This is a genomic window from Amycolatopsis albispora (assembly GCF_003312875.1).
Classification (GTDB): Bacteria; Actinomycetota; Actinomycetes; order Mycobacteriales; family Pseudonocardiaceae; genus Amycolatopsis; species Amycolatopsis albispora.
This window is the reverse complement of the sequence record NZ_CP015163.1, coordinates 8,988,085-9,044,795: the sequence shown is the minus strand read 5'-3', so window position 1 is coordinate 9,044,795 and position 56,711 is coordinate 8,988,085. Positions and strand designations below refer to the sequence as shown.

The 56,711-nt window shown below is 71.7% G+C and carries 52 protein-coding genes (2 of these 52 only partly in view); 19 read left to right on the top strand and 33 right to left on the bottom strand.

What is annotated here, in order from left to right; genetic code table 11:
• Positions 1-2,737, top strand: partial view of a cobaltochelatase subunit CobN gene (gene cobN, locus A4R43_RS42100; RefSeq protein ID WP_113697187.1) — the 3' portion only. 848 nt of this gene lie to the left of the window's left edge; 2,737 of the gene's 3,585 nt are visible here — the last part of the coding sequence; its start codon lies beyond the left edge, outside the window; the stop codon is at positions 2,735-2,737.
• Positions 2,738-2,905: 168 nt separating this feature from the next.
• On the opposite strand, the gene A4R43_RS42095 is transcribed toward cobN, so the two are convergent.
• Together A4R43_RS42095 and A4R43_RS42090 are read right to left on the bottom strand one after the other, a co-directional pair.
• A complete protein-coding gene (locus tag A4R43_RS42095) occupies positions 2,906-3,670 on the bottom strand; it encodes a S1 family peptidase (protein WP_113697186.1) in 765 nt (254 codons plus the stop codon).
• Between the two features lie 70 nt (positions 3,671-3,740).
• Complete coding sequence (locus A4R43_RS42090; protein ID WP_335645140.1) at positions 3,741-4,229, bottom strand: pyridoxamine 5'-phosphate oxidase family protein; 489 nt, start codon at positions 4,227-4,229, stop codon at positions 3,741-3,743.
• Positions 4,230-4,260: 31 nt separating this feature from the next.
• Between A4R43_RS42090 and A4R43_RS42085 the strand changes: the two genes are divergently transcribed.
• The 4 genes from A4R43_RS42085 (at position 4,261) to A4R43_RS42070 (ending at position 10,530) form a co-directional block, all read left to right on the top strand.
• Entirely contained in the window at positions 4,261-4,746 is a 486-nt protein-coding gene (locus tag A4R43_RS42085) for a MarR family winged helix-turn-helix transcriptional regulator (protein WP_113697184.1), read from the top strand.
• A 121-nt stretch (positions 4,747-4,867) separates the two neighbouring features.
• The gene (locus A4R43_RS42080) at positions 4,868-7,354 is read left to right on the top strand and encodes a M14 family zinc carboxypeptidase (RefSeq protein WP_418190792.1); all 2,487 of its coding nucleotides are present in this window, start codon (positions 4,868-4,870) and stop codon (positions 7,352-7,354) included.
• A 95-nt stretch (positions 7,355-7,449) separates the two neighbouring features.
• Positions 7,450-8,178 carry an HAD family hydrolase gene (locus tag A4R43_RS42075; protein ID WP_113697182.1) on the top strand — a complete coding sequence of 243 codons (729 nt, stop codon included), beginning with the start codon at positions 7,450-7,452 and terminating at the stop codon, positions 8,176-8,178.
• A gap of 57 nt (positions 8,179-8,235) precedes the next feature.
• Positions 8,236-10,530, top strand: coding sequence for a glycoside hydrolase family 65 protein (locus A4R43_RS42070; RefSeq protein ID WP_205215581.1), 2,295 nt, complete (start codon positions 8,236-8,238; stop codon positions 10,528-10,530).
• An 87-nt stretch (positions 10,531-10,617) separates the two neighbouring features.
• Here A4R43_RS42070 and A4R43_RS42065 read toward each other — a convergent pair whose 3' ends face one another.
• Genes A4R43_RS42065 through A4R43_RS42055 form a run of 3 tightly spaced genes read right to left on the bottom strand, consistent with a single transcriptional unit; the run spans position 10,618 to position 12,319 of the window.
• The gene (locus tag A4R43_RS42065) at positions 10,618-10,806 is read right to left on the bottom strand and encodes a hypothetical protein (RefSeq protein WP_113697180.1); all 189 of its coding nucleotides are present in this window, start codon (positions 10,804-10,806) and stop codon (positions 10,618-10,620) included.
• A gap of 39 nt (positions 10,807-10,845) precedes the next feature.
• On the bottom strand, positions 10,846-11,340 hold the full coding sequence (locus A4R43_RS42060; RefSeq protein ID WP_113697179.1) for a hypothetical protein: 495 nt from the start codon (positions 11,338-11,340) through the stop codon (positions 10,846-10,848).
• Between the two features lie 28 nt (positions 11,341-11,368).
• Positions 11,369-12,319: a Ppx/GppA phosphatase family protein gene (locus tag A4R43_RS42055; protein ID WP_236808645.1), complete on the bottom strand. Its 951-nt coding sequence runs from the start codon at positions 12,317-12,319 to the stop codon at positions 11,369-11,371.
• A gap of 162 nt (positions 12,320-12,481) precedes the next feature.
• On the opposite strand from A4R43_RS42055, the gene A4R43_RS42050 reads away from it, so the two are divergent.
• A complete protein-coding gene (locus A4R43_RS42050) occupies positions 12,482-13,132 on the top strand; it encodes a sortase domain-containing protein (RefSeq protein ID WP_113697177.1) in 651 nt (216 codons plus the stop codon).
• Positions 13,133-13,134: 2 nt separating this feature from the next.
• Here A4R43_RS42050 and A4R43_RS42045 read toward each other — a convergent pair whose 3' ends face one another.
• The 9 genes from A4R43_RS42045 to A4R43_RS42005 all read right to left on the bottom strand — a co-directional run bounded on the left by A4R43_RS42045 (position 13,135) and on the right by A4R43_RS42005 (position 21,278).
• Positions 13,135-14,175 (bottom strand): dipeptidase, encoded by a 1,041-nt coding sequence (locus A4R43_RS42045; protein WP_113697176.1) that lies wholly within the window; start codon positions 14,173-14,175, stop codon positions 13,135-13,137.
• 46 nt (positions 14,176-14,221) lie between these two features.
• Complete coding sequence (locus A4R43_RS42040; protein WP_113697175.1) at positions 14,222-16,204, bottom strand: peptidoglycan D,D-transpeptidase FtsI family protein; 1,983 nt, start codon at positions 16,202-16,204, stop codon at positions 14,222-14,224.
• Between the two features lies 1 nt (position 16,205).
• On the bottom strand, positions 16,206-16,901 hold the full coding sequence (gene ftsL, locus A4R43_RS42035; RefSeq protein ID WP_236808642.1) for a cell division protein FtsL: 696 nt from the start codon (positions 16,899-16,901) through the stop codon (positions 16,206-16,208).
• Positions 16,898-17,977 (bottom strand): 16S rRNA (cytosine(1402)-N(4))-methyltransferase RsmH, encoded by a 1,080-nt coding sequence (gene rsmH, locus A4R43_RS42030; protein ID WP_113697174.1) that lies wholly within the window; start codon positions 17,975-17,977, stop codon positions 16,898-16,900. Before rsmH ends, ftsL begins: the two co-directional genes overlap by 4 nt.
• A gap of 79 nt (positions 17,978-18,056) precedes the next feature.
• Positions 18,057-18,488 carry a division/cell wall cluster transcriptional repressor MraZ gene (mraZ, locus tag A4R43_RS42025; protein WP_113697173.1) on the bottom strand — a complete coding sequence of 144 codons (432 nt, stop codon included), beginning with the start codon at positions 18,486-18,488 and terminating at the stop codon, positions 18,057-18,059.
• Positions 18,489-19,017: 529 nt separating this feature from the next.
• Entirely contained in the window at positions 19,018-19,764 is a 747-nt protein-coding gene (locus A4R43_RS42020) for an ESX secretion-associated protein EspG (protein ID WP_113697172.1), read from the bottom strand.
• Positions 19,765-19,771: 7 nt separating this feature from the next.
• Positions 19,772-20,338: a PE-PGRS family protein gene (locus A4R43_RS42015; protein ID WP_113697171.1), complete on the bottom strand. Its 567-nt coding sequence runs from the start codon at positions 20,336-20,338 to the stop codon at positions 19,772-19,774.
• Between the two features lie 35 nt (positions 20,339-20,373).
• On the bottom strand, positions 20,374-20,913 hold the full coding sequence (locus tag A4R43_RS42010) for a DUF3558 family protein (RefSeq protein WP_113698249.1): 540 nt from the start codon (positions 20,911-20,913) through the stop codon (positions 20,374-20,376).
• A 5-nt stretch (positions 20,914-20,918) separates the two neighbouring features.
• Positions 20,919-21,278: a hypothetical protein gene (locus tag A4R43_RS42005; protein WP_113697170.1), complete on the bottom strand. Its 360-nt coding sequence runs from the start codon at positions 21,276-21,278 to the stop codon at positions 20,919-20,921.
• Between the two features lie 272 nt (positions 21,279-21,550).
• On the opposite strand from A4R43_RS42005, the gene A4R43_RS42000 reads away from it, so the two are divergent.
• Genes A4R43_RS42000 through A4R43_RS41990 form a run of 3 tightly spaced genes read left to right on the top strand, consistent with a single transcriptional unit; the run spans position 21,551 to position 26,467 of the window.
• Positions 21,551-22,642, top strand: a complete 1,092-nt coding sequence (locus A4R43_RS42000; protein WP_205215184.1) for an AAA family ATPase — start codon at positions 21,551-21,553, stop codon at positions 22,640-22,642.
• Positions 22,643-22,649: 7 nt separating this feature from the next.
• Positions 22,650-23,924: a DUF58 domain-containing protein gene (locus A4R43_RS41995; RefSeq protein WP_113697169.1), complete on the top strand. Its 1,275-nt coding sequence runs from the start codon at positions 22,650-22,652 to the stop codon at positions 23,922-23,924.
• The gene (locus A4R43_RS41990; protein WP_236808637.1) at positions 23,921-26,467 is read left to right on the top strand and encodes a transglutaminase TgpA family protein; all 2,547 of its coding nucleotides are present in this window, start codon (positions 23,921-23,923) and stop codon (positions 26,465-26,467) included. The genes A4R43_RS41995 and A4R43_RS41990 overlap by 4 nt, the downstream gene beginning before the upstream one ends.
• Positions 26,468-26,654: 187 nt before the next feature.
• Here the strand turns inward: A4R43_RS41990 and A4R43_RS41985 are convergent, their stop codons facing one another.
• The 3 genes from A4R43_RS41985 to A4R43_RS41975 form a co-directional block, all read right to left on the bottom strand.
• Entirely contained in the window at positions 26,655-27,059 is a 405-nt protein-coding gene (locus tag A4R43_RS41985) for a DUF3040 domain-containing protein (RefSeq protein ID WP_113697168.1), read from the bottom strand.
• Between the two features lie 210 nt (positions 27,060-27,269).
• Positions 27,270-28,538: a DNA polymerase IV gene (gene dinB, locus A4R43_RS41980; RefSeq protein WP_113697167.1), complete on the bottom strand. Its 1,269-nt coding sequence runs from the start codon at positions 28,536-28,538 to the stop codon at positions 27,270-27,272.
• 21 nt (positions 28,539-28,559) lie between these two features.
• The gene (locus A4R43_RS41975; RefSeq protein WP_113697166.1) at positions 28,560-29,309 is read right to left on the bottom strand and encodes a methyltransferase domain-containing protein; all 750 of its coding nucleotides are present in this window, start codon (positions 29,307-29,309) and stop codon (positions 28,560-28,562) included.
• Positions 29,310-29,352: 43 nt separating this feature from the next.
• Here A4R43_RS41975 and A4R43_RS41970 point away from each other — a divergent pair, with 43 nt between their 5' ends.
• From A4R43_RS41970 to A4R43_RS41950, 5 genes are all read left to right on the top strand, one after another.
• On the top strand, positions 29,353-30,252 hold the full coding sequence (locus tag A4R43_RS41970) for a ParA family protein (protein WP_113697165.1): 900 nt from the start codon (positions 29,353-29,355) through the stop codon (positions 30,250-30,252).
• On the top strand, positions 30,253-31,056 hold the full coding sequence (locus A4R43_RS41965) for a DNA-formamidopyrimidine glycosylase family protein (RefSeq protein WP_113697164.1): 804 nt from the start codon (positions 30,253-30,255) through the stop codon (positions 31,054-31,056).
• A 156-nt stretch (positions 31,057-31,212) separates the two neighbouring features.
• Positions 31,213-32,283: an adenosine deaminase gene (gene add / locus A4R43_RS41960; RefSeq protein WP_113697163.1), complete on the top strand. Its 1,071-nt coding sequence runs from the start codon at positions 31,213-31,215 to the stop codon at positions 32,281-32,283.
• A gap of 284 nt (positions 32,284-32,567) precedes the next feature.
• Positions 32,568-33,137 carry a GNAT family N-acetyltransferase gene (locus A4R43_RS41955; RefSeq protein ID WP_113697162.1) on the top strand — a complete coding sequence of 190 codons (570 nt, stop codon included), beginning with the start codon at positions 32,568-32,570 and terminating at the stop codon, positions 33,135-33,137.
• 2 nt (positions 33,138-33,139) lie between these two features.
• Positions 33,140-34,189 (top strand): quinone-dependent dihydroorotate dehydrogenase, encoded by a 1,050-nt coding sequence (locus tag A4R43_RS41950; protein WP_113697161.1) that lies wholly within the window; start codon positions 33,140-33,142, stop codon positions 34,187-34,189.
• Positions 34,190-34,301: 112 nt separating this feature from the next.
• Here the strand turns inward: A4R43_RS41950 and A4R43_RS41945 are convergent, their stop codons facing one another.
• The 7 genes from A4R43_RS41945 to rimO all read right to left on the bottom strand — a co-directional run bounded on the left by A4R43_RS41945 (position 34,302) and on the right by rimO (position 41,109).
• A complete protein-coding gene (locus A4R43_RS41945; RefSeq protein ID WP_162788793.1) occupies positions 34,302-35,564 on the bottom strand; it encodes an allophanate hydrolase-related protein in 1,263 nt (420 codons plus the stop codon).
• Between the two features lie 195 nt (positions 35,565-35,759).
• Positions 35,760-36,806, bottom strand: a complete 1,047-nt coding sequence (gene pspM, locus A4R43_RS41940) for a phage shock envelope stress response protein PspM (RefSeq protein WP_113697159.1) — start codon at positions 36,804-36,806, stop codon at positions 35,760-35,762.
• Between the two features lie 28 nt (positions 36,807-36,834).
• Positions 36,835-37,695, bottom strand: a complete 861-nt coding sequence (locus A4R43_RS41935; protein ID WP_113697158.1) for a PspA/IM30 family protein — start codon at positions 37,693-37,695, stop codon at positions 36,835-36,837.
• Positions 37,696-37,995: 300 nt separating this feature from the next.
• A complete protein-coding gene (locus A4R43_RS41930) occupies positions 37,996-38,448 on the bottom strand; it encodes a helix-turn-helix domain-containing protein (protein WP_113697157.1) in 453 nt (150 codons plus the stop codon).
• Between the two features lie 98 nt (positions 38,449-38,546).
• Positions 38,547-39,017 carry a CinA family protein gene (locus A4R43_RS41925; protein ID WP_418190791.1) on the bottom strand — a complete coding sequence of 157 codons (471 nt, stop codon included), beginning with the start codon at positions 39,015-39,017 and terminating at the stop codon, positions 38,547-38,549.
• Complete coding sequence (gene pgsA, locus A4R43_RS41920; protein WP_113697156.1) at positions 39,014-39,664, bottom strand: CDP-diacylglycerol--glycerol-3-phosphate 3-phosphatidyltransferase; 651 nt, start codon at positions 39,662-39,664, stop codon at positions 39,014-39,016. The genes A4R43_RS41925 and pgsA overlap by 4 nt, the downstream gene beginning before the upstream one ends.
• Positions 39,661-41,109 (bottom strand): 30S ribosomal protein S12 methylthiotransferase RimO, encoded by a 1,449-nt coding sequence (gene rimO, locus A4R43_RS41915; RefSeq protein ID WP_113697155.1) that lies wholly within the window; start codon positions 41,107-41,109, stop codon positions 39,661-39,663. The genes pgsA and rimO overlap by 4 nt, the downstream gene beginning before the upstream one ends.
• Before the next feature lie 229 nt (positions 41,110-41,338).
• Here rimO and A4R43_RS41910 point away from each other — a divergent pair, with 229 nt between their 5' ends.
• Positions 41,339-41,857: an amino-acid N-acetyltransferase gene (locus A4R43_RS41910; protein WP_418190790.1), complete on the top strand. Its 519-nt coding sequence runs from the start codon at positions 41,339-41,341 to the stop codon at positions 41,855-41,857.
• Here the strand turns inward: A4R43_RS41910 and A4R43_RS41905 are convergent.
• A complete protein-coding gene (locus tag A4R43_RS41905; protein WP_113697154.1) occupies positions 41,850-43,160 on the bottom strand; it encodes an LVIVD repeat-containing protein in 1,311 nt (436 codons plus the stop codon). The two genes, A4R43_RS41910 and A4R43_RS41905, sit on opposite strands and share 8 nt — an antisense overlap.
• A gap of 88 nt (positions 43,161-43,248) precedes the next feature.
• Here A4R43_RS41905 and A4R43_RS41900 point away from each other — a divergent pair, with 88 nt between their 5' ends.
• Both A4R43_RS41900 and A4R43_RS41895 read left to right on the top strand, forming a co-directional pair.
• Complete coding sequence (locus A4R43_RS41900) at positions 43,249-44,598, top strand: peptide ABC transporter substrate-binding protein (protein WP_113697153.1); 1,350 nt, start codon at positions 43,249-43,251, stop codon at positions 44,596-44,598.
• Between the two features lie 109 nt (positions 44,599-44,707).
• On the top strand, positions 44,708-45,181 hold the full coding sequence (locus A4R43_RS41895; protein ID WP_113697152.1) for a phospholipase: 474 nt from the start codon (positions 44,708-44,710) through the stop codon (positions 45,179-45,181).
• Between the two features lie 19 nt (positions 45,182-45,200).
• On the opposite strand, the gene A4R43_RS41890 is transcribed toward A4R43_RS41895, so the two are convergent.
• Entirely contained in the window at positions 45,201-47,693 is a 2,493-nt protein-coding gene (locus A4R43_RS41890; protein WP_113697151.1) for an FtsK/SpoIIIE family DNA translocase, read from the bottom strand.
• A gap of 129 nt (positions 47,694-47,822) precedes the next feature.
• Here A4R43_RS41890 and A4R43_RS41885 point away from each other — a divergent pair, with 129 nt between their 5' ends.
• Positions 47,823-48,647 (top strand): lysophospholipid acyltransferase family protein, encoded by an 825-nt coding sequence (locus tag A4R43_RS41885; protein ID WP_236808636.1) that lies wholly within the window; start codon positions 47,823-47,825, stop codon positions 48,645-48,647.
• 72 nt (positions 48,648-48,719) lie between these two features.
• A complete protein-coding gene (locus tag A4R43_RS41880) occupies positions 48,720-49,676 on the top strand; it encodes an EamA family transporter (RefSeq protein ID WP_113697150.1) in 957 nt (318 codons plus the stop codon).
• Positions 49,677-49,741: 65 nt separating this feature from the next.
• Here the strand turns inward: A4R43_RS41880 and A4R43_RS41875 are convergent, their stop codons facing one another.
• From A4R43_RS41875 to A4R43_RS41845, 7 genes are all read right to left on the bottom strand, one after another.
• Positions 49,742-50,335, bottom strand: coding sequence for a DUF305 domain-containing protein (locus A4R43_RS41875; RefSeq protein WP_113697149.1), 594 nt, complete (start codon positions 50,333-50,335; stop codon positions 49,742-49,744).
• A 79-nt stretch (positions 50,336-50,414) separates the two neighbouring features.
• Positions 50,415-50,828, bottom strand: a complete 414-nt coding sequence (locus A4R43_RS41870; RefSeq protein WP_113697148.1) for a hypothetical protein — start codon at positions 50,826-50,828, stop codon at positions 50,415-50,417.
• A gap of 49 nt (positions 50,829-50,877) precedes the next feature.
• On the bottom strand, positions 50,878-52,575 hold the full coding sequence (locus tag A4R43_RS41865) for a ribonuclease J (RefSeq protein ID WP_162788792.1): 1,698 nt from the start codon (positions 52,573-52,575) through the stop codon (positions 50,878-50,880).
• Positions 52,572-53,585, bottom strand: a complete 1,014-nt coding sequence (dapA, locus tag A4R43_RS41860; RefSeq protein WP_113697147.1) for a 4-hydroxy-tetrahydrodipicolinate synthase — start codon at positions 53,583-53,585, stop codon at positions 52,572-52,574. The genes A4R43_RS41865 and dapA overlap by 4 nt, the downstream gene beginning before the upstream one ends.
• 128 nt (positions 53,586-53,713) lie before the next feature.
• Positions 53,714-55,234: a serine/threonine-protein kinase gene (locus A4R43_RS41855; protein WP_113697146.1), complete on the bottom strand. Its 1,521-nt coding sequence runs from the start codon at positions 55,232-55,234 to the stop codon at positions 53,714-53,716.
• A 91-nt stretch (positions 55,235-55,325) separates the two neighbouring features.
• Positions 55,326-56,573: an Nramp family divalent metal transporter gene (locus A4R43_RS41850; protein WP_162788791.1), complete on the bottom strand. Its 1,248-nt coding sequence runs from the start codon at positions 56,571-56,573 to the stop codon at positions 55,326-55,328.
• 101 nt (positions 56,574-56,674) lie between these two features.
• Positions 56,675-56,711: the end of an ACT domain-containing protein gene (locus A4R43_RS41845; RefSeq protein WP_113697145.1), read on the bottom strand. Its footprint extends 356 nt past the window's final position; 37 of the gene's 393 nt are visible here — the last part of the coding sequence; its start codon lies off the right edge, out of view; its stop codon occupies positions 56,675-56,677.

Sequence of the window (56,711 nt, the reverse complement as noted above, 5' to 3'; positions counted from 1 at the left end):
CGTGCCGTTCTCGTTCAAGGAAACCGACAACGACGGCCTCCCCCGCTACGTGCCGGACGCCGAGCGCGCGTCCCGCGTGGCGAAGATCGCGCTCGGGCACGCGCGCCTGCGGCACATCCCGCCCGCCGAGCGCCGGATCGCGCTGGTGCTGTCGGCGTACCCGACCAAGCACTCGCGCGTCGGCAACGCGGTCGGCCTGGACACCCCGGCCAGCGCGGTGAAACTGCTGCGCGCCATGCGGGACCAGGGGTACCACCTCGGTGACGGCCTGCCCGGCCTGGACCCGACCGGCACCGACCAGCCCGACGGTGACGCGCTGATCCACGCGCTCATCGCGGCGGGCGGGCAGGACCCGGAATGGCTGACGCAGGAACAGCTGTCCGGCAACCCGATCCGCGTCCCGGCCGCGCGTTACCGCGAATGGTTCGACGCGCTGCCCGAGGACCTGCGCGCGGACATGGAGGAGCACTGGGGCCCGCCGCCGGGTGAGCTGTACGTCGACGGCGGTGACATCGTGCTGGCGTCCATCCAGGCGGGCAACGTGCTGCTGATGATCCAGCCGCCACGCGGGTTCGGCGAGAACCCGGTGGCCATCTACCACAACCCGGACCTGCCGCCGAGCCACCACTACCTGGCCGCGTACCGCTGGCTGGAGGAGGACTTCGGCGCGCACGCCGCGGTCCACCTCGGCAAGCACGGCTCGCTGGAATGGCTGCCCGGCAAGACCGCCGGGCTGTCCGCGAGCTGCGCGCCGGACGCGGTGCTCGGCAGCCTGCCGCTGATCTACCCGTTCCTGATCAACGATCCCGGTGAGGGCGCGCAGGCCAAGCGCCGCGCGCACGCCACCATCGTCGACCACCTGGTGCCGCCGATGGCCCGTGCCGAGAGCTACGGCGACATGGCGCGGCTGGAGCAGCTGCTCGACGAGCACGCCAACATCGCCGCGATGGACCCGGCGAAGCTGCCCGCGATCCGCGCGCAGATCTGGACGCTGATCCAGGCCGCCAAGCTCGACCACGACCTCGGCGTGGACGAACGCCCGCACGACGCGGAGTTCGACGACTTCCTGCTGCACATCGACGGCTGGCTGTGCGAGGTCAAGGACGCGCAGATCCGCGACGGGCTGCACATTCTGGGCGAGGCGCCGTCCGGGGAAGCCAGGGTGAACCTGGTGCTGGCGATGCTGCGGGCGCAGCAGATCTTCGGCGGTCAGCACGGCGCGGTGCCCGGACTGCGGTCCGCCTTGGGGCTCAAGGAGAACGGCGACGCGCCGACGTCCGAAGTGGACGCCATCGAAGCGACGGCGCGACGGCTCGTCGAAGCGATGGAACAGCGCGACTGGGCACCGGCGGCGGTCGGCGCGGTGACCACCGAGGTGCTCGGCGGTCCGGATGAGACAGTCCACAAAGTACTGTCGTTCGCCGCGGACGAGATCGTGCCGCGGCTGGCCGGGACCACCGCGGAGATCGACGCGGTGCTGCACGCGCTCGACGGCGGGTACGTCGCGGCCGGGCCGAGCGGGTCGCCGCTGCGCGGGCTGATCAACGTGCTGCCCACCGGCCGCAACTTCTACACCGTGGACCCGAAGGCCATTCCGAGCAGGCTCGCCTGGGAAACCGGGCAGGCGCTGGCGGATTCGCTGCTGAAGCGGTACCGCGAGGACACCGGCGAATGGCCGCCGTCGGTCGGGCTTTCGGTGTGGGGCACCGCGGCCATGCGCACTTCGGGTGACGACGCCGCGGAAGTGCTGGCGCTGCTGGGCGTGCAGCCGGTCTGGGACGAAGCTTCGCGGCGGGTGACCGGGATCGAGGCGATCCCGCTGGCCGAGCTGGGTCGCCCGCGCATCGACGTCACGGTCCGGATCAGCGGGTTTTTCCGCGACGCCTTCCCGCACGTGATCGAGCTGCTCGACGACGCGGTCCGGCTGGTGGCCGGGCTGGACGAGCCGGATTCGGAGAACTTCGTGCGCGCGCACGCGCGTGCCGACCTCGCCGAGCACGGTGACGAACGGCGGGCGACCACGCGCATCTTCGGCTCGAAGCCGGGTTCGTACGGCGCCGGGCTGCTGCCGCTGATGGACTCGGGCAACTGGCGCGACGACGCCGACCTCGCCGAGGTCTACGCGGTGTGGGGCGGGTACGCCTACGGCCGCGACCTCGACGGCGCCCCGGCGCGGCCCGAGATGGAGACCGCGTACCGCCGGATCACCGTGGCGGCGAAGAACACCGACACCCGCGAGCACGACATCGCCGACTCGGACGACTACTTCCAGTACCACGGCGGCATGATCGCCACCGTGCGCGCGCTGACCGGGCAGGCGCCGGTGTCCTATGTGGGCGACAGCACCACGCCGGACGCGGTGCGCACCAGGACACTCGGCGAGGAGACCACGCGCGTGTTCCGCGCGCGGGTGGTGAACCCGCGCTGGATCGGCGCGATGCGGCGGCACGGGTACAAGGGCGCGTTCGAGCTGGCGGCCACCGTGGACTACCTGTTCGGCTTCGACGCCACCGCCGGGGTGGTGCAGGACTGGATGTACGAGAAGCTGTCCGAGTCCTATGTGCTGGACCAGGAGAACCAGGAGTTCCTGCGCAAGGCGAACCCGTGGGCGCTGCGGGGCATCATCGAGCGGCTGACCGAGGCCGCCGACCGGGGCCTGTGGGCCGAACCCGACGCGAACCTGCTGGACCGCATGCGACAGGTCTACCTCCAGCTGGAAGGCGACCTGGAGGAGTAACCGGCGATGCTATGAATGTGGCTTTCGTGTCGCCGCCGGTGGCACCAACGCGACCTCCGAGTCGCAGCCAGCGTCACAAACGTAGCCTTCGGGTCGCGGCCAGTGTCACGAATGTGGCTTTCGGGACGCCAAACGTCTCGAAAGCCACATTCGTGACATCCGCCCGCCTTAGCTGGCCTGTTGCTCGGCGATCCAGTCGCGGTAGACGGTGACGTCGGTCCAGACGCCGAGGCCGCTGGCGCACTTCGGGTCCTCGTCGCCGTCGCGGCTGGTGGCGCCGACTAGTTCCCACTCCCCCGTGCGGCCCTTGATCTGCGGCCCGCCCGAGTCGCCGTAGCAGCCCATCGCGTCCGGCGTGTCCGACCCGGTGCAGATCTCCTTCCCCGCGGCGAAGTCGCGGCAGTCCTGGGCGGGCATCACCTTGGTGTCCAGCTCCTGCAGGATGTCTGGCGCACCGCAGTTCTCCTCCGCGCAGTGCTCGCCCCAGCCCAGGATCCGGGTCGCCGTGCCCGCCTCACCCGTCGCCTCGGCGATCTTGATCGGCTGCTCGGTCACCTTCTTGTCCAGCCGCACCAGCGCGATGTCCGCGCCCGGCTGCTGCGCGGCGTAGTCCGGGTGCACGACGATCCGGCTCACCCCGGCCTCGGTGCCGCCGCTGGCGTGCTCCCGCGCGCCGATCCGCGTGGTGACCTCCTCCGGCTTGGCACCCTGCACGCAGTGCGCCGCGGTCACCACCCACTCCTCGCCGATCAGCGAGCCACCGCAGAAGTGCTTCCCGCCCTGCTGCAGCGAAACCATGAACGAATAGTCCTCGGTGGCGTCGTGCCCGCCGATGATGAACGGCGTCGGCCCGCCCGCCGCCGCGACCCCCGGCACCAGCACCGCTCCCGCGGCGGCCAGTCCGGCCACCAAAACCCCGGTTTTGCGAAGCATTTTCGTAATCTCCCCGTGGACGACGATTTGCTGACAGCCGTCACCCTATGGGGTGGAGATCACCAGTGGGTCATTCCTTCGGCCCGGAGCCCATCAGCCGGATGGCCGACCCCGTGCGACGCCACGCCAGCTCGGCGGTCCGCAGGCGCCACGGCCGCAACCGCACCACGGTGAACCGCTCGTCCAGCGGCTCGTCCACGCCGAGTATCCGCAGGTCGAAGCCCAGCGGCGGGTCCGCGGCGCCGAACAGCTCCCACACGTGCCGCCGGTTCTCCGGCGATCCGGCGTACTCGGCTTCGCATTCCGCCACGGCGATCTCGTGCATCGGATCCCAGTACGAGCACGACACATAGGGCGTGCGCGCGAGGTGCGCGCGCTTCAACGGAGTCGGCCGCGCCGTCACCCATCCGATGAGGCCGTCACCGGTTTGCTCCCAGTACGGGTGCACAACGCGCGACCGCGGGCGGCCGAGCCGGTCGACGGTGGCCATCGAGCACCAGACCACGCGATGGGCGACCCGCACGAACTCGGCCACCACCTCCACCGGGGGTCTTGCCATTTCCACAACCATGGTTGTGTACTTTAGCCCGATGAGCGAGCCACCGGTAGCGCCGGAACGCACCGAACTGTCCCTGCTCGCCCTGTTCGCCGGCTGGGCGATGACCGGCGAAGTGCAGCGGCGGCTGGGCGAGGACGGTTTCGGCGACCTGCGGTTCAACGACGGGTTCGTGGTGCAGCACGTGCTCGCCGGGCCGCTGACCGTCTCCGCGCTCGCCGAGCGCATGGGCGTCACGCAGCAGGCCGCGTCGAAAGCGGTCGCCGATCTGGACCGCCGCGGCGTGCTGACCAGGAAACCCGCCCCGGACGACGCGCGCGCCCGCCTGCTCGAACTGACCGAATTCGGGCGCGCCTCGGTGGCGGCCACCCGGCGGCACCGGGCCGCACTGGAGTCCGAAATGGAGGCGGAGTGGGGGGCGGACCGGGTGGCGGACGCCCGTGCGCTGCTGGCGGAAATTCTCCGCCGGCTCGGCGGTACCGAAGCCGTGAAGCAGCGCCGCGTCCGGCCCCCGGCCTGAACGACGCAGATCCGGCTTTCGGCCCATCGCCTTCTCCCGATCAACGGTCTACAGTCCTCATCCGGTGCACCCGGCGGGGCGAATCCCCTGCGGGGCAACAACTTTCTGGGAGGGCCTGGCAGTGGGCAATTCACGGGAACGAAGAAGAATCCGGCGCGGGGTCACCGCGGGCGCGCTCGCCGTCGTGCTCGCGGGCGGGCTGGCTTCGGCCACCACCGCGACCGCCGCGGGCAACGTGGTCCGAGCGGACAAGTCGGTCAGCCGATCCTGTTTCGCCGCGCCACTGCCCCAGCACGCGCCCGGCGCGGACCGCCGCGAGGTGACCGCCTCGGTGGACGGCCTGGTCCAGGCGCGGCTTTCCCCGTCACGCGGCAGCGAGGGCGACTGGGACCTCGCCGTGTTCGACAAGGCGTCGGGCAAGGTGGTCGCCGCCTCCGCCGGGCTGCGCACCCGCGAACTCGCCGAGAGCTTCGTGAAGAAGGGCCAGCAGCTCGTCGTGCAGGCCTGCCGCTACGCCGGTCAGGCGCGCAACGCCGTGCTGGGCGTGGACTTCCTGGCGCTGACCCCGCAGGGCACCGCGCCGCAGAAGGCCGAACTGGTCCGCGTGCACACACCGTCCAAAGCGGACAAGGACCGGCTGCTCGACCTCGGCCTCGACGTGACCGAGAAGGCCGACGCCACCGGCGTCGAGGTGGTGCTGGCCGGGGACGAGGACCGCGGCAAGCTGGCCGCGAGCGGCCTGCAGTCCACTGTGGTCATCGCTGACCTGTCGGCGAAGTCGGTGCAGAACGCCAAAACCGACGCCGAATTCGCGGCGAAGGCGCCGCCGTCGGTGCTGCCGTCCGGGCGCACCGCCTACCGCCACCTCTACGACTACGAGTTCGAGGTCAAGGAACTCGCGCGCAACAACCCGAGCCTGGTGCGCGCGTTCACACTGCCCGAGGCCACCATCGAAGGCCGTGACGTGGTCGCCGCCGAGGTCGCCACGAACGTCACCAACCCGGCCGACGGCAAGCCGGTGAACTTCACCATGGGTGTGCACCACGCGCGTGAATGGCCGGCCGGTGAGCACGCCATGGAATGGCTGCACGAACTGGTCAAGGGCTACCGGACCAACAATGCCGAGCTGAAGAACCTGGTCGGGCGCACCCGCAACATCGTGGTGCCGATCGTCAATCCCGACGGCTTCTCCATCTCCCGCGAGGCCGAGCCCCGCGGTGATTTCACCCTGTTCGACTACGAGATGAAGCGGAAGAACTGCAACGCCGCCGACTCACCACCGCAGTATGCGACCGGCGTGTGCAAGGCGAACCCGGCGGGCAGGCTGCGCGGCACCGACCCGAACCGCAACTACGCCGGGTTCTGGGGCGGCCCCGGCGCCGCCACGGCGTGGAGCGACGACACCTTCCGCGGCTCCGGCCCGTTCTCCGAACCGGAAACCCGCAACATCCGCTCGATCGTGTCCACCCGCCAGGTGACCAACCTGATCACCCTGCACACCTACTCGAACCTGGTGCTGCGCGTGCCCGGCGTGGCCGACGTCCGGCCGCCGCTGGACGAGCCCGCCTACGAAGCGCTCGGCGCGAAGATGGCCTCCCGCAACGGTTACACCAATCAGCCGTCGTGGGCGCTGTACGACACCACCGGGTCCACGGAGGACTGGTCGTACTGGGCGACCGGCGGCTGGGGCTTCACCTTCGAGATCGGCCCCAACGAGTTCCACCCGCCGTTCGCCGACGGCGTGATCGCCGAGTACGCCGGGATCGCCCCGGCGGCCGGCGCGGGCAAGGGCGGCAACCGGCAGGCGTTCATCGACATGCTGGCCAACGCGGCCGACCCGGCGGCGCACTCCACGCTGATCGGCTCGGCGCCCAAGGGCTACGAGCTGAAGCTGCACAAGACCTTCCAGACGCCGACCTCGCCGGTGCAGAACCCGGACGGCTCGACCGGCGCGCCGATCTACGTGACCGACAAGCTGGATTCGAAGCTGACCACCACCGGCGGCCGGTTCGCCTGGTCGGTCAACCCGTCGACGCGCCCGTACGTGGCCGGACGCTACGGCCGTGACCCGCAGGGCCCGGCGCAGGCCGGGTTCCCGCTGGCCAACCCGCCCGGCGTCCCCGCGGAGAACCAGGACTACCCGAGCGACGACGTCAACGTGGAAAGCGTGCCGTTCCACGTCGACGGCCTGCCCGCGGTGGACAACGGGAAGCTGACCGTGGCGGTGGACTGGACCAGCACGGCCACCGACTGGGACGTCTACGTGTTCGACTCGACCGGCAAGCTGGTCACCCAGTCGGCGAACGGCAACACGCGCTCCGAGCGCGCGGTCATGTTCGACCCGCCGGCCGGCGACTACCTGGCCGTTTTTGTCAACTACGACCAGGTGGACCCGGCGAACCCGGACGACTGGACCGGCCGCGTCGAGTTCGCCTCGCCGCTGCCGACCACCTACGGGCCCAAGGAGGCGTACACGCTCACCTGCACCTCACCCCGCGGCAAGATCGTCGGGCTGACCGACGTGTTCGCCGACCGCGGGCAGACGGTGGACGTGGGCGAGGTCTGCACCCGCTCGGCCCGCGCCACCAAGGAACGCGACCGGGGCTGAACCACCCCTGACGGTGCCCCGGCGGCCTCTCCCGCCGGGGCACCCGCGCGCCGCCGAGTTCAGCGGCGCCGCGGAAGCGCCGGTACGGTGCGGACATGCTTGGTTTGCCCGAGGAGATCACCACCTGCCTGTTCGATCTGGACGGGGTGCTCACCGGCACCGCCGAACTGCACAAGCAAGCCTGGAAGCAGACCTTCGACGAATTCCTGCGTGCCCGCGACGGGGCGGGCTTCCAGCCGTTCACCGACCGGGACTACGCCGACCACGTGGACGGGCGGCCGCGCTTCGACGGCGTGCGCGAATTCCTCGCCTCACGCGGGATCACGCTGCCCGAAGGCGAGCCCGGTGACCCGCCGGCCCGCGAAACCGTGCACGGCGTGGGAAACCGCAAGAACGAACTGGTGCTGGCGATCATCGACGAACGCGGCATCAACCCGTACCCCGGTTCCGTGCGGTACCTCGAAGCGGCCAGCGCGGCCGGGCTGAAGATCGGCGTGGTCACCTCGTCGGCGAACGGCGCGAAGGTGCTCGAAGGCGCGGATCTGGCCAAGTTCGTGCAGGCCCGCATCGACGGCGTGGTGATCGTCGAGCGGAAGCTCCGCGGCAAGCCCGCGCCGGACTCGTTCCTGGCCGGAACCGCGGCGCTGGACACCGAGCCCGCAGCGGCCGCGGTTTTCGAAGACGCCATCGCCGGGGTGCGGGCGGGCAGGGCGGGCGCGTTCGGTTACGTGGTCGGCGTGAACCGCGCCGACCAGGCGGAGCAGCTGCGTGCCGCGGGCGCCGACGTGGTGGTCGACGATCTGGCGGAACTTCTGGAGGACTGAGTGACGCACGGCTACGAGCAGGCCGAACGGTCGGCGTGGGAGCTGCGCTGGGTCGGCATGGACGTCGACCAGCTGCAGCGGACCGAATCGACGTTCGCGCTGTCCAACGGGCACATCGGCCTGCGCGGCACGCTCGAGGAAGGCGAGCCGCGCGGGCTGCCCGGCACCTATCTGAACGGGTTCTACGAGTCGTACCAGCTGCCCTACGCCGAAGCCGGGTACGGCTACCCGGAGGACGGGCAGACCGTGGTCAACGTGACCGACGGCAAGATCATCCGGCTGCTGGTCGAGGACGAACCGCTGGACATGCGGTACGGCCAGGCCACCACGCACGAGCGGGTACTGGACTTCCGCTCCGGCACGCTGCGGCGCACCACCGAGTGGTCGTCGCCGACCGGGCGCCGCGTCCGCGTGCGCACCGAGCGGCTGGTGTCGTTCACCCAGCGCGCGGTGGTGGCGATCCGGTACGAGGTGGAGCCGCTGGACGGTGAGATCCAGCTGGTGGTGCAGTCCGACCTGCTGGCCAACGAGCCGATCGAGTCCGACACCAGCGACCCGCGGGTGGCCGCCGCGCTGCAGTCGCCGCTGGTCGGCGAGTTCGCCATGGCCGAGGAGAGCCGGGCGGTGCTGGTGCACCGCACGCGGGAATCGGGGCTGCGCATGGCCGCGGCCATGGACCACCAGCTGGAGACCAACGACGGCCTGCGCACCCTCATCCACGCCGAAGAGGACCTGGCCCGGCTGACCGCCGCGGTCGACGTCCCGGCGGGCGAAAAGCTCACGCTGGTCAAGTACCTGGGCTACGGCTGGTCGGCGCAGCGGTCGGCGCCCGCGCTGCGCGCGCAGGTGGAGGCCGCGCTCGACGGCGCGCTGCAGACCGGCTGGGAGGGCCTGCTCGACGAGCAGCGGCGGTTTCTCGACGAGTTCTGGGAGTCCGCCGACGTGCGGATCGACGGGGATCCCGAACTCCAGCAGGCGGTGCGGTTCGCGTTGTTCCACGTGCTGCAGGCCGGGGCCCGCGGCGAGAGCCGCGCCATTCCCGGCAAGGGGCTGACCGGCCCCGGTTACGACGGGCATGCCTTCTGGGACACCGAATCCTTCGTGCTCCAGGTGCTCACCTACACCATGCCGGAGGCCGCCCGCGACGCGCTGCGCTGGCGTCACTCCACTTTGGACAAAGCACGCGCGCGGGCGGCCCAGCTCGGCCTGCGCGGCGCGGCCTTCCCGTGGCGGTCGATCAACGGCGCGGAATGCTCGGCGTACTGGCCGGCCGGCACCGCGGCCTTCCACGTCAGCGCCGACATCGCCGACGCGGTCGCCCGCTACCTGGCCGCCACCGGCGACGAGGAGTTCGAACGCGGGTGCGGTGTCGAGATCCTGGTGGAAACCGCCCGGCTGTGGATTTCGCTCGGGCACCACGGCCGGCACGGCGGGTTCCGGATCGACGGCGTGACCGGGCCCGACGAGTACTCGGCGATCGCGGACAACAACGTCTACACGAACCTGATGGCGCAGCGGAACCTGCGCGAGGCGGCGCTGGCCTGCGAACGGCAGCCGGACGTGGCTTCGTCGTTCGGCGTGAACCCGGAAGAACTCGCCGAGTGGCGGCTGGCCGCCGACGAGATGGTCATCCCCTACGACGAACTGCTCGAAGTGCACCCGCAGGCCGAGCGGTTCACCCAGCACGTGGACTGGGACTTCGAGGGCACGCCGCTGGAGAACTACCCGCTGCTGCTGAACTACCCGTACTTCGACCTGTACCGCAAGCAGGTGGTCAAGCAGGCCGACCTGGTGCTGGCGATGCACTTGCGGGGTGACGCGTTCACGCCGGAGCAGAAGGCCCGCAACTTCGCCTACTACGAGGCGAGGACCGTGCGCGACTCGTCGTTGTCGGCGGGCACGCAGGCCGTGCTGGCGGCGGAGGTCGGGCATCTGGACCTGGCCTACGACTACCTCGCCGAGGCCGCGTTCACCGATCTGCACGACGTGCACAACAACGTGCGCAACGGGCTGCACATGGCGTCGCTGGCCGGGGCGTGGCTGGCCACCGTGGCCGGGCTCGGCGGCATGCGGGACCACGGCGGCAGCCTGGCGTTCGCGCCACGGCTGCCGCGCGGCCTGGACCGGGTGGCCTTCCGCCTGATCTTCCGCGGGAGCCACTTCTCCGTGGAGATCACCGGCGAGGAAGCGAGCTACCGGCTGATTTCGGGCGGGCACCTGGACATCCGCCACCACGGCGAGAAGGTCACCGTGACCACCACCGCGGCCACGCTGCCCATCCCGCCCGCGCCCGACCTGCCCGCCCCGGTCCAGCCGCCGGGCCGGGCCCCACTCCGCCGGGAGCCGCGTTAGCCGGGACGAAACGGCGGAGCCGCTTGCGGTGGGCCGTCAGCTCGCTCCAGCACCGGCACCGGCGCCCAAGCCGGTCAAACACTCTCCCTAGTCGGGCGGTTCGGGCTTTTCGCTGGTGGGCGGTAGTTCCACGTCGTCGGTGTTGGGCAGGTTCTTGGTATCGACGTCCTTGGTGCCCGGCGGGTCCAGATCGGGATGGGGCGGCCGGGGCACCTCCGCCGACAGCGGCTGGTCCTCGTCGTCGTCTTCGCCGAGCCGGCGGTGTTGTTCACGCATACTCCCGGCGTACCCGCGAACGGGCCCGTTGACAACCGCTCAGCCGAAGGCTTCGGTGATCGCGCGTGCCCGCAGCCGCTCCAGCGTGCCGCTCTGCTCCTCGGCCCGCTCCAGCAACCGGTCCAGTTCGAGGACGTCCAGGCGTGAATCGCCGACGGCGCGCTGCCGCAGCGTGCGCCAGCAGGCGGCCTTGCCCTCGACACCGAGGCGCATCGTCTCCAGTTCGACCACCCGGCTGAGCGGCGAGCGGAACAGCAGCCTGCCGTTGAGCTTCAGGCGCGTGACCTTCTCCCCCGCCCAGGCCAGCAGCGCCTTGTGCCGGGCGCGCGGCAGGTCGAGGCGCTCGACCAGGTCGAGCAGGCTGCGCCGGTCCTCGGCGATCTCCGCGGCCAGCCGACGCAGTTCGGGACCGTAGTCCGTGGCGCGCTCGGCGACCGTCAGCCGGCGGATCAGCTCCACCCCGGCGGTCGCACCCGCGAGGTGGTCATTGAGGTAGGTGCCGAGATGGGCGTCCCGGCTCACGTGGATGAGCATGCCGTCCGGGTACCCGCCGGCGGCCCGGTTAAGCGACCCGCAGCGCTCCGCCCGCCTCGCCCGACAACATGGTCAGCAGCAGGCCTTCGGTGGTCGACCACGGGCAGATCTCGACCCGTTCCCCGCAGACGGTCAGCAGCGCTTCGGCGACGATGGCGCCCGCGAGCGCCTGCCGCGAGCGGCAGCGGGAGATACCGGGGAGTTCGGCGCGGCGGTCCACCGGCATCTTGGCCAGGCGCGGAATCCAGCGGCGCAGGTCTTCGACGTGCAGGGTGCGCGGGACGAAGTCGCCGTCCCGCTGCGGTCTCGCCCCGGCGAGGCGGGCCAGCTGGCGCAGGACCTTCGAGCAGCCGATCGCCCGGGTCCCGCCGGTCAGCTCGTCCGCGTCACCGAGCGCCTCCCGCACCTGGTCGAGGGTGTGCTCGCGCAGTGCGTCCATCCGCTTGGCCGACGCCTGGTCGTGCCCGAACCACGCCCGCGTCATCTCCCGCGCGCCCAGCCTGAGCGAACGCGCGAACGTGGCCACTTCACCGGCACCCGCGGCGATCTCGACCGTGCCGCCGCCGACGTCCAGCACCACCAGCGGCCCGGCGGAGGCGCCGTACCAGCGGCGGGCGGCCAGGAAGGACAGCTCGGCCTCGCGGCGGCCGGACAGGAAGCGCAGCTCGGTGCCGGTTGCCCTGGCCACCTTCGCCACCACCTGCCGGGCGTTCGCCGCGTCGCGCACCGAGGACGTCGCGAACGGGAAGACCTCGTGTGCGCCGTGCTCGGCCGCGACCCGGTTCGCCTTGCGCACCGCGTCGACGATCGAATCGACACCGTTCCGGCTGAGCGCGCCGTCGGCTTCGAGCGCGCGGTCGAGCCGCAGCCGGGTTTTGTGCACCAAGGCCGGTTCCACCGGCGAGCCACCGCGTTCCACCAGCACCAACCGCGCGCTGAACGACCCCACGTCAAGCACTCCGACGAGCTGATCCCGCACCCAAACCTCCCACCGCGTGTCGCAGGTAACCGATTCTTCCCGCAAAATCACGCCGCCAAACCCCAGTAAAGGAATCTTTAACATACCCCATACGGGTGATACGAACCGGCTCCGGGTCTCGGGGAGGTAACGCTTTGGCTGGTTCACAGCGATCAAGGAGCCATGAAAGAGGGGTGCCGCGGGGTCGGGGACACCGGGCGGCTGGCCACCGTGGTGGCGGCGGTTGTCGTGGTGCTCACCGGCGCGCTGACCGCGGTCACGCTGATCGTCACCCCGCAGCGCACCACGGTTCCGGTGACCGGCGGGGAACTCGCGGTCGCCCCGCGGGGCGGCCCCACCCCGGCCGACCGGCCGCTGCCGCCCGCGAAGCCCGTCTCGCTCGAGATCCCCGCGATCGGCCTGTTCACCGATGCGCTGGCGGAACTGGGGCAAACCCCTACCGGCGCGATGGAGGTGCCCGGGGCAGGCCAGCGCGCCGGCTGGTACGCGCCCGGCCCGGCGCCGGGTGAGCTCGGGCCCGCGTTGATCAGCGGGCACGCCGTGTACGCCTACGCCCGCGGGCTGTTCCACCGGCTGCGTGAGCTGCACACCGGGGACGTGGTACGCGTCGGCCGGTCCGACGGCACCACCGCGGAGTTTTCCGTGTACCTGGTGGAAAAACGGCCGCGGAAACCGGGACCGGCGATGGCGCGCGACTACACCGGCACCCCGGGCACCGGCCCGGAACTGCGGCTGGTCACCTGCGCCGCCACCTACGACCGCAGCGTCGGCGACCGCGCCGAAGAGGTGGTTGTCTCCGCCCGGCTCGCCTGAACTCAGCCGGAATACCCGGCCGCGCGCGAAACGTCTTCGGCACCACGCAGCACCCGGAGCACGTTGCGGCCCGCGAGCTTCGCGCAGTCGTCCTCGCTCCAGCCGCGGTCCAGGAGCGCGCCGAACAGCACCGGGTACTTCGAGACGTCCTCCAGCCCGGCGGGCAGCGACTTGACCCCGTCGTAGTCGCCGCCGACGCCGATGTGGTCGATCCCGGCCACCTCACGCGCGTGCTCCAGGTGCGCCACCACGTCCTCGACGCCCACGGATTCGTTGCCGGAGACGAACTTCGGCACGAAGGTGACCATGCAGACGCCGCCGTTGCCCGCGAGCCGCGCGAGCACGTCGTCCGGCACGTTGCGCGGGTGGTCGTTGACCGCGCGGCACGACGAATGCGTGAACACCACCGGCGCGGTGCTCACGTCGAGCGCGTCCCGCATGGTGCTCGGCGCGACGTGCGACAGGTCGGCGAGCATGCCGATCCGGTTCATCTCCCGCACCACGTCACGGCCGAACTCGGTCAGCCCGCCGTGCTCCGGCTCGTCGGTGGCCGAATCCGCCCACGGTGTGTTCGAGTTGTGCGTCAGCGTCATGTACCGGACGCCGAGGCGCCGCAGGATCCGCAGCACACCCAGCGAGCCGGCGATGCTGTGCCCGCCCTCGGCCCCGAGCATCGACGCCACCCGGCCGTCGCGGAACGCGGCCTCGGCCTCGTCGGCGGTGCGCGCCAGCGCCAGCTGGTCGGGGTAGCGCTCCAGCAGCTGGTAGACCACCTCGATCTGCTCCAGCACCGCGGTGACCGCGCTGTCGCCGGTGAACCCGCACGGCACGTAAACCGACCAGAACTGCAGGCCGACCTTGCCCTCGCGCAACCGCGGCAGGTCGGTGTGCAGGCGGTCCTGCCGCTGCCGCAGGTCCACCGCGGCCACCGCCTCCCGCGGGTCCGGCCCGGCCAGGTCACGCAGCGCCCACGGCAGGTCGTTGTGCCCGTCCGCCAGCTGCGTCCCCGACAGCAGTGCCCGCGCCCGCTCCACCCCGGTCATCCCCAGATCCCTTCCGCCAGAATGCCTTACGGCGGAACCGTACCGGTCAGCTCAGCACCAGCGGGACCACCGGGGACGGCTCCTTCGACAGCGGCAGCTGGTAGCGCTGCGCCAGGTACGACGCGACGTCGTGGAACAGCGGACCGGCCGAATGCCCGGCGGGCAGCGTGGTGTCCGGCGCATCCAGATGGATGCCCACCACAAAGCGCGGGTTGTCCGCGGGCAGCACCCCGGCGAAGGTGATGTTGTACAGCGAATCGCTGTAGGCCTTGGTCTTCGGGTCGATCTGCTGGCCGGTGCCCGTCTTGCCGGAGATCTGGTAGCCCTCCAGCGCCGCGGCGGGCGCGGTGCCGGAGTTCTGGCCCTTGCCCTTCTGCACGGTCGCCCGCAGCATGTCGAGCACCGTCTTCGCCGTCTCCGGGGTGGTCACCTGGGTGGTCTTCGGCGCGGGCTGCTCGACACGCGTGCCGTCGGGATTGACCTTCGCGCGGACCACCCTGGGTTCCACGCGCAGCCCGCCGTTGGCGATGGCCTGGTACATCCCGGCCATCTGCACCACGGTCATCGACAGGCCCTGGCCGATCGGCAGGTTGCCGAAGGTGGTGCCGGACCACTGGTTGCGCGGCGGCACCGAACCCGGGCTCTCGCCCGGCAGGCCGATGCCGGTGCGCTGGCCGAGACCGAACTTCTTGAGCATGTCGGCGAACGGCTCCTCGCCGAGCTTCTGCGCCAGCAGCAGCGTGCCCACGTTCGACGACTTGCCGAAGATGCCCGCGGTGGTGAAGTTCTGCGTGCCGTGCGTCCAGGCGTCGCGCACGGTGTGGTCGGCCACGCGCAGCGCGCCGGGCACCGGCAGCACCGACTCCGGGGTGGCGATCCCGTGCTCGATCGCGGCCACCGCGGTGACGATCTTGTTCACCGAACCCGGCTCGAACGGCGTGGTGACCGCCCGGTTGTTCATCTGGTCCGGGGTCGCCTTCGCCAGGTCGTTCGGGTCGTACGTGCGGTCGTTGGCCAGTGCGTAGACCTCGCCGGTCTTCGCGTCCATGATCACCGCGCTGCCGCCCTTGGCCCGGCTCTTGGCCACGTAGTCGGACAGCTTGCTCTGCAGGTCGTATTGCAGGTCCGCGTCCAGCGTCAGCTCCAGGTCCGAACCGGCGGTGGCGGGCTGGATGTCGCGCTCGGTGCCCGGGATGACCACGTCGCCGCCCTGCTCGGTGTCCACCAGGCGGCGGCCCGGCGTGCCGGCCAGCTCGTTGTCCCAGGTGGCCTCCAGCCCGGCCAGGCCGTGCAGGTTGTGCTTGGAGACGTCCGGGTCCTCCATCTGCCACTTCGCCACGCCGACCACGTTCGCCGCCAGCGTGCCGCCCGGGTACTCGCGCTTGGCACGCTTCTCCACGCTGATCTCCGGGAAGTTCTCGCCGTCGGTGATCTCCTCGGCGATCGAGGGCTCCACGTCGTCGACCAGGAAGGTGAAGTTGTCCGGCTTGCGGAACTTGGCCAGCAGCTCGGCCTCGGTGGTCTTGTCCGGCAGCTTCTGCGCGATGAACCGGGCCGCGGCGGCGGAGCGCGTCTCGAAGTTCTGCCCCTTTTCCGGGTGCTGCTGCGCGAACTCGTCCCAGGTCTTGCGCATCAGCCGCAGGTTCACCGACAGCGTCCGGTTCTCCACGCTGAACGCCAGCTTGGTGCCGTTGCGGTCCATGATGGACCCGCGCTGCGCCGGGATGTCGATCGGCGTGGTGCGCTGGCGCTCGGCGCGTGCCGAGAGCGCCTCGGCGTCGAACGCCTGCACCTTCACCAGCTGCAGACCGGCGATGGACAGCAGCACCACCAGGATGATCCGCACCGAGGCGAACCGGCTGCGCGTGCTGCCGTTGGCGGCCTTGCCGTTGGCGCGGCGCAGCCCGGTCGCCGAGTAGGTGCGGTGCGGCGTGGTCCGCGAGCCGTGCCCCGCCTGCGCGCTGGTCCGCCTGGCCTGCGCCCGAGTGCCGGCCACCCGGACCGGGCCCCGCCGCGGCCTGCCCGTCATCTCACTGTCCTCCTGGCACGTTCTGCTGGTCCTGCTGCTGTTGCTGCTGTTGCTGTTGTTCCTGTTGCTGCCGCTCGGCTTCGGGCATCTGCAGCGACGGGTCCGGCTGGCCGGAGCCCAGCGCCGGCGCCGGGGCCGGGGCGTTCTCCGGCTCGGCCGAGTCACTCGCTCCCGGCGCGGCGGGCGGCGTGGCCTTCTTCGGCTCGCCGATCACGGTGATGCTGCCGTCCGGATTGACCACGATCCGGGCCGGATCGCCACCGGGCACCATGCCGAGCGCCTTCGCGCGCTCGTCCAGCGAAGAGGTCGACTCCTGCTTGGTGACCTCGCGCTGCAGCCGCTCGGCCTGCTCGACCAGGCTCGCGTTGTCCTTGCGCAGTTCGTCGAGCCGGTAGCTGTCGGCGATGGCCTGGGTGGACAGCCACAGCGTGGTGACCACGCCCACCGCGAGCAAGCCCATCATCAGCAGCACGAAGGACGCGCGCGAGCGCGGCAGCCGCAGCTTGAGCTTCAGCTTCGGGAGCGCCTTGGCCGCCGAGGTGGCGCCGTCCGGCTTCGGCTCCGGGCGCGCCACGGCTTCGGCGGCGCGCTGCGCCCGGCGGGCGTAGGCGCGCTCGGCGGCCGAGGTCCGGGTGCGGCCGGTGGTACCGCGCTGCTCGGTGCGAGCGCGCGTGCGGGAACGCGTGGGTGCCGTCACTTTGCCGCCTCTCCGATCCGCTCCGCGGCTCTCAGCCGCACCGAGCTCGCTCGCGGGTTCGCCTCGATTTCCGCTTCGTTCGCCTGTTCCGCGCCCCGGGTCAGCAGTCGCAGCTCGGGCCCGTGCCCGGGCAGCTCGACCGGAAGTCCTTCGGGGGTGCGGGATTTCGCCTTCGCCGCCAGTGCCTGCTTGACCAGGCGGTCCTCCAGCGACTGGTAGCTCTCGACCACGATCCGGCCGCCGACCGCGAGCGCGTCCAGCGCTGCGGGCATCGCCCGCCGCAGCACCTCCAGCTCGCCGTTGACCTCGATCCGCAGCGCCTGGAAGGTGCGCTTGGCCGGGTGCCCGCCGGTGCGCCTGCTCGCCGCGGGCACCGCCGAGTAGAGCAGTTCGACCAGCCTGCCGCTGCGCTCGAACGGCTCGCTCTCCCGCGCGGCGACGATGGCCTTGACGATTCGCTGCGCGAACCGCTCCTCGCCGTACTCGCGCAGGATCCGGACCAGTTCGCCCGGCGGATAGGTGTTCAGCACGTCGGCCGCGGTCGGCCCGGTGGTCGGGTCCATCCGCATGTCCAGCGGGGCGTCCCTGGCGTAGGAGAAGCCGCGCTCGTCGCGGTCCAGCTGCATCGAGGAGACGCCGAGGTCGAACAGCAGGCCGTCCACAGTGGACATGCCGAGCCCGGCCAGCGCGTCGGGCAGTTCGTCGTAGACCGCGTGCACCAGGTGCACCCGGTCGCCGTGGCGGCGCAGGCGTTCCGCGGAACGCTCCAGCGCGGCCGGGTCGCGGTCGAGGCCGACCAGCGTGAGTTCCGGGTGCGCGGCGAGCAGGGCGTCCGAGTGCCCGCCGAGGCCGAGGGTGGCGTCGACGAGCACCGCGCCGGGCCTGCCGAGGACGGGGGCGAACAGCTCGAGGATCCGGTCCAGCAGCACCGGAACGTGCTCGGCCACAACACCCACCCCCTTCCTGGATCGACCGGCGGAAAACGCCGATGCCGCCAGGTCTCCGCCCGCCCGCTGAGAACCTGGTGCCGGGGAAGGTGCACCAGGGCCACTGAGCGGACAGAGGCCTGACGGCATCCGCGAAGCCGGAACTCGTACTTCCTCGCGGCCGGTGGGACCCCCGCCCCCCGACGGCGTGGGTGCCGGCGGCCGCGTGTCAGAACACGCCCGGCAAGACTTCCTCCTGTGCCTTCGCGTAGCTGTCCTCGTGTTCGTCCAGGTAGCCCTGCCACGCCTGGGCGTCCCAGATCTCCAGCCTGGTGATCGCACCGATCACCACGCAGTCCTTGTTGAGCCCCGAGTAGCGGCGGAGCTCGGGCGCGATGGTGATGCGCCCCTGCCCGTCCGGGCGTTGCTCGTCGGTCCCGGCGAACAGGTAGCGCTGGTAGGCACGCACCGCCTCGTTGGTGAACGGGGCTTCGGCGACCTTGCGGGCCATCTGCTCGAACTCGGCGCGCGGGAAGACATACAGGCAGTGGTCCTGTCCCTTGGTGACCATCAGCCCACCTGCCAGCGCGTCGCGGAACTTCGCGGGCAGTGTGAGCCGCCCTTTGTCGTCGAGCTTGGGGGTGTGGGTACCGAGGAACATCGGACGCCACCTCCCCGCCGGTCTCCGCCGAGGCGGGGATCGGCCACGGGGCTCCCTTCCGCCCCACTTGGCACCACCGTACCCCACTTTTCACCACAGTCAACGGCAATTGACCGCACAATCACCCCCTGGTGCAACCGTTTCCGCAGGTGAGAGCGGTGGGGCCCAGGTGGGGGCGCAGTGGGGGGCGGCCGCGAAGATCCCCCAAGTCGGGGGTGGAAAGCAACGACGGCAGGCGCTAGGCGTCTCCGCGTGGTGCCGCCGGGGCGTGCGGGTGGGGAACGGTGGGGGAACCGGTGGGGCCGCGTGGGGGAGGTGGGGAAACGGGGGGCGCCGGGCGAATCGCCCGGGGCCGGGGCAGCAGCCGGTTGCCCCAGGGGAAGCCGGGCAGCCACTCGAGCGGCAGGCCGGGCGGAAGCCGAGAGAAGCCGGGCGACCCGGGAGCGACCCGGGAAGCCGGGCGAATTCGGTCGGCCGCTCGGGCGGCAGGCCGGGTGAAGCCGGGGCGTTCCGGGGGAAGTTCCAGGGGTCAGTTTTCGAGCAGGGTTGCCAGGCGTTGGACGAGGCGGGGGCCGTCGACCGGGGTGACGGTGACCCAGTCCTGCCCACCCCGGCCCGGCTCCAGCGTGCTCAGGTACGCGCCCACATCGGTCCAGAACCAGCTCAGCCCGCCCGTCCGCCGCGGGTGGGCGCCATCGCGCACCCGCACGGTGAACTGCCCGGCGCCATAGATCGGCCGCGCCTGGATCGCCAGTACCTCGCGCAGTTGCTGCTCGCGCCCCGCCGAGCGGCCGTTGCCGTGGAACACCGGGTCCTCCACGTCGGCAGCGAGCGCGGCCGCGGGCAGGCTCACCCCGTACCCCGGCCCCGGCTCCAGCGCGGGCAGCAGCTCCACAATGGACGGCAGCAGCTCACCGTCGCGGATGGCGGACAGGCCGATCGTCCGGTTCGGCTGGGTGGCCAGCACACCGTGGCGCCCCTTCGCCGCGGCCACCGCGCGGAACGGGGTGTCCGAGGTCATGTCGAGCAGCGCCTCGCACTCGACGTACACCGACGCGGTGGCCAGCGTGCGCAGCCGGTCGGCCAGTGCCTCGTCGAGGCCGTCAACCCGGTCGTACAGCCCTCGCTCGGCGAGGTTGTCGTACACCGACGCCCTGATCTCGGCGCGTTCGGCGTCGGTGGTGCCGACGCTGCGCACCCCCAGCACCTCGGGCGCGCGCGGCAGCCCGAGATCGGCCCACAGCACGTCGAAGGCCGAGGCGGAAACCCGGATCACCCCGGCCTCATGGACTGGTCAGGTGCGGCGGTGGCGTGAACGACTGCTGCACCGGGATCGCGTCCCGCAGGGCCGCGTCCCTGGCGTTCAGCACGTCGATCGCCTTCTGCCGGGCGGCTTCGGCGGCGGCCTTGGTCTCCTCCATCGCCGCGGGCAGCCCGGCCAGCGCCAGCAGGTTCCCGCTCGCCGCGGCCGCGCGGATCATGCCGGCCGGGTCGTACTCGACCGGCTCCGGCATCTCCGCCTTGGCCCTGGCCGCGATCTCCGCCTGCGCCGACACCGAGCCACCGACCGAAGTGGACACCCCGGCCACCTCGCCGGACCAGCGCGCCGCCTGGGTCAGCACCCCGCGCAGCGCCTCGCCGCCCGCACCGGACCAGTGCTCGCGGCTGTGCTCCAGCAACGCGGTCAGCGCCTGGGCCGACTCGTGGAACCGGCCGGCCAGCTCGTCCCACTGGCCGCCGATCACCCCGGCCTCACCCGGGTCGTTGCCCGCTTCGACCTCGGCCTTCAACGCCTGGTGGCTGTAGGCCTCGTAGCGGCGGGTGGACACGGGCGGACTGTGCTCAGGCATCGAACGCTCCCAGGTACTCCGGGGTCTGTGGCGGCTCAGGGCAGTTTGGGCTCCACCAATCCGGCGACCTTGTCCGCGCGGGCGCACGCGGCCTCGGTACCGGTGAAGTTCGTGTTGCTGACGTCGATCTGCACGCTCGCCGACTCCCCCGCGCCCAGCAACACCGCACAGGTTCCGTCATCGGCCTTCGGGTCGGCGACCTTGAGGGCTTCGCGGGCCCCGACCTTGACCTGTCGCGCGGTCTTCTTCTCCGTGCGGAGGTCGGCGAGCCCCTTCGACTCGTCCACCGAGATGGCCAGGCCGAAGGTGCCGGGCTCGGTCCAGTCGCAGGTGCGCGCGGAGCCGATCGCCTTCGGCTCGCCGACCGAGGTCAGTCCGGCGGTGGACCGCTCGGCCGAAGTCAGCAGCGTGCACGGGTCGAGGCCAGCGGGCGCGGCACTGGTGGGGGCGGCGGCCGTGGGCGGGGCGGGCGGGTTTTCCCCGGAAGCGGCCTGGCCGGACGGCTCGCCCTGGCCGCAGGCGGCCAGCAGCGCGAGCGCGGGAAGGAGGAGGAGCGGGCGGGGAACTCGGGTCATCCGGGTCAGCCGCCGGTGCATTCGACGCCGTCGGCGGCCTTGCCGTCCGAATCGGAGTACCGCTCCATGGCCTCGGCGAGGGTGGCCTTGAGGTCCTCGAGCTCGCGGCCGAAGGCGACCAGCGACTCGACCGCCGAGCCCTGCTGCCCGATGCCGTACTCGGCCATGAACCGGCCGACCTCGTCGGCGTACCCGCCACCGAGCGGGACCTGCCTGCCGAGCACCTTGGCGTGGCGGACCATCTCGCCGACCACGTCCTGCAGCTCCGACAACCGCGCGTAGGCGTCACCGGCCAGCTCCGGCGCCACACTGAACGCGGCGGCTGCCCCGGCGGTGGTCCGGTCCCTCGTTTCGACCTCCGGCACTGTCCGCACCTTCCGTAGTCGGGCGAATCCGCTGAGCAGAATACGACAGAACGCGGCGTGAGGACATCGCCCAGCGGACCAGCGCGTTACTCACCCGGATGGCCCAATCTCGCCGGTAGCGCAGTGTGATCGCAGGGTTGTCACCACCGTTTCGCTCACGTTTGACACACTTCGTGGGAGGCTGACCCTTGAACGGGTGGCCGGTACACCGCACGCACGGGCGCGTCCGCCCGCTGTTCCAAGACGCTTGCGCGTCGGCACCAGGAGGTCGAGTGACGTCGAGAACGCAGTCCGCGGTGCCCGGCGACCAGACGCCCTATTACTCCGCCGAGTCCTCGGCGGCGGGCCAGGGCGCGCGTGGCACCAGCGTCGCCAACGGTCACGGCTCCGCGTCGCTCGGCGAACTGCACGAAACGGCGGCCCGCATCGCGGCCAACGTGGAGCGGGTGCTGGTCGGCAAGCCGGACGTGGTCCGCGTCGCGCTGGTCACCCTGCTCGCCGAAGGCCACCTGCTGGTCGAGGACGTGCCGGGCGTCGGGAAGACCTCGCTGGCCAAGGCGCTGGCGCGGTCCATCGACTGCACGGTCAGCCGCATCCAGTTCACCCCCGACCTGCTGCCCAGCGACGTCACCGGGGTGTCCATCTACAACCGGCAGACCGGCGGCTTCGAGTTCCGCCCCGGCCCGGTGTTCGCGAACATCGTGGTCGGCGACGAGATCAACCGCGCCTCGCCGAAGACGCAGTCCTCGCTGCTCGAGTGCATGGAGGAGCACCAGGTCACGGTCGACACCAGCACCTATGAGCTGGAAGAGCCGTTCATGGTGATCGCCACGCAGAACCCGATCGAGATGGAGGGCACCTACGCCCTGCCCGAGGCGCAGCGCGACCGGTTCACCGCGCGCGTGTCGATCGGCTACCCGGACCCGCAGGCCGAGCTGGCCATGGTCGACGAGCACGCCGGCCACAACCCGCTGGCCGACCTGCGCCCGGTCTCCGACGCGGCGACCGTGCACCGGCTGATCCGCGCGGTCCGCAAGGTCCACATGGCACCCGAGGTCCGGCAGTACGCGGTGGAGCTGGCCTCGGCCACCCGCCAGCTGCCGGAGATCCGCCTCGGCGCCTCCCCGCGCGCCACCCTGCAGCTGGTCCGCGCCGCCCGCGCGCAGGCCGCGCTGTCCGGCCGCGAGTACGTGGTCCCGGACGACCTGCACGCGGTGGCCGTGCCGGTGCTCGCGCACCGGCTGGTGCTGACCACCGAGGCACACGCCGCCCGCCGCTCGGCCACCGACGTGGTGCGCGCGGTGCTCGGCCGGGTGCCGGTGCCGCAGGCCGGTTCGGCGGCCAACGGGCAGAGCCGCCGGTAGCCCGGTCATGCTGCGCTCGCTGTCCGGCCTGACCACCCGCGGCCGCTGCCTGCTCGCCGCCGGCGTGGCCGCCGCGGTCTGCGCCACCGTGCTCAACGAGCGCGACCTGCTGCGCGTGGCGATCTTCGTGATCGCGCTGCCGCTGCTGGTCGCCGGGTTCATCTCGGCGGCCAAGGTGCGCATCGGCGCGGCCCGCAAGCTGTTCCCGGACCGGGTCCAGGTCGGCGGCGCCGGTGAGGTGCAGCTGGAGCTGTGGCGCACCGGGCGGCTGCCGACCGGCGAGGTGCTCCTCGAGGACGGCGTGCCGTACTCGCTGGGCGGGCGTCCCCGGTTCGTGGTCGAACGGCTGCCGCAGCACCAGGCGGTCGCGCTGCGGTACCCGATCCAGCCGATGCTGCGCGGCATCCAGCAGGTCGGCCCGCTGCGCGCCACGGTGACCGACCCGTTCGGGCTGTGCGAGTTCGAGCGCGAACTGATCGGCCACACCAAGCTGGTGGTGGTGCCCCGGTTCGTCAGCCTGTGGGGGCTGCCGTCGGGCGCGGGCATCGGCGTCGGCGACGACGGCAACGTCCGGCTGCACGCCGGGCAGGGCGAGTCCGACGTGATCGTCCGGCAGTACCGCCAGGGCGACGACCTGCGCAAGGTGCACTGGCGCTCGACCGCCCGGCGTGACGAGATCATGGTCCGCGTCGAGGAGCGGCCGTGGCGCGGCGGCACCACCGTGCTGCTCGACCACCGCGCGGCCGCGCACCACGGCACCGGCCCGTCGGCGAGCCTGGAGTGGGCGGTGTCCTTCGTCGCCAGCGTGTGCCTGCACCTGCGCCGCGCCGGGCACCGCGTCCGGCTGGTCACCGAGCACGGCCAGACCCTGGCCGACGCCCCCGGTGACGGCGGTGACCACCACGACCACCTCATTCTCGACGCGCTCGCCGGGCTGCAGCCCGCGCACCAGCGCGACGTGACCACCGGCAGCGATCCGGCCGAAGGACAGGAGCTGATCGCCGTGCTCGGCACCGTGAGCAACGAGGCGGTGCACGAACTCAACCGCTTCCGCCCGCGCGGCATCCGCAGCCTCGCCGTGCTGCTCGACACCCCGGCCTGGTCCGGCGGCGTGAGCGCGCCGGAGCACCGCGCGGCGGCCACCGAGGAGTCGGCGAGCCTGCTGCGCGCGGCCGGGTGGGGCGTGGTGGTGGCCGGTCCGGCCAGCCCGATGCCGCAGGTCTGGGCCGAGCTGTGCCAGGCGACCGCGCGCCGCGGCTCGCTGATCGGCGGTCCGCTGTGACCAGCGCGCCACCGGCCCCGCCGATCCCGCACACCCCCACCGAACGGCCCGCTCCCCCGGCCCCGCCGTGGGTCAGCTCGATCTTCGCCCCGCTCGCCGCCGGGCTGGCCACCATCTGCGCGGCCACCTCGATCACCGGGGTGGTCGGCGGCGCGGCCTGGTTCGGCTACCTGATCGTCGCGGTGGTGCTGATCGCCTGCACCGGGCTCGCGCTGCGCTCGCTGCGCACGCCGACGCTGGTGGTCGGGCTGGCGCAGCTGCTGGTGCTGGCGTTCCTGATCACCGGGGTGTTCACCGGCAGCGGCATTCTCGGCATCATTCCCGGCCCGGCCGCGTTGTCGGAGCTGCGCGAGGTGCTGATCGAGTCGGCCGAGCAGATCCGGATGGGCCTGCCGCCGGTGGAGCCGACCCCGCCGATCCTGTGCCTGGTCACCATCGCCATCGGCCTGGTCGCGGTGCTGGTGGACACGCTCGCCGTGGCGGCGTCGGCGCCCGCGGCCACCGGGCTGGTGCTGCTGTGCGTGTACGCGGTCCCGGCCTCGCTGTCCGACGGCATGCTGCCGTGGTGGACCTTCCTGCTCGGCGCGGCGGCCTTCGCCGGGCTGCTCGCGGTCGACGGCAGCCACCGGCACCGCCGCTGGCGCAACCGGACCGCGCCCGGCCTCGGCGTGTCCCCGTCGGCGGCCTCGGCGCCGGTGGCGATGGTCGCCGTGGCGCTGACGCTGGGCCTGGTGGCCGGCGGCACGATCACCGCGATCGGCACGGTCGGCAGCTTCCCCGGCGACTCGCCGTCCGGTGAGGGCAACGCGCCCAGCGGCGGCCTCGGCATCAACCCGTTCACCCAGCTGCGCGGCCTGCTCGACCAGGGGCAGAACGTGGAGCTGTTCCGGGTGCGCGGGCTCAACGCGCCCGGTGACCGCCGCATGCTGCGCGCGTTCACGCTGAACTACTTCGAGCCGAACCAGGGCTGGAAGATCGCCGACGAGCCGCGGATGCCGCCGGGCGTGCCGGCGAACCAGCCGAGCCTGCCGCTGGCGCCCGGCGACGACGGCACCGGCGAGACCAAGGAAGTCCAGATCGAGCCGATCAACTGGGTCGACGTCTGGCTGCCGGTGTACGGCTCGCCGCGCGCGCTGCGCAACATCTCCGACGGCTGGCAGTACGACTCGGTCAGCGGCGCGGTGTACAGCGAGGCGAAGCGCCAGTCGCCGCCCTACTCGCTGACCACGTCGCTGCGCGTGCCGACCAAGGAGGCGCTGCGCGCGGCCGAGACCGAGGCGGACCAGATCCCGCCGATCTACACGCGCGCGGACGGCGTGGACCCGCGGGTGGCCGAGCTGAGCCAGCGGCTGGCCCGCGGCCAGACGAACGACTTCGACCGGGCCACCGCGGTCTGGAACTACTTCAGCTCGCAGAACGGGTTCACCTACGACACCCGCACCGCGGCGGCGGCTGACTCGGACGCGCTGGCGGACTTCCTGCTCAACGGCAAGCGCGGGTACTGCGAGCAGTTCGCGTCGGCGATGGCGGTGATGCTGCGGACGCTGAACATCCCGTCGCGGGTGGCGATCGGGTTCACCCCCGGCTACACCACGGCCGACTACCGGTCGATCACCTCGCAGGACGCGCACGCCTGGGTCGAGGCCTACTTCGGCGAGCTGGGCTGGGTCACCTTCGACCCGACACCGCTGGCCGACTCGCGCGGCTACATCCCGCCGTACCTGCGGCCGGACGAGAGCCAGCAGGACCCGGCGGAGACCAACGGGCCGAGCACGTCGACCTCGGTCGCGCCGCCGCGTCTGCCGGGCGAGGAGACGAACTCGGCCGAGGCCGCTCCCCTGCCGGACCAGCCGCAGGACGAGCAGCGACCGGGCGAGGGCCCGGACTGGGCGCTGTGGCTGGCCCTCGCCGCACTGGCCGGGGCCATGGCCGTGGCCGGGGTGTTGTGGCACCGGGTCGACCGGGCGAAGCAGAGGCGGCCGAGACCGGACGCTCCACCTGATCAACAGGCTCAGCAGACGCGGCAGCTCGCGGTGCCGCCGGGTGCTGCCGAGAGCTGGCTGCCGCTGATCGCGGCTGGGTTGTTCATCGCCGGGGTCGGGTTGATGGCGTGGCTGTGGACGGCGCTGCTCGCGGTGCCGCTGGTGGTCGTGCTGATCATCGCGGTCGGGCCGTCGATGGTGCGCGAAGTGGTGCGGCGGAAGCGGTTGCAGGTGATCGGGGCCAGTGGCCCGGACGCCGCGAACGCGGCCTGGCGGGAGCTGCTGGACGAATGCCGGGACCGCGGGGTGCCGGTGGAAGCCAGCGACACCGTGCGGACCACCGCGCAGAAGATCGCCCAGCGCCACCGCCTCGACGAGGAGGGCAAGGGCGGGCTGCGCACCGTGGTCGGCGTGGTGGAGCGGTCCTGGTACGGCGGCGGCGCGGACAACGACCCGCGCTTCGCCCCGGCCTTCGACGAGGTGCGGTCCAGCCTGACGCGCAACTCCCCCATGTCGTGGCGGGGACGCCTCTTCCCGCGCTCCCTGTTCCGCCGCCGCTGACGCCCAGCCCGCTCACCCGGCCGGGCTCAGCAAGGCAGGAGATGTGGTGGCCCGCGCCGGGCTGGTTCGATAAGGGCCAGGAGGTGAGCTGGGGCGGTGCGCGCGAACGAGCAGTGGGGCATGGCCGTTGCCGGCGATGCCCCACTCCTGGTCTGGCTTGTTCAGTTGTGCACCGGGAGAAAACTCGCTACTGGTCTTCGAAACGCTGGCGGAAGCGCTCCTCCATCCGCTGTGTGAACGAGCTCTTGCGCGCCTGCGGCCGCCCGCGTGAGGAACCCGCCTGCTCGCCCTCCGATCCTTCACCCTCTGGTTGCTGCCGCAACGAAGTCACGGCGAGCAGGACCCCAAAGAACATCACCAGGAAACCGAGCACGCTGATCAGCGGGATCTCGGCGACCCGGAACGGCACCACCACGCCCAGCACCAATAGCGCGACCCCGACGACGAACAGGGCGACACCCTGCAAGCGCCGGCGACGGGCGGGTCGGCGCAGCCTGGTGCCACGCACCGTGGATGCGAACTTGGGGTCCTCGGCATAGAGCTCGCGCTCGATCTGGTCGAGCAGCCGCTGCTCATGCTCGGAGAGTGGCATCTTTCCTCCTCCGGCACAGCTTGTCGCGGGCGCCGGGCCGCGCAACAGTATGTGGACCCAACTTCACCCCGTTTGGGGTGTCTGCACTCCAGGATACGAGTCCGGCGCGCGAACGACTACCCGATCCCGTATCAAGCACTGAACGAATTGCCGGGAACCACCCGCAACGAGTATGCGAACCCCGGCTGAACCCCCGGAATCCACCCCTGTTCACTCTTCGTGGCTGGACAGCAGCGAGGCGGGGCGCACCGCCGCGGAGCCGAACTTGGAGCGCGCCACGTCGGCCGCGACCTCGGCGTCCCGCCAGCGCGGCGCGCCGGTCTCGAAGGTCAGCTGCTCGGCCGCGTCCGCGTCCTCGAGTCCCTCCACGCGCACCCCGATCAGGCGAACCGCGCCGCCCTGCCCCAGTTCCGTCAGCAAGCTCACCGCGGTGGCGTGGATGGCATGCGCCACATCGGTCGCGGTGACCAGGGTGCGGGCCCTGGTCACCGTCTTGAAGTCGGCGTACCGCACCTTGATCGACACCGTGCGCCCGCGCAGCCCGCGCCCGCGCAGGCTCGCCGCCGTCCGCTCGGACAACCGCAGCAGCTCCCGCGCCAGCTTCCCCCGGTCGAACTCGTCCACGTCGAAGGTGACCTCGGCGCCGAGGGACTTCTCCGCGCTGTCCGGCTCCACGACCCGGTTGTCGTGCCCGTGCGCCAGCGCGTACAGGTGGTCGCCGACGGCGTTCCCGACGGCCCGCCGCAGCCGCGCGGGCGGCACGTTCGCCACGTCCGCGATGGTGGCCAGGCCGAGCCGCCGCAGTTGTTCCTCGGTGCGCTTGCCGACGCCCCACAGCGCGGACACCGGCAGCGGGTGCAGGAACGCCAGCGTGTCGGCCACCGGCACCACGATCATGCCGTCCGGCTTGGCCATGCCCGAGGCCAGCTTCGCCACGAACTTCGCCCCGGCCACCCCCACCGAGCAGGTGATGCCGTGCTCCCGCGCGACCCGCCGCCGGATGATCGCGCCGATGCCCGCCGGCGTGGTGCCCAGCCGCTTCAGCGCGCCGCTGACGTCCAGGAAGGCCTCGTCCAGGCTCAGCGGCTCCACCAGCGGCGTCAGCTCCGCGAAAATGGCCATCACGCCCGCGGACACCTCGCTGTACAGCCCGCGGGTCGGCGGCAGGTACACCGCGTGCGGGCAGAGCCGCTTCGCCGCGCCGACCGGCATCGCCGAGCGCACGCCGAACTTGCGCGCCGGGTAGTTCGCCGAGAGCACCACCGAGCGCGGCCCGGCCCCGGCGATCACCACCGGCCGGTGCACCAGCTCCGGGCGCGTGCGCAGCTCGACCGCGGCGAAGAAGGCGTCCATGTCCACGTGCAGGAACGCGCAGCCCTCGTCGGCGGGCCAGCCATCGGCACCCGGCCCGGCGGCCTCCGCCTCGGCCGTGACCTTGAACCGGGCGAAGTCGGCGGGCAGCCCGGTGTTCCTCCCCATGCGACCGAGGCTAGCGGGTACCTACGACAGTTCCGGACGGCGCGCCAGCGCATGCAGCCTGCTGGCGATCTCGCGCAGCGGAGCGGTGGCCGAGGCGACCGTCTCGAACTCGACCAGGTCCTCGTCGGTGGCCAGCACGCCGTCGGGCACCACCGCGTCGGCGACCACACCGTCCCCCTGCAGCAGGCCGACCTCCAGCCCACCGGCCACCAGCAGCCCGGTCAGCGCCTCGCTGTCGAACCGGCGCAGCAGCGTGTCGCGCTCCTCGGGCAGCACACCTTCGGGGATCAGCAGCAGGCGGCGGGCTTCGGCGAGCCGTCCCGCCAGCGCGCGGTGCAGCACGGCGGCGTTGCGGTTGGCCGCGAGCACCGAGACGGCGCCACCGGGCGCGACCGCCTCGGCCAGCGCCGCCACCACCGCCGCCGGGTCGTCCACCACTTCCAGCAGGCCGTGCGCGAGCACCAGGTCGGCCGATCCGGTGCCGACGTGCCTGCCGAGCGCGTCGGAGTCGTCGGCGACCACGGTGATCCGCCCGGCGACGCCCTCCTCCTCGGCGCGCCTGCGCAGCGTGGCCAGCGCGTTCGGATTGGGCTCGACCACGGTCACCCGGCAGCCGGCGGAGGCGAACGGCACGGCCCACACGCCGCTGCCGCCGCCCACGTCGACGACGTGCGGCTCGGCCGAGCCGCGTTCCCGTGCCTGGGCGAGCTCCGATTCCAGCACCCGGCGGACCGCCGCCGGGCCGCGGGCCGCCGCGGTGTCCGTTCGCATGGGGCCACAGCGTAGTGGTGGCTTCGCCCGTAGGCTGCGTGGCGTGCACACCGTCGCCGTACTGAGCCTCAAGGGTGGGGTCGGCAAGACCACCGTCGCGCTGGGTATCGCCTCGGCCGCGCTCCGTAGGGGATCCCGCACGCTGGTGGCCGACCTGGACCCCCAGGGCAACGCCACCGCGTCGCTGGACCCGCCGCTGACCGACGCGACGCTCGCCGAGGTGCTGGAGACCCCGCACCGGGCGATGCTGGAGCGGGCCATCGCGCCGAGCGTCTGGAACGACCAGCTCGACGTGCTGGTCGGCTCGGAGGACCTCGAGCAGCTCAACGAGCCCGGCCCGGAGAACCGGCGGCTGGAGAACCTCTCGCGCGCGCTCGACGAGCTGCACCGCGAGCCCCTGCGCGGCGACCCGTACGAGCTGGTGATCCTGGACTGCCCGCCGTCGCTGGGCAGGCTGACCAAGTCGGCGCTGGTGGCCGCGGACAGCGCGCTGCTGGTGACCGAGCCGACGATGTACGCCGTCGCCGGTGCCGAGCGCGCGCTCGACGCGATCGAGGAGATCCGCGACCGGATGAACCCCGGCCTGCGCCCGGTCGGTGTGCTGGTGAACAAGCTGCGGGTGCGCTCGCACGAGCACCAGTTCCGGATCGCCGAGCTGCGTGAGTCCTTCGGCTCGCTGGTGATGCCGACGGCCATTCCCGACCGGCTGGCCATCCAGCAGGCGCAGGGCGCGTGCGTGCCGATCCACGAGTGGAACTCGCCCGGCGCCCAGGAGATCGCGCTGACCTTCAACATGGTGCTGGCCAAGATCCTGCGGTCGAGCCGCGCCGGGCGGCACCGCGCGGCGTGGGAGGCCGAGGACGAGCCACCCGCCACCGGCACGCTCGACGTCACCGAGACCACCGGGGAGATCCCCCGGGTGGGGCCGGGCAAGGGCCGTTAGGTGCCCGAGGGCGACACGGTCTTCCTGGCCGGCAAGCGGGTGGAGAAGGCACTCGCCGGACGGGAGCTGCTGCGTGCCGACCTCCGCCACCCACGACTGGCCACAGTGGACCTGACCGGCCGGTCCGTGGTCGGTGTGCGCACCGCGGGCAAGCACCTGTTCCTGCGCTTCTCCGGTGACCTGAGCCTGCACAACCACCTGAAGATGGACGGCTCGTGGCGGATCCTGCGGCCCGGCGCGCGCTGGCCGATGCCCGCGCACCACGCCCGCGCGGTGTTCGAGAACGCCACCGCGCTGGTGATCGGCTTCCGCCTGCACGACCTCGAACTCCTTGCCACCGAAGACGAATCACGGCTGGTCGGGCACCTCGGACCGGATCTGCTCGATCCTCTGTGGACAGAGGAGCACGCGAAGCGCGCGGCAGCGAACCTGGCCGCCGACCCGGGCCGCGAACTCGGCCTCGCCCTGCTCGACCAGCGCGTGATGGCCGGGGTGGGCAACCTGTACAAGGTCGAGATCTGCCACCTGCTGCGGGTCACCCCGTGGACGCCGGTGTCCGAAGTGGACACAGCGAGCGTGGTGGCGCTGGCCCGCAAGCTGCTGCTCGCCAACGCCTGGCGCCACGAGCAGAGCACCACCGGCGAACTCGCGCGCGGGCGCCGGAACTGGGTCTACGAACGCACGCGGCAGGGCTGCTTCCGGTGCGGTGGGCGGGTACTGGTGGCCACGCAGGGCCACGACGTGCAGCGGCGGCCGACCTGGTACTGTCCCCGCTGCCAGCACGGTCCCGCTCCCAGCGGCTAGGCCGCGGCCCGTCCAGCGGCTAGACTCGGCCGGGTGACGTCGTTCAAGCTGCCGCTCTACGGCGCGGACACCGAACGCGGCGATCTCGCTCCCTGATCGCCCGCCGGTCCTTCCGTCACCTTTCCCACTCCTGGAAGCAGAACAGGGAGCTTCACCATGCCCGCGAACGCATCGGGCGCGGATCTGCGCGCCTTCGTCCAGGCCCTGCCCAAAGCCGAACTCCACGTGCACCTGGTCGGCTCGGCCGGCCTCGACACCGTGCTCGCCCTCGCCCGCCGCCACCCCGAAGCCGGGGTACCCGCCGAACGCGCGGAACTGGCGGAATTCTTCCGCTTCCGCGACTTCGACCACTTCCTCCGCGTGTTCTGGGCCGTCCAGTCGATGGTCAAGGGCCGCGAGGACGTCCGCACGCTGGTGACCGGCCTCGCCGCCGACCTCGCCCGCCAGAACGCCCGCTACGCCGAGGTGACCGTCACCCCGTACAACCACCTCCTCGACGGCATGCCGGGCGACGAACTGCTCGCCGGTCTCACCGAGGGCCGGGCCATCGCGGCGGCCGAGCACGGCGTGGAACTGGCCTGGTGCTTCGACATCCCCGGCGAGAAGGGCGTCAAGGCCGGTAGGGAAACCCTGGTGTTCGCGTTGCGCGAACGGCCGGAGGGCCTGGTCGGCTTCGGCCTCGGCGGGCCGGAGATCGGCGTCGGGCGCGCGCAGTTCGCCCCGTTCTTCACCGCCGCGCGCGAAGCCGGGTTGCACAGCGTGCCGCACGCCGGGGAGACCACCGGCCCGGCGACCATCTGGTCGGCCGTGCACGACCTCGGCGCCGAGCGGATCGGGCACGGCACCAGCGCCGCGACCGACCCGGCCCTGCTGGCGTACCTGGCCGAGCACCGCATCCCGCTGGAGGTCTGTCCCACCTCGAACGTGCGCACCGGCCAGGTGCCCGGCATCGAAGCGCATCCCGTGCGGCGCCTGCTCGACCACGGTGTGGTGGTGACGCTCAACACCGACGACCCGCCCATGTTCGGGGCCACGCTCACCGGCGAATACCTGGCGGTGGCGGAAACGCTGGGCCTGCGACCGGCCGAAATCGCCCGCCTGGCGGCGAACTCCGTGGAGCATTCGTTCCTCGGTGACGAAGCCAAGGCCGCACTGCTCGCCGAGATCGCCGCCGTGCCCGCACCGGGTGAACGAAATCTTGTTGCCGGACAGCGGGAACTTGCCTAGCGTGGGCAGTACACGAGAAGGGAGGTGGTCCGAAGTTGAATATCAACAGGACTCGTGAGGTGACTGTCCGCTAGCGGACAGCAGAACGATTGGACTGACCAAGCAGGCGACTCCGGCCACCTGTCGGCTCGTACCCTGCTTCGTTTTGTTGCCTGCCAGCGAATACCAGGCAGTCACCGGTTCCCCGGTGCTCCCGAGAAACGGTCCGGCTCGGGCCCGCGCGTTTGACGGCGTGCGGGAGGCGCACCGGGGAAACCCAACACCACCACCGAAGCTGGGGAACCTTGCTCCGACCCGCCTATCCGATCCGGACGGCGCGCCTGATCCTGCGGGCGTTCACCCCCGCCGACCTCGACGAGCTGAACGACTTCCAGTCGCGGCCCGAGGTGGCCCGCTTCCTCTACTGGGAACCGCGTACCCGCGAGGAATCCGCGTTGGCGCTGGAAACCCGCATCCGCAACTCGACGCTGGACCGCGAAGGCGAGTTCCTCGCGGTGGCCGTCGAACTCGCCGAAACCGGGCAGCTGATCGGCGACCTCAACCTGCAGTGGCTCAGCCGGGCGCACCGGCAGGGCGAGTTCGGCTTTGTCTTCCACCCCGACCACCAGGGCAGGGGCTACGCCAGGGAGTCGGCGACCGAGCTGCTCCGCCTCGGCTTCGAGGAACTGGGCCTGCACCGCATCTGCGGCCGGTGTGACGCGCGCAACACCGCCTCCTGGGGCCTGATGGAGCGCCTCGGCATGCGCCGTGAGGCCCACCTGCGCGAGGCCGAGGTGTTCAAGGGCGAATGGGGCGACGAGTTCGTCTACGCCATGCTCGAGGACGAGTGGAAGAGCCGGTGCGGCACCATGTAGCCGTGCTCTTCGACAACCTGGTCCGCCCCGCGCTCTACCGCCTGAGCAAGAACGACGCCGAGCTGGTGCACGAACGCACCGTGACCGCGCTCGGCAGGCTCGCCGCGGCCGAACCCGCCCTGCGTGCGCTGCACCGCGTCTACGGTGCCGAGCGGCCGGTGAAGGTGTTCGGCGTCCGGTTCCCGAACCCGGTCGGCCTGGCCGCCGGCATGGACAAGGACGGGCGCGCGCTGCGGGCCTGGCCCGCGCTCGGCTTCGGTTTTGTCGAGGTCGGCACGGTGACCCGGCTGCCGCAGCCGGGCAATCCGCGGCCGCGGTTGTTCGCCCTGCCCGGCAGCGACGCGGTGATCAACCGGATGGGCTTCAACAACGCGGGTGCGGCCGCGCTGGCCGAACGGCTGGAGCGGACCGGCAAGCCACCCGTGCCGCTGGGCGTGAGCATCGGCAAGTCGAAGGCGGCGCCGCTGGACGAGGCGGTGGCCGACTACCAGGAGTCGCTGCGGCTGCTGTACCCGCACGCGGACTACTTCGCGGTGAACGTCAGCTCCCCCAACACACCCGGTCTGCGCAGCCTCCAGGACCGCGGTGCGCTGAGCGAACTGCTCAACGAGTTGCAGGCCACCTCGGCCTCGCTCGCCGCGAAGGCGGGCAAGCTGGCCACCCCGCTGCTGGTCAAGGTCGCGCCCGACCTCACCGACGAAGCGCTCGCCGAGCTGATCGAGGTGTGCGAGGAACACGCCGTCTCCGGCCTGATCGCCACGAACACCACGCTCAGCCGCGAGGGCGTCATCGGTGCCGAGGCGGGCATCGCCGAGCAGGCGGGCGGGCTGTCCGGCCGCCCGCTCACCACTCGCGCCCGCGAGGTGGTCGCCTTCGTGCACAAGGAGTCCGGCGGCAGGCTGCCGATCATCGGCGTCGGCGGCATCATGTGCGGTGACGACGCCGCCCGCATGCTGGACGCCGGTGCGAGCCTGATCCAGCTCTACACCGGCTTCGCCCTGCACGGCCCCGGCCTGCTGCGCCGCGTCCACCGGGGCCTGTCCGACCGCTGACGTTCCCGGCCACGCGAGCCCGGAGCGCATGTCACGAATGTGGCTTTCGAGACGCCAAACGTCTCGAAAGCCACATTCGTGACATCGGCGGGGGCGGAGCAGGCGAGCCGGGCTAGGCCGACCTCGGGCCGGCGGTGCTCAGGTGCCGCAGGTAGGCGCGCCAGTCCCGGTAGAAGGTCAGCTCGGTGCTCTCGGCCATCGGGTCGCAGGTGATCGCGGGCAGCGACACCCCGTTCTCCAGCCGCACCGAGGTGATCCGCAGCGGCGCGCTCAGCCCGTCGCGCAGCTGCTCGAACCCGGCCGGTGAGATGCGCCAGCGCTCCCCGGACAGCGACTGCGCGCCCGGCACCACCCCGGCTTCGGGACCGGCCAGCAGCACCATCCGGTAGTGCGACGCGGTGAGCACGTCCCCGGCGTACCGCGCGCCCAGCTCCGCCAGCCACGCGCTCAGCGGGCGCCCGCGAACCTGCTCCCCGAACACCGCGAACTCCACGCTGGCGGCCGCGTACGGCTCACCGGCGGGCGCCGCGGTGAGCAGCGCGGCCAGGTCCAGCGCCAGCTGCTCCTCGTAGGGCGCGGTGGCCAGAGTGATGCCGAACGGCTCACCGCCGACCTCGCCCAGCGGCACCGACACCGTCGGCACCCCCGGCCCGGCCAGGTCCAGGGTGGCCGGGGTGAGCAGCACGTCGAACGGCTCACCGAAGGACCTGATGCGCATGCCGGAGGCGGCGCAGGCGGCCACCACCGCGTCGAACGACCGCCGGAGCCCGACCGGCAGCGGCGCCAGCTCGGCCACCCCCGGCACCGCCACGCGCGGGTGGTCCCCGGCCGACAGCCGGAACGACGCGGGCCAGGCATCGGCCGCGGTGGCCACGCCCATGGCCAGCCGGGCCGCGGTCAGCTCGCGGGCGTAGAGCACCGGTGTGTCCGGGATCAGCCCCGGCGTGGCCTGCAGCGCGAACGCGGCCTCCCGGCGCGGGATCCCGCTCTCCACGCCCAGGTCGGCGGCCCCGGAAACCACCACGGCCGGCACCGAGTCCTTCCCGGCCCGGCCGAGCACCACCGCTCCGGCCTGCGTCAGCCGTTGCACGGCGACCGTGCTGACCTCGGCGAGTCCGGTGTCACCCGGCAGTCCGGCGATCGCCGTGCCCGCCCCGGCGGCGAGCAGCTGCCCGGCCAGCGGCAGGTCCTCACCCGCGCGCACCCGTTCGTCGATGGCCTTGGCCTCGACCAGGACGTCCTCTTCGGCACGCAGGGTTTCCCAGTCACCCGCGCGATCGGTTTCGGTGAGGCGCTCGTAGGCGGAGATCACCCGCTGGAAAGCACTCGGCGGTGCCGTGGGTACCGGCTCCGGTTCGGGAGGAAGTGTGTTCACAGCCGCCGTCCTTTCCTCGTGGGGACCCGCGATCAGCGCACTGGTGCCTCCGGAATGGATGTGGACATGAGGAAAACGGTAGGCAACGGCGATTGCGACGGAAACGTCCATTCGGTTACGTACGTGTTTCGCTCAGTCACAGACTGACACCGCGCGCACACCGTGTCCATACCTGTCCACTTAGGACGGCTAGATTCAAGAACCCAGCTCACGCAGGGCGATCGCGAGACCGGCCAGGCGGTCGGTGGCGTCGGTGAGGGCTTCCTTCGAGGTGCCGATGCCGTCACTGCTCGCGGCGACCGTGCGCCCGGCGGCGGCGACCAGCGCGCCGTAGCCCTCCAGCCCGTCGTCGAGCTGCTCGGCCAGGGTGCGGATGGCGCCGTCCAGCGCGGCCCGTTCCCCCTGCGGGGCGGCGTTGCGGGCGCGTTCGATGGCCTGGATCCGCGCGGCCAGCCCGCGCAGGCTCTTCGCGGCCTCGTCGGCGGTGTTGCGAGCGTCCTCGACGGACACCTCGGGCACCGCGGTGACCCCGGTGGTGCTCGGCACGGCCAGCTGCCGCAGCAGCTCACGCAGCGAGGCCTCCGACTCGGCCAGCCGCTCCATCGGGCGGCGGGCCGCCGAACCCGACGGTGGCAGGGGCGGCGGTGCCGTGCTCGCCGGCACCTCCATCTTGTTCAGCTGCCGCAACCGGCTCGCCGACCGCACACCGAGCGTGCTGAACGCGATCACCCCGGCGGCACCGCCGAGCACCGGCGGGGTCATCAGCGCGGCGGTGGCCGAAGCCGCGGCGACAAAGCCCGCCGCCACCACCAGCACGCTGATCAGGGCCAGCACCAGCCACAGCGTGGCGGCCCTGGACGCCCGCCGCTTGCGCCGTTCCAGCTTGGCGGCGGGCTCGTTCCACTGGACCCACTTCGCCTTGAGGCCGTCGACCGCGGGGGCCGAGGCCATCGAGGCGAAGTCGGGCAGGTTGGGCAGCTTCGGCACCGGCAGCGACGGCTTCTCCGACGACGTGCCCGGCTTCTCCGGCGGCGTGCCCGGCTGCTTCGGGTACACCTTGCGGTAGACCTGCGAATCCCGCTGCCCGTCCGGCTTCGCGGCGGTGTTCCCAGCGCCATCCGCGTTGGGCGGCAGGTACTTCTGCAGCTTCTCCTGCGCGCGCTGGGCGTAGTCGGGCAAGCGTTCGATGTGCTTCTCCAGCTTCGCGCTGAGCTCGCCGAAATCCCGCTTACCCGACCCCATCACCACTCCCCTGCGGCCTAGGCGGACCTCAGGCCTGGTTCTTCTGCTGCTCGGCCTGGACCCGCTGCTGGATCTCCTGCTGGATGCTCGCGCTGGTCTTGGCCGCGTTGGCCTGCTCCTTGGCCGCGGCGGCGGTCTGGGAACCGCTGGTCACCTGGGCCACCGAGTCGCCCTTCATCGAGGCGCGGATCTGTTCCAGGCGCGAGTGCCCGGCCAGCTGCGTGGTCGAGTGCTGCACCTCCAGCATGCGCCCCTGCACCGAGTTCTGCGCCAGCTCGGCCGAGCCCAGCGCGGTGGTGTAGCGCTTCTCGATCTTCTCGCGCACGTCCTCCAGCGAGGGCGTGTTGCCCGGCGCGGCCAGCTGCGACATCTGGTTCAGCGAGGCGGAGACCTGCTCCTGCATCTTCGCCTGCTCCAGCTGCGAGAGCAGCTTGGTGCGCTCGGCCAGCTTCTGCTGCAGCATGCTGGCGTTGCGCTCGACGGCCTGCTTCGCCTGGGCGGCGGCCTGCAGCGACTGGTCGTGCAGGGTCTTCAGGTCCTCGATGCTCTGCTCGGCGGTGACCAGCTGGGCCGCGAAGCCCTCGGCCGCGGTCTCGAACTCCTGCGCCTTCTGCTCGTCGCCCTTGGCGCGGGCCTCGTCGGCGAGCACGAGCGCCTGCCGGGTGGACGCCTGGAGCTTCTCCACCTCGCCGAGCTGGCGGTTCAGCTTCATCTCCAGCTGGCGCTGGTTGCCGATCACCGAAGCGGCCTGCTGGGAGAGCGCCTGGTGCTGGCGTTGCGCCTCCTCGATGGCCTGCTGGATCTGCACCTTGGGGTCAGCGTGCTCGTCGACCTTCGACGAGAACGACGCCATCAGGTACTTCCAGAACTTCACGAAAGGGTTGGCCATCTCCTCCGCCTGCCTTCTTGCGTCCCACTGGTCCTGTCACCGGGTGCGCGGCGCGCCCGTTGGTCGAACCGGCCCTCCCCCATACCTGGCGGGCGATCGATCCGAATAGGCAACGTTCCGTACCCGGCGTTGGGTTCCATCGTGTCAGGTTGACCGCCGTCGTTCCAGGCGACCCCGGGGTAATTCAGGGATGGCCCCTACCGAGAGCGACCAGCCCGAACACGGAAACGGGGCAGCGCCCGCGCGTGCACGCGAGCACTGCCCCGCTTTCCGGCGTTGGGCGGCAAAGCTCCCCGGTGCTCAGGCGGCCACGATCGCGGCCAGTTCCGGGGTGGTGATGGTGGTACGCAGCGTGGTCGACATGCGCGGCGGCGAGAGCCGCAGATCGGCCAGATCGTTACCGATCACCTCGGGCACCGGGCGGCCACCCTCGAAACCACGCTCGGCGGAGGCGGTCTCCACCGGCTTGGCCTTGGCGCCACCGCGCTCGGAGCCCTCGAGGGTCTCCTCCACCTTGTCCAGCGCGGACACGTCGGCGGCGACCTTGTGCAGGAGTTCGCTCAGCGGCAGCTCGAGCGCCTCGCAGATCGAGGCGAGCAGCTCGCTGGAAGCCTCTTTCTGCCCCCGTTCGACCTCGGACAGGTAGCCCAGGCTGACTTTGGCGGCGCGGGAGATGTCGCGCAGCGTTCGCCGCTGGTTGGTGCGGGCATGACGGAGCCGATCACCGATCGCCTCACGCAACAGCACGGTCATCGCGCGCCTCCCTTCCATCGATCTGTGTCCACGTTACCCAGAGAACTCGGTGGATAGCATCAGTACACCCGTACGTACGCCAAGGGCGAACGCCGATTTCAGGTTGTTTGTTCCCCCAGCAGGGCCAGCGCGGCCGCCACCGAACCGGCCCGCACGGCCGCCCGATCGCCGGGAATCCGCAGCTCACGGGTGATCGAACCAGCCGGTCCCGCCAGCCCGACGTGCACTGTGCCAGGGGAAACACCGTCCTGCCCCGCCGGGCCGGCCACCCCGGTCAGGCCGAGGCCCCAGTCGGCTCCGCAGCGTGTTCGCGCCCCGGCGGCCAGCTGCGCGGCCACCTCCGGATCGACCGCGCCCCGAGCGGCGAGCAAGTCCGGGTCGACCCCGGCCAGAGTGGCTTTCAGGTCGGTGGCGTAAACGACGAGCCCGCCGCGCACCACCTCACTCGAGCCGGGGACCTCGGTCAGCGCCGCGCAGACCAGCCCCGCGGTCAGCGACTCGGCGGTGGCGACCGTCTCACCACGCCGGATCAGCGCGGCGACCACCTCGTGCGCGTTCATCGCCGTCATGACGAGGAGCCGGTCCGGTCGCCGAGCGCGCGCAGCTTCAGCGCGCGGACCAGGTAGTCGATCCCGGTGACCACGGTGAGCACCAGCGCCACGCCCATCAGCACCCAGCCGATGAAGTCCACCGACGACGGCAGCGGCAGCAGGTAGACCGTCAGCGCGGCGATCTGCGCCATCGTCTTCGCCTTGCCGCCGCGGCTGGCCGGGATCACCCCGTGCCGGATCACCCAGAACCGCAGCAGTGTGACGCCGATCTCACGGACGGCGATCACGATGGTCACCCACCAGCCCAGCTCGCCGAGCAGGCTCAGCCCGACCAGCGCCGCGCCGATCAGCGCCTTGTCCGCGATCGGGTCGGCGATCTTGCCGAAGTCGGTGATCAGCCCGTACTTGCGGGCCACCCAGCCGTCCACCTGGTCGGTGAACGAGGCCACGGCGAACAACGCGGTCGCCACCGCGCGCCAGAAGGTGTCGGTGCCGTCGCCGGCGAACAACGCGGCGACGAACAACGGCACCAGCACCAGCCGGGACAGCGTGAGCAGGTTCGCCACGTTGAGCGTGGGTACCGGCGTCGGCTCGGGCAGTTCCGCCGACCGTGGTCGCGGCGGGCCGGTTTCGCCCTCCGCCGGTTCGCTGGGTGCGGCACTCACCGGTCCGCGCCCACCGGACGCACGATCAGGTCCACTCCGGCGGAGTCGGTCACCTCGCAGCGCACCAACTCCCCGACCTCGCGGTCACCGGCGTCGACGAGCACGCACTCACCGTCGACCTCGGGCGCCTGGTGGGCGGCACGGCCGGTCACCTCGCCGCCTGGGCCTTCCTCGACCGACTCGATCAGGACGTCCACGAGGTCCCCGATGCGCTCTTCGGCACGCTGCGTGGTCAGTTCCTCGACCAGCGCCGAAATGCGCGCGACCCGCTTGGCGACGGTCTCCTCGTCGAGCTTGCCGTCGAAGGTCTCCGCCTCGGTGCCGTCCTCGTCGGAGTACCCGAACACGCCGACCGCGTCCATCCGCGCGCCGATCAGGAACCGCTCCAGCTCGGCCACGTCGGCCTCGGTCTCGCCGGGGAAGCCGACGATCACGTTCGTGCGGATGCCCGCGTCCGGCGCGTACTCGCGGATCTGCTCGATCAGCGCGAGGAACGAGTCGGTGGAGCCGAACCGGCGCATCCGGCGCAGCACGGTCTCGCTGGAGTGCTGGAACGACAGGTCGAAGTAGGTGGCCACGCCCGGGGTGGTGGCGATGGCCCGCACCAGGCCGGGACGGGTCTCGGCGGGCTGCAGGTAGGACACGCGCACGCGCTCGATGCCGTCGATCTCGGCCAGCTGCGGCAGCAGCAGCTCCAGCGCCCTGGTGCCGCCGAACTCGCGGCCGAAGTCCTTGCCGTAGGAGGTGGAGTTCTCGCTGACCAGGAACAGCTCCTTGACGCCCCGCTCGGCCAGCCAGCGCGCCTCGGCGACCAGCTCGTCCGGGCGGCGCGAGACGAACGAGCCGCGGAAGGACGGGATCGCGCAGAACGAACAGCGGCGGTCGCAACCGGAGGCGATCTTCAGCGCGGCCACCGGCGAGTCGTCCAGCCGGGTGCGCAGCACGCGCGGGCCCCAGCCCTCCTGGGCGTGACCGGGCAGCGCGACCTCCTGGGCCGCGGCCGGGCGCTGGACCGGGCTGATCGGCAGCAGGTTGCGGCGGTCGGTCGGCACGTGGGACGGCACGGCGTGGCCGGAGACGATGTCACCGAGCCGCTCGGCCAGGTCCGGGTAGTGGTCGAAGCCGAGCACCGCGTCGGCCTCGGGCAGGCTCTCGGCCAGCTCGGCGCCGTACCGCTCGGCCATGCAGCCGACCGCGACCACCTTGGCGCCGGTGTCGGCGGCGGCGAGCAGGGTGTCCACCGAGTCCTTCTTGGCCTGCTCGACGAAGCCGCAGGTGTTCACCACGATCACGTCGGAGCCCTCCGGCTCCTCGGCCAGCTCCCAGCCACCGGCCGCCAACCGGCCGGCCAGCTCCTCGGAGTCGACCTCGTTGCGGGCACACCCGAGGGTCAGCAGCGAGACCCGCCGCGGGCTGGATGACGCGTTCGTGGTGGAAGAAGGCACGAGGATCAGCGTAACCGCCGTCGCTCGGCGCGCCGGTCCTAGGCACGGTCCGGCTCGCGTGCTCGCGCTCCTCGCGTCCAGGCGGCCGTGGTGATCATGCGGGCTGATGTCACGAATGTGGCTTTCGAGACGCGAAACGTCTCGAAAGCCACATTCGTGACATCAACAGGGGCTCGCCCTGGTGGAGCGCGCGGCCGAACAGGTCAAACGTCAAGCTAGGTTTGCGGGCGTGCCAATCAAGCGTGAAGCGGACCAGGTCCTCGTCCGCCGTGCCCTGATCGCCGACGTCCGCCGGATCAAGGAGCTGGTGGACGCCGACGCCGGCCGGGTGCTGCTGGAGAAGGACCTGGTCACCCTGTACGAGAGCGTGCAGGAGTTCTGGGTGACCGAAGTGGACGGGGAGGTGGTCGGTGCCGGCGCGCTGCACGTGCTGTGGGAGGACCTGGCCGAGCTTCGCACGATCGTGGTGGGCAAGCGCGCCCGCGGCAAGGGCATCGGGCACGCGCTGGTCGCCCGGCTCATCCAGCACGCGGTGGACCTGGGCCTGCGCCGCCTGTTCGTGCTGACCTTCGAAACCTCGTTCTTCGCCGGTCACGGCTTCCGCGAGATCGACGGCGCGCCGGTGTCGCAGGAGGTCTACGAGGAGATGCGCCGCTCGGTGGACCCCGGGGTGGCGGAGTTCCTCGACCTTCCTTTTGTGAAACCGAACACGCTCGGCAACACGCGGATGCTGCTGGAGCTCACCTAGCGAGCTTCAGGATGTCCACGCCCCGGGTGTTGTCGGCGACGTAGACCAGGCCCTTGTGCCAGTACGGCGCCCACGACGCGGCGTCGGCAGGCCGGTGGTAGGCGATCTGCTTCGGGTCCGTCGGGTCGCTGACGTCGAGGAAGCGGGTGCCCTGGGCGTAGAACGACTGCACCAGGATGTCACCGCGCTTGTCGAAGTAGTGCGCCGAGCAGTCCTCCGAGGACGGGTCGCTGCCCTCCTGCCCGGCCACGCTCCAGGTGCCGACCGTCTTCATCCGGAACGGGTTCTCCGGCGTGGACCGCCAGCCCTGGCCCTCGTAGGAGCCCTCCAGCGAGGAGATCACCAGCACACCGTCGCCCGCGCACCCGTCGAGAAAGCTCTCCTCGACCGCGTAGAGCAGGTCGTTCCGCCCCCACGGGCCCTGCTCGATCGGGCGCAGGCTGTTGTGCATGAACTTCGACGGCGCGGCGGTCTCCTCGACGCCACCACCCGCGTACGGCACCGGCGCGATCGGCGTGGCCTTGCGCCACTTGCCCTGCACCGGGTCGTGGTGCCAGCCGCCGGTCCAGTAGCCGCGCACACCACCGCGGCCGGACACCCACGCGACGCCGGTCTGGTCGACCTGCACGTCGTGCACGTAGTCGGTCTTGCCGTCGTTGCGGGCCAGCTCGATCGGCTCGGGGTGGACCTTCGGCTTGGCCGGGTTCCGCACGTCGGTCACCCAGATGGGGCGGCCACCCCAGTCGGCGGGCTGGTTGGCCGCCTTCGCCGGGCCGCCGGTCCACAGGTAGCGGCAGTCCTCGACGCAGCTGGTGGTGTGCCCGGCCGGCACCTGCACGTAGCTGCGCACCACAGGCTTCTCGGGATTGGCCACGTCGACCACGTAGATGCCGGACTCGCCGGTCTGGGTGTTCCCGCCGAACGCGCGCGGGTCCCTGGCCAGGAAGACCAGCTTGCGCTTGCGGTCGACCTCGGTGTTCTCGGTCTCCCACAGGCCGGGCAGGCTCAGCTCGCCGATCAACTTCGGCGCGGTGGGCTTGGCCAGGTCGTAGGTCTTCAGGCCGAACTCGCCGGAGACCACCATGACGTCCCGGCCGTGGTAGTCGAGGAACTCCAGCGCGATGGCGCCCTGGGCGTCCGGCACGTTGCCGACCGCTTCGACGTTCTTCACCGCGCCGGGCGCACCGGCGGCGGGCGCGGCCTTCGGTTCCGGCCCGTCCTCCTCACCGCAGGCGCCGGCGGGCAGGGCGGTGACCACGGCGGTGGCGACCACCGCCACCAGGGTCAGACACGAGCGGAGCATCGCCAACCTCCCAGTGAACAGCCCTGGGTACTGTATGGCGCCGGATTCACCGGATACAACCGCCTTCCGTTGGTGCTAGACAGACTCCATGCGCCTGCTGCCCCCGCTCCTCGCCGCCGTCGCGCTGGCCGCGTGCACCCCGGCCGCCGAGCCGCCGTCACCGGACGTGCTCACCGTCGGTGTCGGCGAACCGGCCAGCCTGGTGCCCGCCGAGGTCCGCGACCAAGCCGGGCGGACGGTCGTTTCCGCGTTGTGGACGCCGTTGCCGCCCGAGGCGGCCACCAGCCCGGATCTGCTCACCTGGACGGTGAAACCACCGGCGAGCCGGTTCCACGACGGCACACCGGTCACCGCGAAGTCCTATGTGGACACCTGGCGGCTGACCGGCGGTTCGCTGGGTGCCAAGGAAATCACCGCGGTGGACGAGTCGACCGTGCGGATCGTGCTCGACCGCCCGGCCGCGGAAATCCCGGCGAAGCTGACCGCCCCGGCGTTCCTGCCGCTGCCCGAATCCGTGCTCACCTCCCGCGACTGGGCGGGTTTCTCCCGGCACCCCATCGGCAACGGGCCCTACCGGCTCGCCGCTCCCTGGGAACCCGGCAAGGGCGCGAAACTCCTGCGCGACAACGGAAATCCCCGGGAAATCGAACTGCGCGTTGGTGATCCGAGAGCGCACTACGACGCGGTGAAGGCGGGCACGCTCGACCTCGCCACCGAAGTGCCCGGCGACCGGCACGACGCGATGCACGCCGATTTTGCCGACCGGCACACGATGTGGCCGCTGCCCTCCGCCGGGTACCTGGTGTTCCCCTTGGGGGACAAGCGGTTCGAGGACGCGGCGGTGCGTTACGCCTTCGCCATGGCCGCCGATCGCGCGGCACTGGCGAAAGGACCGCTCGGTGACCAGGCGGACCCGGCGAAGGGCGCCCTGCCCGGTGACCGCTCGGCCACCTGCCGCCCGTGCACCCACGATCCGGCCGCTGCCAAGGCCTTCGCCGGGCAAGGCGGGCTCAGCGGTGACGTGAACCTCTACTTCGAACCCGCGGACGAAGCGTGGGCCCGTGCGCTCGCCGAGCAGATCCAGGGCACGCTCGGCATTCCGGTGCACGCGAAACCACGGCACGAAGGCACGCTCGACGGACCGCTCGCGATCACCGTTCAAGCCGCGACCCCGGGTGAGACGGTCGCCGCGCTGACCACCGCGACCGGATACGCGGGCGCGGGCTTCGGTGATCTGGTCGCCGCGGCTTCCTCGGCGACCGGCGAGGAAGAACGCGCTCAGCGGTACCGGCTGGTCGAGAACCAGCTGCTCCGCGACCTGCCCGCCGCGCCGATCTGGACCGGGCACGGGCACGCGGTGTGGTCGTCACGGGTGAAAAACGCGGCGGCACGGCCGTTCGGCGGCGTCGAGCTGGCCGCGGTTTCGATCCAGAACTGAACCTTTGGAAGGAATTCACTGAGTTTCCTACGCAAGGTGGTGGCGGCTGGTGAGCGCTTACCGAATGCTGTGCTCACCCTGTCGAGAGATCACAGCGAGGGAGCCAGCGATGACCGTGACCGCCCTGCCCGAGCCAGCCACCCGCCGCAGACCACGCGGACGAGTTCGCGGCCTCCTGCGCAAGCTCACCGTGACCACCGCCGTGGCCGGGAGCCTGGTGCTCGGCGCGGGCACCGCGCAGGCCATCGACGTGCGGGCGGTGACCGACGACTACCTGTTCAGCAAGTCGCTGCCGGGCTTCGTCAGCGTCCGCGGCAACTACCCGAACGACCTGGACTGGTCGACCGACGCCTGCTCGTGGTCGCCCGACAAGCCACTGGGGTACAACTTCACGCAGGCCTGCTGGCGGCACGACTTCGGCTACCGCAACTACAAGCGGCAGAGCCGGTTCACCGACAGCAACCGCCTGCGGATCGACAACAACTTCTACGACGACATGAAGGACATCTGCAACGGCGCCGGCGCGTGCAACGCGGCCGCCTGGACCTACTACCAGGCCGTGCGGCAGTTCGGCGCCAGCTGACGCGGGATCCGGCCGGGGGCTACTCGTCGTCCCCGGCCGGGCCACCGCCCCGGATCAGGTACAGCACCGACTCCAGCTCGTCCGGCTTGATCAGCACGTCACGCGCCTTCGAGCCCTCCGACGGGCCGACCACCCCGCGCGACTCCAGCAGGTCCATCAGCCTGCCCGCCTTCGCGAAGCCGACCCGCAGCTTCCGCTGCAGCATCGAGGTCGAGCCGAACTGCGAGGTGACCACCAGCTCCGCCGCCTGCAGCAGCACGTCGAGGTCGTCGCCGATGTCCGGGTCGATCTCCTTCGCCTCGCCCGCCTTCGCCGCGGTGACGCCCTCGTTGTACTCGGGCTGCGCCTGCTCCTTGGCGAAGTTCACGATCGCCGAGATCTCGTCGTCGCCGACGAACGCGCCCTGCACGCGGACCGGCTTCCCGGCGCCCATCGGCAGGTACAGCGCGTCACCCATGCCGATCAGCTTCTCCGCGCCCGGCTGGTCCAGGATGACCCGCGAGTCGGTCAGCGACGAGGTCGCGAAGGCCAGCCGCGAGGGCACGTTCGTTTTGATCAGGCCGGTCACCACGTCCACCGACGGCCGCTGCGTGGCCAGCACCAGGTGGATCCCGGCGGCACGCGCCTTCTGGGTGATCCGGACGATCGCGTCCTCCACGTCACGCGGCGCGGTCATCATCAGGTCGGCCAGCTCGTCGACGATGGCCATGATGTACGGGTACGGCGCGTAGACCCGCTCGCTGCCGGGCGGCGCGGTGATCTCGCCGGACTTGACCTTCTTGTTGAAGTCGTCGATGTGGCGCACCCGGTTGGCCTGCATGTCCTGGTAGCGCTGCTCCATCTCCTCCACCAGCCAGGCCAGCGCCGCGGCGGCCTTCTTCGGCTGGGTGATGATGGGCGTGATCAGGTGCGGGATGCCCTCGTACGGGGTCAGCTCGACCATCTTCGGGTCGATCAGGATCATCCGGCACTCGTCCGGTGTGGCCCGCGCCAGCAGCGAGACCAGCATCGAGTTGACGAAGCTCGACTTACCGGAACCGGTGGACCCGGCCACCAGCAGGTGCGGCATCTTCGTCAGGTTCGCGGTGACGAAGTGGCCCTCGATGTCCTTGCCCAGCCCGATCACCATCGGGTGGTTGTCCTTGACCGCCTTCGGCGAGCGCAGCACGTCACCGAGGCGCACCATCTCGCGGTCGGAGTTGGGCACCTCGATGCCGACCGCGGACTTGCCCGGGATCGGCGCCAGCAGCCGCACGTTGTCCGTGGCCGCGGCGTAGGCGATGTTCTTGGTCAGCGCGGTGATCTTCTCGACCTTCACGCCGGGACCCAGCTCGACCTCGTAGCGGGTCACCGTCGGGCCGCGGGTGAAGCCGGTGACCTGGGCGTCGACGTTGAACTGCTCGAGCACGCCGGAGATCGACTCGATCATCACGTCGTTGGCCTTGCTGCGGGACTTCGGCGCGTCGCCGAGGGTGAGCAGGTCCGCCGACGGGAGCTGGTAGTCGCCCTCGACCGTGCGGGTCACCGCCATCGGTGCCTCGGCGGGCTCGGCCTTGCGGGCCTTCTTCTCCGGCACCTCGGCCGCCTTGACCTTCGGCGGCGGGGGCGGCAGCGGCTCGTCCACCGGCAGCTCGAGCTGCGGGTCCTTCTCCTCCGACGCGGTGGACTGGCGCCGCCGCGACGGCTTGCGCAGCCGGACCGCCTTCGGATCCGCCTCGGTGATCTCGGCCGCTTCGCGTGCCTTGCGCTCGGCGCGGGCCTCGCGGTGCGCCTGCTCCTCCTCCAGCTCCTCGGGGTCCATGCCCCACTCGCGCAGGCGCTGCGGGATCTGCCGCACCGGGGTGCCGGTGAACACCAGCACGCCGAAGCCCAGCGCCAGCACCAGCAGCGGGACGGCCACCCAGGTGGTCACCCCGGCCGCGAGCAGGCCGCCGGAGAGGTACCCGAGGAAACCACCGGCGTACATCCGGTCCACGTTCGCCGAGGGCAGCGCGTTGAACAGGTGCAGGAGGCCGAGCACGGCGAAGATCATCAGCAGCGCGCCGATCACCCGGCGCGGGCGCGTCTCCGGCTCGGGTTCCGAGCGCATCAGCGCGACCGCGGCCACGGTGAGCACCAGCGGCAGGGTCACCGAACCGGCGCCGAACACCGTGCGCGCGCCGATCTGCACCCAGGCACCGACCGGACCGGCCGCCTGCCACCAGACGCCGACCGCGATCACGATGGCCAGCCCGATCAGCGCGAGCGCGAGCCCGTCCCGGCGGTGCTCCGGCTCCAGGTCGCGGCTGCGGCCGACCGTCCTGGCCAGCGAGCCGACGCCCTTGGCCAGCAGGTTCCACCCGCCGCGCACGGCACGGCCGAAGCCGCCGCCGGACTTGCGGCGCGGGGCGGGCTTGCGTGCCGGCGGTCGCTTGGCCGTCGCACGCGAGCGGCTCGCGCCGCCCGAGTTCCGCGCGGGAGCCTTGCCACCGCGACCCGAGCTCCGTCCCTTGGTTGCCGACCCACCTGCCATGGGTTCCACGGTAACCCTCGGTCCCGTCCAGTCACATCTGCCACTCGCAGCACACGGGGAACATTTCTCACGTTACCGATCGGCCGGTCCCCAAACCGGGTGAAAACCGACCGTGACATGCTCTGGCCCATGTTCGCTCTCCACCGCGACGAGAACGGGCGGCTCCGGGGGAATCGCCGGGTCCCCGCCCCGGCGATCTGGCGCACCATGCTCGCCATCGACCACCGCCTGGTCAACCTGGTCGGCCGGCTGCGGATCACCGGTCAGGTGCCCGCCGGCCTGCGTGACCGGCCGCTGCTGATGGCCGCCAACCACATCGGCGTGTTCGACCCGTTCGTGCTGATGGCCGCGTGCCGCAAGATCGGCATCGCGCCCCGGTTCATGCTGGCGGGCGGCATCCTGGACGCCCCGGTGATCGGCCCGGCGCTCAAGGCCAGCGGGCACCTGCGGGTCGACCGCGGCAAGTCCGAATCGGCGCTGACCCAGTTCGGCGAAGCGGTCGAGGCGATGCGCACCACGCGCGCGCCGATCATCGTCTACCCCGAGGGCCGCATCAGCCACGATCCCGGCCTGTGGCCGGAACGCGGCAAGTCCGGCGCGGCCAGGCTGGCGATCGCCGCGGGGGTGCCGGTGATCCCGATCAGCCAGTGGGGCGCGCACGAGGCGGTGTACTGGGGCACCGAGACGGTGACCGGGCCCGCCGACATCGTGCCGCTGGCGAAGTCGGGGCTGACCGCGCCGCTGCGGCGGCCGGTGTTCCGGGTGCACTTCGGCGAGCCGGTCGACCTGTCCGACATCGAGCCGGAGCGGCCGGGCGCGGGCGTGCGCGCGCACGCGAAGATCATGCGCGCGATCACCGACGGGCTGGTTCCGCTGCGGCGTGGCGAGATGGACGCGCCGAGGTTCCACGACCCGACCCGGCCGACCGACACCGTGAGCCCGTGGAAGCCGTAACCAGCCAGGCGCCTTAGGCAGTTACGAAAAACACCTTCCGGATGGTCGGTGCCGGGCCGTATCGTCCGGGCCATGGTCACCGAGGTGCGTTCCCGCCTGCCCGTCCACCGGGGCCGCGGCACGGTGCTGATCCTGGTCGCGGCGTTGTTCTTCAGCAGTTCCGGGGCGCTGGGCAAGCCGGTGATGCTGGCCGGGCTGAGCCCGGAGCAGGTGGCCGCGGCGCGGATCGGGCTGGCCGCGCTAGTGCTGGCCGCCGGGGTGGCCATCGCGCGGCCGTCGCTGCTGCGGGTGCGTGCCGCGGAGTGGCCGCTGCTGCTCGGGTACGGCCTGCTCGGCGTGGCCGGGGTGCAGCTGTGTTACTTCATTTCGGCCAGCCGGATCCCGGTGGGCGTGGCGATCCTGCTGGAGTTCACCTCGCCGGTGCTGATCGCGCTGTGGGTGCGGTTCGTGCGGCGGGTGCGGCTGCCCGGGGTGATGTGGGGCGGGATCGCGCTGGCGATGATCGGGCTCGCCATGGTGGCGCAGGCGTGGGAAGGACTGCGGCTGGACACCTTCGGCCTGCTCGCCGGGGTCGGCGCGGCGATCTGCTCGGCGGCGTACTTCCTGCTCGGGGAACGCGCGGTGGCCGACCGGCACCCGCTGGGCCTGGTCACCTGGGGCATGATCGTCGGCGCGGTGGCGGTGTGCCTGGTGGCGCCGCCGTGGACCATTCCCGCTTCGCTGCTGACCGCGCCCGCGCGGTTCGGCCCGTGGCAGCCGCCGATCTGGGCGCTGCTGGTCGCACTGGTGCTGGTGTCCACGGTTTTTGCCTACCTGGCGGGGATTTCCTCGCTGCGGCACCTGCCGGCGCCGGTGGCGAGCGTGCTGGGGCTGTGCGAACCGCTGCTCGCCGCGGGGCTGGCGTGGGTGCTGCTCGGTGAGGCGCTGAGCTGGGTGCAGCTGCTGGGCGCCGCCATCCTGCTGGGCGGGGCGCTGATCGTGCAGCTGAACTCCCCTGGCAAAACCCCCGGCGGCGCCGCCCCTGCCTGACCCCGGACACGAATGTGGCTTTCGGGGCATTTTCCGCCCCGAAAGCCACATTCGTGTTCAGCGCGTCAGAACGACTTCAGCTCGGCGAGCTCGGCCTGCTGGTCCTGGCTGATCCGGCCGGCGAGTTCCTTCGCCTGCGGGTTCTTCCCGTTCGCCTTCTCGGCGTCGGCCACCTTCACCGCGCCCTCGTGGTGCCGCGTCATCAGCTCGACGAACTTGGCGTCGAACTCCGCGCCACTGGCCGATTCCAGCGCCATCATGTCGGCGTCGGTGAGCATGCCCGCGTGCCCGCCGTGGTCCAGGCCGGGGTCCTCCGGCGGCTGCTGCCCCCACACCTCGAGCATGCCCGAAAGCTGCGCCATCTCCGCGTCCTGCGCGTCCCGGATCTTCAGCGCCAGCGCCTTGACCTTCTCGTTCCCCGACTTCTCCACCGCCATCGCCGCCATGTCCACGGCCTGCTGGTGGTGCGGGATCATCTCGGTCGCGAAGGCCACGTCGGCCTCGTTGAACTCCCCGGACACCTGCGGCCCGGCCGCGGCCGCCGGCGGCGCCTGCGGGGCCGGCTCGGGCGCGGCGTCCTCTCCGGAACAACCGGCGAGCACCAGCGCCGTGGTCATACCGGCGACGGCCAGGACCGGCCGTCGGGGGAAGCGGAACATGCGAAGCTCCTCGTGGAAACGGAAGAATCGGGTGACGGCGCCTAGATTCGCAGAACGTGACGACCGCGCGCACACCGGGTCAGGCACAGCAGGCGAGCTTGCTCAGCGCCGCGTGGAAGACCTGGTTGATCTGCCCCGAATCCGGGGTGGTGAACGCCTGTCCCCCGGTCGCCGCGGTGATTTCCCGCAGTTCGGCCACGTCGATGTCGGGTCCGACGCCGATGCCGATCAGCTGCAGCGGCCGTTTCGGATCCGCGAAGCCACCCAATCGAGTGAGCACGGAGTTCTCGGTGGCGGGGAACGCGGTCAGCGTCTGCTGCGCATCGGCCGACGGCAACCGGCGGAACAACTCGGGCGCCGCCGCGACCGTGTTCGGCGCAACCCGCGCGGGCGCGCACAAAACCACCGCACCCCAGGAAATCCCGGCCACCACCACAACGGCGGCCGTCAGCAGGACCGGCAGCCGCCGAACCGGAGGTGCGCCAAATCCCATACCGCCTCCTGGGCTGGTGGGGATCCAGCCCAGGTCAGGCGGCGCGGCTTCAGACCGGAATGACCGTGGGCACGATCATCGGGCGGCGGCGGTAGGTCTCGGCCACCCAGCGGCCGACCACCCGGCGGACCGACTGCGCGATCCGGTGCGTGTCGGTGATGCCCTCGGCCTCGGTGCGCGACAGCTCCATCTCGACCAGCGGCACCACCGCGTCCAGCGCCTTCGGGTCGTCGGAGAAACCGCGCCCGGCGACCGTCGGCGGGCTGACCGCGCGTCCGGTGCTGGAGTCCACCGCCACGTTGATCGCGATGAACCCGCCCTCACCGAGCACCAGCCGGTCGGACAGGGTGGACTCGCCGACGTCGCCGACGGACAGCCCGTCCACGTAGACGTGCCCGACCTCGACCCGGCCGGTCAGCCGCGCACGCCCGTCGACCAGGTCGACCACCACGCCGTCCTCGGCGATCACCACGTTCTCCGGCGCGACGCCGGTGCGGACCGCGAGTTCGCCGTTGGCCACCAGGTGCTTCCACTCGCCGTGCACCGGCATCACGTTGCTCGGGCGCACCGCGTTGTACAGGTAGAGCAGTTCGCCCGCCGAGGCGTGCCCGGACACGTGCACCTTGGCGTTGCCCTGGTGCACCACGTTCGCGCCGAGCCGGACCAGGCCGTTGACCACGCCGAACACCGCGGTCTCGTTGCCCGGGATCATCGAGCTGGCCAGCACCACGGTGTCCCCGGCCTTGATCGAGATCTGCCGGTGCTCCCCGCGGGCCATCCGCGACAACGCGGACAGCGGCTCGCCCTGCGAACCGGTGGAGACAAACAGGACCTTGCTCTCCGGCAGGTTCGCCGCCTGGTCCAGATCGACCAGCAGCCCTTCCGGCACGTTGAGCAGCCCCAGCTCGGCGGCGATGCCCATGTTGCGGACCATCGACCGGCCGACGAAGGCGACCCGGCGGCCGTGCTGCACGGCCACGTCGAGCACCTGCTGCACGCGGTGCACGTGGCTGGCGAAGCAGGCCACGATCACCCGCTGGTGCACCCGCCGGATCACGTCGTCGAGCACCGGGCCGATGTCGCGCTCGGGCATCACGAACCCGGGCACCTCGGCGTTGGTCGAGTCCACGCAGAACAGGTCCACGCCCTCGTCGCCGAGCCGCGAGAACCCGGCCAGGTCGGTCAGCCGCCCGTCCAGCGGGAGCTGGTCGAGCTTGATGTCACCGGTGTGCAGCACCACCCCGGCCGGGGTGCGGATGGCCACCGCCAGCGCGTCCGGGATGGAGTGGTTGACCGCGAAGAACTCCAGGTCGAACGGGCCGACCGTGCGGTGCTCGGTCTCCTTGACCTCGATCAGCTTCGGCCGCTGCTTGTGCTCCTTGCACTTGGCCGCGAGCAGCGCCAGGGTGAACCGCGAACCGTAGATCGGCAGGTCCGGGCGCAGGCGCAGCAGGAACGGCGCGGCGCCGATGTGGTCCTCGTGGCCGTGCGTGAGCACCAGGGCCTCGATGTCGTCGAGCCGGTCCTCGATGGCCCGGAAGTCGGGCAGGATCAGGTCCACGCCCGGCTGGTCGTCCTCGGGGAAGAGCACACCGCAGTCGACGATCAGCAGTCTGCCGTCGAACTCGAAGACGGTCATGTTCCGGCCGACTTCGCCGATGCCGCCGAGCGCGACCACGCGCAGCGCGCCGTCGGGTAGTGCGGGTGGTGCCGAGGTGGGGCCGGGTCCGATGGACAGTGAGCTCAACGGTGAATTGTCCCAACGCTGGTGTGTGTGGTCGGTGCGACGTACGCCGCCGCGGAGTCGGCGTGCGCCACCCGTGAACTATGCCAGTCGCCCGCGGGAGCGTCGTCGAGCGGCACGCCTGCCTGGGTCAGATCCGCCGCGATGGCGGTGATCTGCTCCTCGGTGGCCGGCACGATCGGCAGCCGCGGGTCGCCAGCATCGTACCCGCGCAGGCGCAGCGCGGTCTTGCTGAACACCACGCCGCCGACGCGGGAGAACGCGCGGTACACCGGCAGCATGCCGCGGTGGTTGGTGCGCGCGGTGGAGGTGTCGCCCTCCTCGTAGGCCTCGATCATCGCGCGGATGCGCCCGGCGACCACGTGCCCGACCACGCTGACCACCCCGGCCGCGCCGACCGACAGCCACGGCAGGTTCAGCCCGTCGTCGCCCGAGTAGTAGGCCAGATCGGTGTTCGCGATCACCTCGCTGCCGGCCAGCAGGTCGCCCTTGGCGTCCTTGACCGCGACGATCCGCGGGTGCTCGGCGAGCCGGCGCAGCGTGTCGACCTCGATCGGCACGATGGAGCGCGGCGGGATGTCGTAGAGCATGATCGGCAGCGCGGTGGCCTCGGCCACGGTGGTGAAGTGCGCGTACAGCCCGGCCTGCGTGGGCCGCGAGTAGTACGGCGTGACGACCAGCACGCCGTGCGCGCCCGCCTTCTCCGCCGCCTGGACCAGCTCGACGCTGTGCGCGGTGTTGTAGGTGCCCGCGCCGGTGACCACGGTGGCGCGGTCGCCGACCGCTTCGACCACGGCGCGGATGAGGTCCGCCTTCTCCGCGTCGGAGGTGGTCGGGCTCTCGCCGGTGGTGCCGTTCACCACCAGGCCGTCGTTGCCCAGGTCCACCAGGTGCTTCGCGATCTCCTGGGCCCGCTTCAGGTCCAGTGCCCCTTCGCGGTCGAAGGGGGTGATCATCGCGGTGAGCACGCGGCCGAACGGCCGTCCCGGCGCTGCGGAAGGTGGAGTGGACATGCCCCGACGGTACCTCTTCCCGGCCGGTAACCCGGCGCCGACCTCGGAATATGACATGATCAACGCGCCTGGTCACCGGTCGGTGCAGATTCCCCTGCCGACCGCCTCGGCAACCGGAACTCCTCCGCCTACCGGACCTCCACCGCCGCGGGGGAACTCAGGGTGCCGCCGCCGGTTTTGCTGAGTACGCAGTAGGCGTTGCGGACCAGGTTGCCCGAGCTGTCCTCCCGCGCGTCCCACGCCTGCTGGGTCGGCAGCAGCGCGCGGTACTGCAGGCCGCTCCGCTGGCTCGCCTGCACCACGTTGGAGTGGAAGATCATCTCGCACCGGGTCTCCGCCGAAATCCGCAGCCGGTCCTCGGCGGGGTACGCCGCGGCCGGCGCGCTGTCGCTGACGCTGCTGTCCCCGCCGAGCGTGCCGAGGGTGGCGAACACCTCGAAGTCGTGCTGCTCGTCGCAGTCGACCTTGTTGCTCGACGAGATCGACCGGCCCGGCTCCAGCGGCACGTTGTAGCAGCGCTGCGAGGACGACGGCGTGTCGAACTGCTGGATGTCGCCCTGCGTGCCGTAGGTCAGCGCGGGCAGCATCGCCGAATCCTCGCTGGGCGAACCCCACCAGTTGCCCAGGAAGAACCCACCGGCCAGCAGCGCGACCCCGGCCAGCGCGGCACCGGTGACCAGCAGCGGGCGCTTGCCCTTCGACGGCGCCGGGGCGGCCTGGGGCTGGTGCGCGTAGTGCGTGGGCGCCGGCCCGGCCATGGTCGGCGGCGGTCCGGTGTAGACGGACGTCGGGGTGTGCTGGCCGGTGCCCGCCGAAGCCATCTGCAGCAGCCCGTGTGCCTGGTGCGCGGTCAGCCTGCCCTCGGGCGAGGCGACCAGGAAGCCCATCACCACCGAGGCCAGCGGCCCCTGCGTCCGCGTCAGGTACGGGACCTCGTTCATGATCGCGTGCAGGGTGGCCGCGGTGCTGGTGCGCTCGAAGGCGAGCACGCCTTCCGCGGCGAAGTACAGCGTCACGCCCAGCGACCACAGGTCCGACGCGGGCCCGGCCTCCTGCCCGGAAACCCGTTCCGGGGCCATGAACGCCGGGCTGCCGACGATCATGCCGCTGGTGGTCAGCCGCGGGTCGTCCACCGCCTGCGCGATGCCGAAGTCGGTCAGCTTCACCCGGCCGTTCGGCGCGACCATGATGTTGCCCGGCTTGACGTCGCGGTGCACGATGCCCGCTTCGTGCGCGGCCTGCAGCGCCGAGAGCACCTGCAGGCCGATGCTCGCCACCTGCTGCGCGGGCAGCGGGCCGCGCTCGCGCACGAGGTCGGACAGCGTGGGCGCCTCGACCAGCTCCATCACGATGTAGGTGGTGCCTGCTTCGGAGACCACGTCGAACACGGTGACCACGGCGGGGTCGTTGAGCCTGCCGCCGGTGCGCACCTCCCGCAGGACGCGCTCGGAGAACACACCCGCGTCGTCGGCGCCGTCGGGCAGGCGCAGCTCCTTGATCGCCACCTGCCTGCCGATCACCCGGTCCTCGGCGCGGAACACCACCCCCATCCCGCCACGGCCGAGCTCGCCGAGCAGGACGTACCTGTCGGCGATCACCCTGGGGCCCGGCGCGGGCGCCTGGGCCCGCTGGGTCGTTTCCTCGGTCACGTTCGGCGCGCCTCCCTCGGTCTGGCCAGGATGGTAGTCCGACCGCGTGACGCGCTGCGCGGTTCCTGCCGGAGCGGGGGAAATACGGGGTTCAGCCCGCGAAGGTCAGGTAGAGCAGCGCCACGTTCAGCGTGATGATCACCGCGGCCACCGCCCAGGCCACCGTGGTGGTGGCGCGGTGGTTGGCGTCGGCGCCCATCAGCTCGCGGTCGCTGGTCAGCCGGACCAGCGGGACCAGCGCGAACGGGATGCCGAAGGACAGCACCACCTGCGAGACCACCAGCGCGCGGCTGGGGTCCACGCCGATGGCGAGCACCACGATCGCCGGGGCGAGCGTGATCAGGCGGCGCAGCAGCAGCGGGATCCGCTTGCGCAGCAGGCCCTGCATGATCATCGCGCCCGCGTAGGCACCCACCGACGTGGACGCGAGGCCGGAGGCGAGCAGGCCGATCGCAAAAAGCAGCGCGACGCCGGGCCCGAGCACATCCCCGACGGCCGCGTGCGCGCCGTCGATGGAGTCGACGCCCTCCCGCCCGCGCAGGGTGGTCGCCGCGAGCAGCACCATCGACAGGTTCACCGCGCCCGCCAGCAGCATCGCCAGTCCGACGTCCACCTTCGTCGCCTTGAGCAGCCGGGTGCGCCGCTCCGGTTCGACGTGGCCGTGCCGGTCGCGCGCGAGGCCGGAGTGCAGGTAGACCGCGTGCGGCATCACCGTGGCGCCGAGCATGGCCGCGGCGATCAGCACGCTTTCCGTGCCGTCGAACCGCGGGACCAGGCCGCCGAGCGTGCCCGGCACCGACGGCGGCGAGACCACCACGCTGGTCAGGAAGCCGACCGCGATCACCCCGAGCAGCCCGGTGATCACGCGCTCGAACGGGCGCTGGCCGCGCTTGTCCTGGACCAGCAGCAGCGCCATCGACACCACGCCGGTGATCACCCCGCCGAGCAGCAGCGGCAGGTCGAACAGCAGGTAGAGGGCGATCGCGCCGCCGACGACCTCGGCCAGGTCGGTGGCGATGGCGACCAGCTCGGCCTGCGCCCAGTACGCCAGCCGGGTCGGGCGCGAGGTGCGCTCGCGGACCGCTTCCGGCAGGGACAGGCCGGTGACCAGGCCGAGCTTCGCGGACAGGAACTGGACCAGGCAGGCCATCAGGTTGGCCGCCACGATCACCCAGACCAGGAGGTAGCCGAACTGGGCGCCGGCGCTGATGTTGGAGGCCACGTTGCCGGGGTCGACGTAGGCGATCGCCGCCACGAACGCCGGGCCGAGCAGCATCGAACCGGCGCGGACCCGCTTCAGTCGCTCACGGCTGGACGGGGCGGCATCGGTCAACGCCATGACATACCTCCGGTTTCAAGTGGGCCAACTTGAATTTTAGGCATGCCGAACATCGGTGTACATACCGCCGTAACGGTTGTGACCGGGCTCCCAGCGGGGCGCTACATGCAGACGTCGTGCCCGGCCGACTGGAGCGCG

Excerpts from the sequence above, each read along its gene's own strand:
- A4R43_RS42075 (WP_113697182.1), top strand. The coding sequence starts at position 7,450 with ATGCTTGGTTTGCCCGAGGAGATCACCACCTGCCTGTTCGATCTGGAC.
- mraZ (WP_113697173.1), bottom strand. The coding sequence starts at position 18,488 with ATGTTCCTCGGTACCCACACCCCCAAGCTCGACGACAAAGGGCGGCTC.
- A4R43_RS42090 (WP_335645140.1), bottom strand. The coding sequence starts at position 4,229 with ATGGCAAGACCCCCGGTGGAGGTGGTGGCCGAGTTCGTGCGGGTCGCC.
- A4R43_RS42065 (WP_113697180.1), bottom strand. The coding sequence starts at position 10,806 with ATGCGTGAACAACACCGCCGGCTCGGCGAAGACGACGACGAGGACCAG.
- A4R43_RS42060 (WP_113697179.1), bottom strand. The coding sequence starts at position 11,340 with ATGCTCATCCACGTGAGCCGGGACGCCCATCTCGGCACCTACCTCAAT.
- A4R43_RS41900 (WP_113697153.1), top strand. The coding sequence starts at position 43,249 with ATGCGCCTGCTGCCCCCGCTCCTCGCCGCCGTCGCGCTGGCCGCGTGC.
- A4R43_RS41905 (WP_113697154.1), bottom strand. The coding sequence starts at position 43,160 with ATGCTCCGCTCGTGTCTGACCCTGGTGGCGGTGGTCGCCACCGCCGTG.
- A4R43_RS41895 (WP_113697152.1), top strand. The coding sequence starts at position 44,708 with ATGACCGTGACCGCCCTGCCCGAGCCAGCCACCCGCCGCAGACCACGC.
- A4R43_RS41925 (WP_418190791.1), bottom strand. The coding sequence starts at position 39,017 with ATGACGGCGATGAACGCGCACGAGGTGGTCGCCGCGCTGATCCGGCGT.
- A4R43_RS42095 (WP_113697186.1), bottom strand. The coding sequence starts at position 3,670 with ATGCTTCGCAAAACCGGGGTTTTGGTGGCCGGACTGGCCGCCGCGGGA.
- A4R43_RS42040 (WP_113697175.1), bottom strand. The coding sequence starts at position 16,204 with ATGACGGGCAGGCCGCGGCGGGGCCCGGTCCGGGTGGCCGGCACTCGG.
- pspM (WP_113697159.1), bottom strand. The coding sequence starts at position 36,806 with ATGGGGTCGGGTAAGCGGGATTTCGGCGAGCTCAGCGCGAAGCTGGAG.
- A4R43_RS41890 (WP_113697151.1), bottom strand. The coding sequence starts at position 47,693 with ATGGCAGGTGGGTCGGCAACCAAGGGACGGAGCTCGGGTCGCGGTGGC.
- A4R43_RS41935 (WP_113697158.1), bottom strand. The coding sequence starts at position 37,695 with ATGGCCAACCCTTTCGTGAAGTTCTGGAAGTACCTGATGGCGTCGTTC.
- A4R43_RS41870 (WP_113697148.1), bottom strand. The coding sequence starts at position 50,828 with ATGGGATTTGGCGCACCTCCGGTTCGGCGGCTGCCGGTCCTGCTGACG.
- A4R43_RS42010 (WP_113698249.1), bottom strand. The coding sequence starts at position 20,913 with ATGACCCGAGTTCCCCGCCCGCTCCTCCTCCTTCCCGCGCTCGCGCTG.
- A4R43_RS41995 (WP_113697169.1), top strand. The coding sequence starts at position 22,650 with ATGCTGCGCTCGCTGTCCGGCCTGACCACCCGCGGCCGCTGCCTGCTC.
- A4R43_RS41885 (WP_236808636.1), top strand. The coding sequence starts at position 47,823 with ATGTTCGCTCTCCACCGCGACGAGAACGGGCGGCTCCGGGGGAATCGC.
- A4R43_RS41975 (WP_113697166.1), bottom strand. The coding sequence starts at position 29,309 with ATGCGAACGGACACCGCGGCGGCCCGCGGCCCGGCGGCGGTCCGCCGG.
- add (WP_113697163.1), top strand. The coding sequence starts at position 31,213 with ATGCCCGCGAACGCATCGGGCGCGGATCTGCGCGCCTTCGTCCAGGCC.
- A4R43_RS41985 (WP_113697168.1), bottom strand. The coding sequence starts at position 27,059 with ATGCCACTCTCCGAGCATGAGCAGCGGCTGCTCGACCAGATCGAGCGC.
- A4R43_RS42085 (WP_113697184.1), top strand. The coding sequence starts at position 4,261 with ATGAGCGAGCCACCGGTAGCGCCGGAACGCACCGAACTGTCCCTGCTC.
- A4R43_RS42015 (WP_113697171.1), bottom strand. The coding sequence starts at position 20,338 with ATGCCTGAGCACAGTCCGCCCGTGTCCACCCGCCGCTACGAGGCCTAC.
- A4R43_RS41930 (WP_113697157.1), bottom strand. The coding sequence starts at position 38,448 with ATGACCGTGCTGTTGCGTGAGGCGATCGGTGATCGGCTCCGTCATGCC.
- A4R43_RS41850 (WP_162788791.1), bottom strand. The coding sequence starts at position 56,573 with ATGGCGTTGACCGATGCCGCCCCGTCCAGCCGTGAGCGACTGAAGCGG.
- A4R43_RS42070 (WP_205215581.1), top strand. The coding sequence starts at position 8,236 with ATGGACGTCGACCAGCTGCAGCGGACCGAATCGACGTTCGCGCTGTCC.
- A4R43_RS42045 (WP_113697176.1), bottom strand. The coding sequence starts at position 14,175 with ATGACCGGGGTGGAGCGGGCGCGGGCACTGCTGTCGGGGACGCAGCTG.
- A4R43_RS42050 (WP_113697177.1), top strand. The coding sequence starts at position 12,482 with ATGAAAGAGGGGTGCCGCGGGGTCGGGGACACCGGGCGGCTGGCCACC.
- dinB (WP_113697167.1), bottom strand. The coding sequence starts at position 28,538 with ATGGGGAGGAACACCGGGCTGCCCGCCGACTTCGCCCGGTTCAAGGTC.
- rsmH (WP_113697174.1), bottom strand. The coding sequence starts at position 17,977 with ATGCCGTCAGGCCTCTGTCCGCTCAGTGGCCCTGGTGCACCTTCCCCG.
- dapA (WP_113697147.1), bottom strand. The coding sequence starts at position 53,585 with ATGTCCACTCCACCTTCCGCAGCGCCGGGACGGCCGTTCGGCCGCGTG.
- A4R43_RS41875 (WP_113697149.1), bottom strand. The coding sequence starts at position 50,335 with ATGTTCCGCTTCCCCCGACGGCCGGTCCTGGCCGTCGCCGGTATGACC.
- A4R43_RS41880 (WP_113697150.1), top strand. The coding sequence starts at position 48,720 with ATGGTCACCGAGGTGCGTTCCCGCCTGCCCGTCCACCGGGGCCGCGGC.